The sequence below is a fragment of the Flavobacterium aeripolare genome, from assembly GCF_013294025.1.
Taxonomy (GTDB): Bacteria; Bacteroidota; Bacteroidia; order Flavobacteriales; family Flavobacteriaceae; genus Flavobacterium.
In genome coordinates this window covers 173,015-224,008 of record NZ_JABSNL010000007.1, presented here as the reverse complement: position 1 = coordinate 224,008, position 50,994 = coordinate 173,015, and the positions used below count along the sequence as shown (strand labels likewise).

The following is a 50,994-nucleotide window of genomic DNA, read 5'->3' as shown; positions in this document are numbered from 1 at the left end:
AACCAGGATAAACATCTAATTTTAATGGAAAAATTAACAGCATAATTAATAATCGAAATTTAGAATAATACTCTTGTTTTATAGGGGTCAAAACACATAGTTATTCTACCATTCGAAAGTAAATCTAAACCTTAACTACTCTTAATTTCTTAATGGTAGAAAGTAGTTTCAAAGCTAGTTCCAGAGTTTCCAAAAACAAATCCAATGAGTTATTATACTATTATTCGAAAGTAAATCTAAACCTTAACTACTCTTAATTTCTTAATGGTAGAAAGTATTTTCAAAGCTAGTTCCAGAGTTTCCAAAAAGAAATCCAAAGACTTGTTATTCTATTAATTGAAAGTAAATCTAAACCTTAACTACTCTTAATTTCTTAATGGTAGAAAGTAGTTTCAAAGCTAGTTCCAGAGTTTCCAAAAACAAATCCAATGAGTTATTATACTATTATTCGAAAGTAAATCTAAACCTTAACTTTTCTCAATTTCTTAACGGTAGAAAGTAGTTTCAAAGTTTCCACATAGAAATTTAAAGGATTATTATACTACCATTCAAAAGTAAATCTAAACCTTAACTATTCTTAATTTCCTAATGGTAGAAAGTAGTTTCAAAGTTTCCACATAGAAATTTAAAGGATTATTATATTACTATTCGAAAGTAAATCTAAATGGTAACTATTCTTAATTTCTTAATGGTAGAAAATAGTTTCACAGAGAAATATAAAGTATGCATATTAAAATTAATAAATAGTGATTAAACCTTATACAGCAAAGTTAACTGTTTACTTATAGAATAGATTAAAAACAAAAAAACCGCTCAAATAGAGCGGTTTGTATATTTCTAAAACAAGTATTAATTTTGCTTTTCTATTTTTTGGAATGCATTTTTAACCATTTCCTTTTCCTGTGGAAACCAACCTTGAGTGATTAAAACCAATCCAAAGATCATTAAAACAATACTGATTCCCTTTTTAATTTTTAAAATGTTCTTAGGAGTCATTTTTGATTTAAGCTGCTTTGCCAGTAATATTTTGATACAATCAATGATCAAATAAGTGATAATTACAGCAGAGAAGAACGTTAGCATTCGACTGTTTTCCATTTCTAATTTAGGACCTACAGAAATAATTACTGCCATCCAAAAACCTAAAACACCGATGTTAATAACGTTCAACAAAAAACCCTTTACAAACAAACTAAAATAATTCTTTTTAATAATTTCTTGGTCAATTGCCGCTGTATTAATCTTCTTCTCTTTGCGAAGACTAATAAGCGAAATCACTCCATAAGCAAACATGATTATTCCTCCAAAAATGAATAATGCGGGTTTGTCTTGCAGACTTTGGATTAAACGATAACTTCCCAAATATGCAATTGCAATAAAGAAAACATCTCCTAAAACTACTCCTAAATCAAATACAAGAGCTGCTCTAAATCCTTTGATAATACTCGTTTCTAATAAGATAAAGAAAACTGGACCAATCATGAAACTTAGAAAAATTCCCCAAGGAATACCTGATAAAATATCGTTGATCATTTTAAAATGAAATTTACTTAAAACTAAAAGAGCGCAATTTAAATTTTTTCTTCAATTGTACCACCAAACTTGGTTACTTTATTAATTTGCTTGGGCTTACCATAGATAAAAATAGAGCCTCCTGCCCTTACTTTAGCATCTACTAATGCTGTTGCATAGACTTCGGCAGTTCCTCCCGCAAATACGCTTACAGTTGATTGAGAGGTTACTAAATCTTTTGCATCAAGAAGTCCACCAGTAAGTAAACTAGCCTCATGATTAATAGCTGTTCCTGTAATGTTTAGAATACCACCAGTGACAGACCTTGAATTTAATTTTTCTACAGCTACTTTCAAATTTATTTTAGCTCCTTCCCTAGCGTTTAAGTTAAAAATAGCAGCTTTAAATACATCGTCGCTACCTACCATAGCACCTTCACTCGCCTCTATAGCATCAATTTTTTTATAGTAAACCACTACCGAGATATTATCTCCAGCTAAGACTCTAGGAAACGGCATTCTTAATTTTAAATTTCCATTTTTATTAATAACTTCCACTTCATATTGACGATCACCGTCAATAACAACCTTATTCTCATCGGCAGCAACCAACTTAACATTTAGTTTATCAAATACTAATACAGCATTAAAATCACCAACAGATTTACTCACTTGTGCAAATACAGGCTGTAAAGCCAAGACAAAAACAATGATTAAAAACTTCTTCATAATAACGTAACTATTTTACTTTTTTGGTTCTGTATTTCTCCTTAAAAAGTTGAAATCCAGTTGTTTTTTTACTAGATCAGCATTCTTAACCTTTACATATATTTCGTCACCTAGCTGCAAAATATCATTTGATGTAGCACCAACTAAGGCATACTGCTTTTCATCAAATGTGTAATAATCATCTTTGATGTCTCTTATTCGAACCATCCCTTCACATTTATTTTCGATAATCTCGACATAAATACCCCACTCAGTAACACCTGAAATAACTCCTAAAAATTCTTCATCCTGGTGATCCTGCATGTATTTCACTTGCATGTATTTTATAGAATCTCTCTCAGCATTTGTTGCTAACCCTTCCATAGTAGAACAGTGCAAACATTTCTTTTCATAGACTTCCTCATCCGCAGATTTAGCTCCGTCTAAGTAAAACTGTAGCAAACGGTGTACCATAACGTCAGGATAACGACGAATAGGTGAAGTAAAATGCGAATAGTAATCAAATGCTAGTCCGTAATGGCCTATATTATCTGTTGAATACTTCGCCTTACTCATAGAGCGAATCGCAAGCGTATCGATAAGATTTTGCTCTTTTTTACCGTTTACATCAGCCATTAATTGATTCAAAGATTTAGATACATCACCTTTATTTCTAAAATCAATTTTGTAACCAAACTTTGCGATCACGGTTTGCATAGCAATCAATTTGTCTTCATTAGGCTCATCGTGAATACGGTAAATAAATGTTTTCTTTTGTTTACCAATGTATTCAGCAACCTTTTTATTAGCTAAAAGCATGAATTCTTCAATCAAATGATTGGCATCTCTAGAAACTTTAAAATATACTCCCTGAGGTTCACCAGCATCATCTAAGTTGAATTTAACTTCGACTTTATCAAAAGATATAGCACCATCTGCCATTCTCTTTCTTCTTAAAATTTTAGCTAACTCATCTAGTTTTAAAGTAGCAGCTACAATTTCAGGAGCTACTACGTAAGATTCGCCGGTAATCGAAATATCCTCTGGAATGGTATCCTCTTTAGTTTCGATAATATGCTGTGCTTCTTCATAAGCAAAACGTTGATCAGAGAAAATAACTGTTCGACCAAACCATTGATTCACCACTTGTGCTTGTTCTGAAATTTCGAACACAGCAGAAAAAGTATATTTCTCCTCTTGTGGACGTAATGAACAAGCGAAGTTTGATAAAACCTCTGGCAACATAGGTACTACCCTATCTACTAAATAAACTGATGTCGCACGTTGATACGCTTCATCATCAAGAATAGTTCCTTCTTCAAGATAATAAGAAACATCGGCGATGTGAATTCCTATTTCGTAGTTTCCGTTCTCTAGTTTTTTGAAGGACAAGGCATCATCAAAATCTTTAGCATCTTTTGGGTCAATAGTAAAAGTTAGCGTATCGCGCATGTCTCTACGATTAGCAATTTCATCTGCAGTAATTGAAGTATCAATTTTTTGTGCAAACGTTTCTACTTCAATAGGAAATTCTGACGGCAAGCCATACTCTGCTAGAATTGCATGAATTTCAGTATCATGTTCACCAGGTTTTCCAAGTACTTTAACTACCGTTCCAAAAGGACTATCGGCTTTTTTAGGCCAATCTTCAATGTGCACCAGTACAACATCTCCTTGCTCTGCCTCCCCTATTTTATCCTTTGGAATAAAAATATCAGTGTACATTTTTGGATTTGCTGTGGAAACAAATGAAAAGTTTTTTTGAATGTCAATAACTCCAACAAAATCAGTTTTATTTCTTTCAATAACCTCGATTACTTCACCTTCTGGTTTTTTACCTTTTCGTTTGTTGTAAACGTATACTTTAACAATATCTTTATCTAAAGCATGATTTAAATTATTCGTAGGAATAAACACATCTTCTTCTAATTCAGCACAAACAAAATAAGCAGTCTTACGACCGGTCATGTCTATTTTACCTTCATAATAATCTTGGCTAGCTGCTTTTATCAGGTATTTCCCAGGTTCTGATTCAATAATTTTATCTTGAGAGGCTAAAATTTTTAAATCTTTAATAATTTGGTTTCTACTTTGGGTATCATCTAGGTCTAAATTAGCCCCTATTTGTTTGTAATTGAATGCTTTATTAGCACTTTGCGACAGTATTTTTATAATTTTATCTGAGAAATCCTTCTCTTTCTTTACTGGCTTTCTTAATCTTTTACTCATAAATCTTTTCTTAAAGTTCGAAAATTACAAAATAGTTAACAGTTATAAGAAAATAGCAAGGAGTTTTAAAGAAAATATAACTTTCAACAGTTAATTGTATCTTTATTGAAAGAATTAAATATATGGAAAGATTTATCACTATTGCAGTCTTCGATTACATACACGAAATCGAAATTTTGAAACACCGATTAGATCAAGAAGAATTGCAGTATTTTTTTGAAAACGAAATCATGTCTTCGTTTGCTCCAATGTATTCAACAGCCTTGGGTGGAATTAAACTTAGAATTCATCCTAACGATATTGAAACAGTAAAATCAATTCTTCATGAAATGAGATATGACAACAATCTTAGAATCGTTTAATTTTTTTGAAAGTTGTCAACACATATATAATAATACAAAAAGAAAAATTAAATTTAAATTATTTATTAATGGGTATTATAGTGTGTTAATAGCTACTATAAAATTTTGAAAAAAAGGTTTGAAATTTAGTTTTGGTCTTTTATATAGAGTTATTAACAATGCTACGAGTATTTAAGTAGCTTGTTTTCAAAGAGATTTCGATTTTAATTAACAACGGTTGATAAACTAATTAATAGTAAAATTGTAAATAACTAAATTTAGATTTTATGTTGATAAACCTATTTAGAGTATTGATAACTTTTCTAAAAATTGAGACAACTTTTCTAGGTTATTAAATCTCGGTTTTGGATTAGCTTATTTTTTTAAACTACCAAAAAATAGTTCTAAAATTCTTTCTCAACTTATCAACAATTTCTATTAACATAACGTTAACTGAAAATCAACGAATTAGCATACGATATTAACAATGTATTATTTTAGTTAAATTTTTAAAAATAAATCACTGGTAACCAGTATTTTAATGAGTTATTAATAATGTTGATAACTACCTAATGTATTGATAATTAGTTATTAGTAGCAGTATAGATTACTAGATATAGTTTGTGGCTTATTTATATAGTAAATAAATTTTTTTGAAAACTGTTTTAAAGTATACTTTTAATAAATTTGCAGTACACAACTTAATATACAACTTATGAAAATTTCAATAGGAAACGATCACGCAGGACCAGAATATAAAAAAGCTATTGTAGCAATGCTTGAAGCAAAAGGACACCAAATTACTAATTATGGAACAGATACTCCTGATAGTGTAGATTACCCTGATTTTGCGCATCCTGTAGCGACAGATGTAGAAGAAGGTAAGGCTGATTTTGGAATTCTAATTTGCGGTAGCGGAAATGGTATTGCAATGTCTGCAAACAAACACCAAAATGTGCGTGCTGGTTTGTGCTGGATTAAGGAAATTGCGGCATTAGCAAGACAGCATAATGATGCAAATATTGTTAGTATTCCAGCTAGATATACTTCGATCCAACAAGCTATCGAAATCGTAGAAACTTTTTTAAGTACTGATTTTGAAGGTGGAAGACATCAAAATAGAGTGAACAAAATTGCTTGCCAATAAGTAGTTTTTTAAAGTTTCTAAGTTTCTAAAAAAGATTATTTCTTTTGTACACGAGAAGTTTTTAAACAATTAAATAACTTGAACCGCAAATACATTAATTATAGAAATGTATTTGCGGTTTTTTTATTTTATATTGACTGATTTAATGTTAATAGAGTCAGTCAACTGACGGTATTAATGTAAATTGAGTCAGTCAACTGACGGTATTTACATTTTTTAAAGTATATTTGATCTATATTTTAATTAGAATGTGATGAAAAGTTACTTAACGAGAGCCATTTTTGACAATTTTAGTAAAAAAGTTTTACCTAATAAAGTATTGATTTTGTTGGGCGCAAGGCGTGTTGGTAAAACAGAATTGATTAAAAATTATCTCAAAACGGTACGCGAGGGAAGTTATCTGCAATTGAATGGTGAAGATATTCAAGATGCTAATTTATTACAAGAGCGTTCTGTAGCTAATTACAAACGTCTATTAACTAACATTGATTTATTAGTAATTGACGAAGCACAAACCATTCCTGAAATCGGTTTAATATTAAAATTAATAGTAGATTCCATTGAGGGTATTAAAATTATTGCAACAGGATCTTCAATATTTGATTTGAATAATAATTTGGGTGAACCATTGGTAGGTCGAAAAAATACGATTTATCTTTTTCCATTAGCACAAATGGAATTTTCGACTCAAGAAAACTACAAACAAACCACTGAAAATTTAGAAGAGCGTCTGCTTTTTGGAGGTTATCCAGAATTAATGCAATATCAAGATTGGGAGGAGAAGAAAGAGTATTTATTCGAAATTATTAACGCGTATTTACTCAAAGATATTTTAGCTTTTGAAGGCATTAAGCAAGCGGATAAAATATACAATCTCTTGCGATTGATCGCTTATCAAGTTGGTAAAGAAGTTTCATTGCAAGAATTAGGCAATCAATTGCAAATTTCAAAAAATACGGTTGCTAATTATCTAGATCTCTTGTCTAAGGTTTTCATTTTGTTTAAAGTGGAGGGTTTCAGCCGAAATTTGAGGAAAGAAATTGTAAAATCAAGTAGATGGTATTTTTATGATAATGGCATTCGAAACGGAATAATTAATAATTTTAATCGATTGGATGCTAGAAATGATGTTGGCGATTTATGGGAAAATTATTTAGCCGTAGAACGAATTAAAAAACAACATTATCATAAAATTACAACCAATAATTACTTTTGGCGCACTTATGACCAACAAGAATTAGACTGGTTGGAAGAAAGGGGAGATATGCTCACTGGTTTTGAGTTTAAGTGGAATGAAAACAAGAAAGTTAAGGTTCCTACCGCTTTCGCAAAAGCGTATCCAGAAGCAGGCTTTGAAGTAATTAATAAGTCCAATTATTTGGATTTTATTCTATAATTCTCTTCCTAAATCAAAATGATAAAAGGCATATAATAGTAGTATTTGCAAAATGACTATTCCCCAAAACTTTAAAAGATAACTTCTCTTTGCGGTTTTATGCCTAAAAATCTGCATTGCTATCCCAGAACCAATTGTACCTCCAATCAATACAAATAAAAGAAGTGTTCGCTCAGGGATACGTCTTTTATGGTTTTTTGCTAGATTTTTATCGTAGGCAATTAGTATAAAAGCAATTACATTAATAATTAAAAATAGGTAGAACAAAAATGTCATTTAACTTAATTTAAGTTTCAAAGATATTATTTTAGCTGTTCGAAAAAAACTAAAATGACCAACATACAATACATATCCAAATCGGTTGCTACAGCAGCAATCAATATTCAAAAAACCGTTCAATTATTACAAGAAGATTGTACTATTCCGTTTATTTCTAGGTATCGAAAAGATACTACCGGAAATTTGGACGAAGTACAAATTGAAAACATAGCCAAGCTTCAAAAAGCTTACGAAGTAGTCGTGAAACGTAAAGAAGCCATCTTGAAAGCCATCATGGAGCAAGGCGCGATGAACGAAACTTTGTTTGCCAAAATTGATAAAAGTTTTGATTTGCAAGAACTAGAAGATTTCTATTTGCCTTATAAAAAGAAGAAAAAAACCAAAGCCGATGTCGCTCGTGAAAACGGACTAGAACCGTTGGCAAAAATTATCTTGGCACAAAACAATGATGATGTAGATTTTCTTTCGACCAAATATTTGAATGATAATGTGATCAATGAAGATGCTGCATTGCAAGGAGCTCGGGATATTGTAGCCGAATGGATTAACGAAAATATTTATGTTCGAAAGCAATTGCGTCGATTATACGAGCGTAAAGCAATCATTACCACCAAAGTTGTCAAAAGCAAAAAAGACGAGGAAGCAGCGCAAAAATTCAATCAATATTTTGAGTGGTCAGAGCCGTTGACCAAAGCGCCTTCCCACCGATTAATGGCCATGTTACGTGCAGAAAATGAAGGTTTTATTAAGTTTAAAGTCGAAGTAGACATTGATGATGCCTATAATATTATTGACGAAGTGATTTTAAAAGGTCAAAGCGCGAGTACACCACATGTACAATTAGCCATTGAAGACAGTTATAAACGATTACTGAATCCAGCGATATCCAACGAAGCTTTGCAAGAAGCCAAAGCTAAGGCCGATGCTAATTCGATTCAGGTATTTGCTAATAATTTAGGGCAGTTACTTTTGGCGCCACCATTGGGAGAAAAACGTATTTTGGCTATCGATCCAGGATTTAGAAGCGGTTGTAAAGTAGTCTGTTTGGATGAAAAAGGTGATTTATTATACAATGAAAATATCTATCCGCATGCGCCACAAAATGAAACGGCCATGGCAATGAAAAAGATTAAATCGATGGTCAATGCCTATAAAATTGATGCCATATCAATAGGAAACGGAACCGCATCTCGTGAAACCGAATTCTTCATCAAGAAAATTGCTTTTGATAAGCCGGTGCAAGTTTTTATCGTTTCGGAAGCGGGAGCTTCGGTATATTCAGCTTCTAAAATTGCTCGTGAAGAATTTCCAGATTATGATGTGACCGTACGTGGATCGGTTTCGATAGGAAGAAGACTTTCAGATCCATTGGCAGAGTTGGTAAAAATTGACCCAAAAGCCATTGGAGTAGGGCAGTACCAGCACGATGTGGACCAAAATAAACTAAAAGAAGAATTGGATAACACGGTGATTCGTTGCGTGAATTCGGTTGGAATCAACATTAACACAGCAAGTAAGCATTTACTAAGCTACGTGAGCGGAATAGGAGAGAAGTTGGCCGAAAATATTGTGACTTATCGTTCTGAAAATGGTCCATTCGAAAACAGGAAACAATTAAAAAAAGTCCCTCGCTTAGGTGAAAAAGCGTACCAGCAAGGAGTCGCTTTTATCCGAATTTCGAATGCCAAAAATCCGTTGGACAACTCGGCAGTGCATCCGGAAGCCTATTCGATTGTAGAGAAAATGGCCAAAGATTTGAAACTTACAGTTAATGATCTGATAGCTAATAAAGAAAAGACAGCTTTAATAAAACCAGAGAAGTACATCACTCCAGAAATTGGTTTACTAACGTTAAAAGACATTATTAAAGAATTAGAAAAACCCGGATTAGACCCGAGAAAAGCAGCTAAAGTTTTCGAATTTGACCCGAATGTAAAAACCATAAAAGACGTAAAATCAGGAATGATTTTACCTGGAATTGTGAATAACATCACCAATTTTGGTTGTTTTGTTGACATCGGAGTCAAAGAAAGTGGTTTGGTACACATCTCTCAACTCAAAGCAGGCTTTGTAAGCGATGTAAACGAAGTTGTGAAACTACACCAACATGTAACCGTAAAAGTTACCGAAGTGGATGAAGATAGAAAGAGAATTCAATTGACGATGGTGATTTAAGTTAATTTATTTAAGAAAAGTAGATCACAATAAGACTCCACACCGTTTGTCACGCTGAAAGCGTCTCAGCAAATGTGAATAACTTGCGCAGAGACTCTTTCAGAGTGACAATATTAGGTGATGAGCATTGTGTAACTTAGTTTGGTAAAAAGAAGTTGATTAAGGTAAGCCACAATCAAAATCGCCACCGTTTGTCATGCTGAAAGCGTCTCAGCAAATGTGAATAACTTGCGCAGAGACTCTTTCAGAGTGACAATATTAGGTGATGAGCATTGTGTAACTTAGTTTGGTAAAAAGAAGTTGATTAAGGTAAGCCACAATCAAAATCGCCACCGTTTTTCACACTGAAAGCGTCTCAGCAAATGTGAATAACTTGCGCAGAGACTCTTTCAGAGTGACAATATTAGGTGATGAGCATTGTGTGACTTAGTTTGGTAAAAAGAAGTTGATTAAGGTAAGCCACAATCAAAATCGCCACCGTTTGTCACGCTGAAAGCGTCTCAGCAAATGTGAATAACTTGCGCAGAGACTCTTTCAGAGTGACAATATTAGGTGATGAGCATTGTGTAACTTAGTTTGGTAAAAAGAAGTTGATTAAGGCTGGCCGCAATTAAAATCGCCACCGTCTGTCACGCTGAAAGCGTCTCATCAACAGTGATTAACTTGTGCAGAGACTCTTTCAGAGTGACAATATTGTGAAATGAGTATTGTTTAACTTAGTTTGGTAAAAAGAAGTTGATTAAGTTAAGCCACAATCAAAGTCGCCACCGTTTGTCACGCTGAAAGCGTCTCAGCAACTGTGATTAACTTGTGCAGAGACTCTTTCAGAGTGACAATATTGTGAGATGAGTATTGTTTAACTTAGTTTGGTAAAAAGAAGTTGATTAAGGTAAGCCACAATCAAAATCGCGACCCTTTGTCACGCTGAAAGCGTCTCAGCAACTGTGATTAACTTGTGCAGAGACTCTTTCAGAGTGACAAAGATTGGGTAGTAAGTAATGTGTCAAAGTAGTGTGTTGAAAGTTCTTAATAGTAGTAATCCACAATAAATTTCCATCCAGTAAGTTCCGCTAAAAGCTTCTCAGCGACTGTGATTAACTTGTGCAGAGCCTCTTTCGAAGTAATAAGTGCAATTTGCTAATACCTTAATAATTAATTACTTTAGACGACTATAATTCAACTAGCAGCATCTAAAAACAGCTTTAATGATAGAATACACCGAAGGGATTTACAATTTTTATGTTTACATAATTACCAATAAAAACAAAAAGGTGCTATATACGGGTGTAACAAACAATTTACGAAGGCGTCTTCAAGAACATAAAGAAAAATTAAACCCCAATAGTTTTACTGCAAGGTATAATGTTGAGTTTTTGCTTTATTATGAACATTTCGGTTGGATACAACTTGCAATTGCAAGGGAAAAAGAAATCAAATTAATGAATCGGGAGGTGAAGGAAGCATTGATCAATACAATTAACCCTGACTGGAATTTTTTGAATGAATTGTTTTGAGACTCTTTCAGAGTGACAATATTGGGTTATTAGAATTGTGATAAAAGTATCTATAATTGTAATGTGACAAAGTTAAGCAACCATAAAACTCCACACTGTTTGTCTCGCTGAAAGCGTCTCAGCAACTGTGAATAACGTACGTAGAGACTCTTTTAGAGTGACAATAATGATAAAAAATTATTCAAAACGTTTAACGACGATCAAACTCCACCTAGTTTGTCACGCTGAAAGCGTCTCAGCAACTGTGAATAACGTACGTAGAGACTCTTTCAGAGTGACAATAATGATAAAAAATTATTCAAAACGTTTAACGACGATCAAACTCCACCTAGTTTGTCTAGCTGAAAGCGTCTCAGCAACCGCGAATAACGTACGCAGAGACTCTTTCAGAGTGACAAATATTGAGTGATATAAATTATGCAAAAAGCTATAATTTACAAAAACAACATTATCAATGTCAACACAATTCCTGCGGCTGTAAAATACATTCCTTTTTTGAAAATGGTAGTTTTTGGTGTAAACATCCAGAAAGTCGAAATCACAAAAAAGAATAGGGATACTCCAAAGAAGATGTTTAAAAAGAACAAGGGATCACCAGTTTTTGCTTTGTGCATATTGTTCATCTTTTCGATTATAAAAGGCTGACTTGTTGTTTTATAATCGGCAGCTCCTGTTTTTTTATTGTAGGTTCCTTCTTTGAAAAAAACGACATCTCCTTCTTCGCGTTCTGCTTTGAATTTACGTAAATGCAATGCTTTACCTAAATCTTCTCCAGTCAAATTGGGAGCAATTGTTTTGACATTATTTTTCTCTTGCTTTAGAAAATCAGTATCTCTAAAAATTAAAATAATTCCGCTTAAAGCATACACTGCCATTATTCCTGCAAGGAAAAACCCCAAATAACGATGGATGATGCGCATTAAATTGCTTGATTTCTTCTTCTTTGTCATTGCTCTTAAGTCTTAATTTTTTGTGTTATCACTTTTTTCAAAGCGCAAACATACATAATTAAGATTAATTCTAAATAACGTTTTTAATTTTTTTTATTTTTTATTGGATGGCTAGGGTTAATTGTGTTGTGACGTGTGCGATTAATATATTCTTGTAATACATTTGAATATAGTAGATAATAATCAAAGTCTTAATATACTGTTGCATAGGGAACATTTAAAGCACAATTAGCGCACAATGCAACAGTCTTTGAAAGTAATTAGGACTAGCGATGAGGTCTGTGTAAAAAATCGAATTATAATAAATACTGTTTATAGAATTATTTCTTTTCCAAAATCCAATTACTCATTGTATTTAAAACTTCAGGTGAAATAGTCTGTTCTATTTTGGCGTATTCAGAGAGTGCACCTGTCTCTGCTTTTTGAAAAAGGTGGTTCAAATTATCAAATTTTCGAATAACAAAATGCTCATTAGCTGCTTTATTTAGAGAAGTTGCTATCCCGTTTAAGTTTTCTGTGGCTGTTACTTGAACGTCTTTTGTACCATTTATTGCTAACACAGGAATTGTAATTCTCGACCAGTAGGCATTAGGTTCATATTTTATAAAATTTACAAACCAAGGCATCGTAAGTTGTTGTAATTGACTTTCTACGAATTCATTCATTTGATCTGCTGTTCCTAATTGTTCTTCGGGTAATTTTTTCATCTCTGCAATTAACCGTAACCTAAGATCAGATTTTAAATTAGAGCCTGAGTAATTCTTAACGAATGCGTAAACGGTTTTATTAAAATTAGCACTAGTATCTGTCTCTTCATTTTCTATTCCGTTAGATTTTGAAACTGCTTTAGTTTGCAATAACATTAATTTATCAATGGCAATTCCGGGGCCTGCCATTGAGATTATAAATTTTACATTTTTATTTTCTGCGGCAACTATTGGGGCTATTAAGCCACCTTCGCTATGACCTATTAAACCAATGTTATTAAAACTGTTATCTTTAAGATAGTGTACTGCCGTATTAATATCTGAAGCAAAATTTTCAGTAGTGTCCTCTTTTGAACCCATAGTAGATTTACCTACACCACGATCATCTAACCGTAGGACTCCAATACCTTTATTAGCAAAATCATCAGCGATTACCCAAAAAGGCTTGTGACCAAAAACTTCCTCATCGCGATTTTGACTTCCCGAACCCGTAATCATAACAACCACTGGAAATTCTGTTTTATCCTTAGGAGTTGTCAGCGTTCCGGCTAAGGTGTTTTTATCAACGGGATTTGTAAACGAAACCTCTTTGATTAAATAGTTGTAAGGTGGTTTAGGTTCTTGAGGACGACTTCCATAAAGTGGGGCCGCTGCATCTTTTGTTAAAATCAATGGAAAGTTTAAACCTCTTTGTGTAAAAATACCTGAAATCTCAGTGCCCTTGAATTCTCCTTTATACTCTATATTTAAATTAACTATTTGCACAATCAATTTACTGTCTAAAAAAGAAGTCATCGTACTAGGTAAAGCGATAGGACTTTGCAAGGGACTAGTAAGGGTTGATTTATATCCAGTTTCGGTCTTATCAATTTTAAATATTAAAGGAAGATCGGTTCCTTGCACATTTATTTTTCCGTTCCATGTACCCATGATACCTTGACTAAAACCAAGAGTTGTAAATAGTATAAAAGTGAGTAATAATTTGAAATGTTTCATAAAAACGGTATTTTAATTGTGCATGATCATTTTTATAATAAAAAAAAATCCCAAATACCAGGTATTGGGATTTGGGATTACTCTACTTAAGCCGTTTAGGATTAAATATTTAAGTAAAAATTACTCTTTAGTCTCTTCTTTTTTCTCAGTTGCGTGATCGTCTTTAGAAGCATTTTTAAATTCTTTAATTCCGCTTCCTAATCCTTTCATTAATTCTGGAATTTTTTTACCTCCAAAAAGTAATAAAACAACTGCTAAAATAACTAGGATTTCTGTAACACCAAATCTTCCCATGATTGAATAATTTATTGCCTTGGCAAATTTTTAATAAATGTAGCGACAAAGGTATATAGAATAACTTTATGTGCGCTCATTTTAAGACATTTATTTAATGATTACTAAGTTAAAGATATATTAAAAGATTGTTTAATTATGCATTCTAGCTCTTGATGGCGGCTGAAGTGTTATCGTGTACTTAAATTATTATATTTGTATGATAAAGATATGATATGGCTGGAAAGAGACTGAAAAGGAAAAAAATTCATAAAAAATTATTCACAAAAAACAGACTAGTTATTTTGAATGAAGACACTTTTGAAGAGATCTTCTCTTTAAAACTAAATTTGATGAACGTTTTTGTTGTGGCTTCCTTAGGTGCTATTTTATTGATTTCGATTACCACTTTTATCATTGCTTTTACACCACTTAGGGAATTTATTCCGGGTTATTCTTCTTCGAAATTAAAAAAAGACGCAACGGAATTGGCTTTAAAATCAGACTCCTTAACTGTGGCTTTAAAAAAGAACGAAGCGTACATCAATGCCATTCAAAAGGTTTTAAGTGGCCAACTCGAATATGCAAAGTTTAATAAAGATTCTATTTTGGCTACAGCCGAAGAAACACCACCTCAAGTAGATTTAAAAGCATCTGAAGAGGAAATGGAATTACGAAAAGAGGTGGAGCAAATCGAGAAGAAAAAGAATACTTCAAAAAAATCTAAATAAAAGTTTCGCACTTTATTTTTAAATGAACACCACAAAAAATGTCAATAAAATCAATTGCTGCAAAAGTATTTGCTAACAAAATAGTAAAACAAACCCAAGCGTGGGCAATGCATCCTGCAGAGAGTCAAAAGAAGGTGTTTTTATCGCTAATAGCTGATGCAAAAAAGACGGAATTTGGCGTAGACCATAATTTTGCGCAAATAAAGAACTTTCAAGATTTTGCTAAGCAAGTACCCATTAGAGATTATGAAGACCTAAAACCTTATGTTGAAAAAGTAGTTAAAGGTCAAGAGAATATTCTCTGGAAGGGGAAACCATTATACTTTGCTAAAACGTCTGGGACAACATCTGGTGCAAAATATATTCCGCTGACAAAGGAATCCATGCCTTATCATATTCAAGCAGCACGAAATGCTATTTTACATTACATACATGAAACTGGCAATGCTGATTTTGTAGATGGTAAAATGATTTTTCTACAGGGGAGTCCAATATTAGAAGCAAAAAACGGCATACAATTTGGACGTTTGTCTGGAATCGTAGCGCATTTTGTTCCAAAATATCTACAAAAAAACCGTATGCCCTCGCTACAAACTAACTGTATCGAAGACTGGGAGAAAAAAGTGGATGCTATTGTAGCGGAAACTTTTCATGAGAATATGACGGTGATTTCAGGAATACCTTCTTGGGTGCAAATGTATTTTGAGCGCTTACAGCAAAAAGGGGGTAAAGCTGTGGGAGAAATTTTTAAAAACTTCAACCTCTTTATTTATGGCGGCGTAAATTTTGAACCCTACCGCGCTAAATTTGAAAATTTAATAGGTCGCAAAGTGGATAGTATCGAATTATTCCCAGCTTCTGAAGGATTTTTTGCCTATCAAGATAGCCAGAAAGAGAAAGGAATGTTGCTGCTTTTAGATGCAGGAATATTTTATGAGTTTGTAAAAAGCGACGAATTTTATAATGAAAACCCTAGACGTTACACGATTGCTGAGGTAGAATTAAAAACAAACTATGTTTTAATTATTTCTACAAATGCAGGATTATGGGGCTATAACATAGGGGATACGGTTCAATTTACAAGTTTGTATCCGCATCGAGTTATTGTTTCAGGAAGGATAAAACATTACATATCTGCTTTTGGAGAACACGTTATAGGAACCGAGGTAGAACGCGCTTTGCAAGAAGCAATGCAAGGAACTACGGTAAGAGTAAATGAATTTACGGTGGCTCCACAGATTAATCCTGAAACAGGTTTGCCTTTTCATGAGTGGTTCATTGAATTTGAAAATTTGCCTGAAGACGAACACGCTTTTGCAGAAGCGATAGACAACGCCATGAGAAAACAAAATATATATTATGATGATTTGATCGTGGGGAATATCTTGAAAAAACTTGTTGTAACTACAGTTGTAAAAAACGGATTTCAAGAGTATATGAAATCGATAGGCAAATTAGGTGGTCAAAATAAAATTCCTAGATTATCGAATGATAGAAATATTGTAGACCAATTAAAGACTAAATAAAAAAATTACCTTTGCAGGTTAGAAAATAAAAAGAAATGAAAGAGACTAAAAACATATCAAGATCTAGAGCACAAGAATCATCGGCTGCTATTGAAAAAATGTACATCACTATGCGCCATTTATTCAATAGAGGATTTTACAAACCAATGGGAATTTCTGGGGATACTTTGCGCGAAGCATTGCTAGCGTTACGCCCTGAAATTTATGGAAATATTGCAGAGGAAAAAGTAGAATTGAACGGACTTCTATACGTTATTGAGCGTTTGCCTATGGGTATTGAAGAGTGTCGTTTTATCAACTTAACTTCTGATGAAGGGTATTCTAGATCACACTTTAAAGCAATTGTTCCCCCTAAAAGAAGACGTAATTGCTACCGTATTGACGAAGAGCAAATGAACGTTGAAATCACACGTGGTCGATCAGATATTTATGATATTTTGACGCACTTAACGTTTATATTTATCGAATCGCACAAAATTAGAAATAGAGTATTGCTTGACGATGCTGGTGAAGTTTCTCGCGACTGGATGAAGCTAGAGCAAGCGGTATCACAAACAAAGAAATTATCACTTATTGAAAAAGAGAAAGCAATTTCTCATGCTGCTAACATTTTAGGTAGAACATTTGAGGAGGTGTTAAATATATATGACTCTTTCGGTTCAGATGCTGCGCCAGACCGTTTTTTACATGTAATTTACTGGTTAGGGAAGTTGGCTATTGAAGAAATCATAGGCAACAACAAGCGTACAATTACTTTTAGCCCTATATTAAGAGAGCGTTTAGGACACCATATTCACGGTGAAATTTGGGCTACAAATATTAAGGAAGTCTTGAAAGAAAATGGATTGTTAGAAAGACCTATTCACGTAATTAGTGCCAATATGCACTCTGTGATGAACTCTATTTTTGCTACAAATGTTTTAAAAACGCAGTTTAAAGACAAACCTGATTTCTTTATTTATGAAGAGTTGAGTAAGTCTGGAGCACATGATGTGCGTAACAAAGTAGAAGAGGTCGCTTTAAAGCAAGGAATGATTTCAGTGCCAGATAGTTCAGGAACAAATATTGACGTTCAAATTTTTGACACAGCAAAAATTAAGTGGGCAAGTTCGTCATTTCCTAATGCTAAATTAGATAACAAAGAGCCGGTTTTAATTGTAATGGATTATGCTTTTGGAGAGCAAGCTTATGAAACGATTGATGAATTGTTAAAACCATTCAAGAAAGATATTTTATTGAATGTAGAATCGGTTTCTATTATGGGTAAAGCAGGAATTCTTGAAGGAGGAAAAGGTGATATCATGATCCCTAATGCCCATATCAATGAAGGAACAGCAGATAATTATTTCTTTGAAAATGAATTATCAGCTGAAATGTTTGAAGGAAACGATATCGCAGTTTTTGCAGGAGCAATGGTCACTGTTCTAGGAACGTCATTGCAAAATAGAGATTTATTAAAATTCTTCCACGAATCAACTTGGGGAGTAATAGGTCTTGAAATGGAGGGATCTTACTACCAAAAAGCGATTCAATCTGCCTCAAAAATTAGAAAAAGTGTGCCGCACGATATTAAGGTGAGATATGCGTATTATGCCTCAGATAATCCACTTGAAACAGGAAGCACACTAGCTTCTGGAGGATTAGGTACTACAGGTGTAAAACCCACCTACTTGATTACAATAAAAATATTAGAGCAAATTTTTAACTCTAAATAAAATAAGGATATAGCTAAATATGCTATTGATCGAATACTAAAAGCCATTGAAATTAACTTATGCAAATAAGATGTTTCAGTGGCTTTTTTTTATAGTCTAGGGATAATCTTAATTAGGTTACTGTTGTAATTCATAGCTGCTGAGGTAGTGGTATTCGAAAATAAAAAAGCTTAGCGAGCTTAACAAGTAGTACATGTATTTTCTTTTTACTTTCGAAAAAAACGATTTTTAAGACTAGAAAATTGCCGTAATTTAGGAAGTTATAAATATGATGTGTGTTGCTCTTAAAGCGGTTTAAAATGCGTTAATCTTGAATGTTTTTTATACCTTGCAGCAGTAAAATATAGTTATGAAAAGGATACTTATCACTGGTGCTGCAGGTTTTTTAGGGTCACATTTATGTGATCGTTTTATCAAGGAAGGATATTACGTTATAGGAATGGATAATCTTATAACAGGAGATTTAAAAAATATCGAACACCTCTTTAAATTAGAGAATTTTGAATTTTATCACCATGATATTACCAAGTTTGTTCATATTCCTGGGCAGCTAGATTATATTTTACATTTTGCTTCTCCGGCAAGTCCCATTGATTATTTAAAAATTCCTATTCAAACATTGAAGGTGGGATCATTAGGGACACACAACCTACTGGGACTAGCTCGTGTAAAAAAAGCACGTATTTTAATAGCATCTACTTCTGAGGTTTATGGAGATCCATTAGTACATCCTCAAACCGAAGAATATTATGGAAATGTAAATACCATAGGACCAAGAGGAGTCTATGATGAGGCAAAGCGTTTTCAAGAATCAATAACTATGGCTTACCACACTTTTCACGGTGTAGAAACAAGAATTGTTAGAATTTTTAATACTTACGGACCTAGAATGCGATTGAATGATGGTCGTGTGATTCCAGCATTTATAGGTCAAGCTTTAAGAGGTGAAGACTTAACTATTTTTGGAGATGGAATGCAAACAAGATCATTTTGTTATGTAGACGATCAAGTCGAAGGGATTTTTAGATTGTTGTATTCTGATTATGTGTACCCAGTAAATATTGGGAATCCTGACGAAATCACCATTAAAGATTTTGCTGAAGAGATTATTAAATTAACAGGTACTAGCCAGAAGATTGTCTACCATGCCTTACCAGAAAACGACCCGTTACAACGCCAACCAGACATAAGTAAAGCTAAGGAATTACTAGGGTGGGAAGCTACTGTAAACCGTGAAGAAGGAATGAAATTAACGTATGATTATTTCAAGTCATTGTCAAAGGAGGAACTTTCTAGAGAAGAGCACAAAGATTTTACAGAATATATCAAATAAAATTAACTACAATACAGTTTGAATAACTACTAGAATAAGGCTTATAAAAGTATGACAATCACTTCACAACAAGCGATTGCTATTTTTTAACTTTTTAATATTTAATTATTATTTAAGTATAAAAGCAATTATTTTTGCCAAACAACTAAAAACACAACAAATGACAATTTTACTACTGGGTTCAGGCGGAAGAGAACATGCTTTTGCATGGAAAATGACTCAAAGTCCGCTTTGCGATCAACTATTTGTAGTTCCGGGAAATGCTGGAACTGCTGCCATTGCAACAAACATCAACATTAGTCCAACAGATTTTGAGGCTGTAAAAGCATTAGTACTTAAAGAGAAAATAGGGATGGTGGTTGTAGGACCTGAAGATCCATTAGTAAAAGGAATTTTTGATTTTTTCAAGAACGACGATCAGTTAAAAGATATTCCTGTAATTGGACCATCAAAAGTGGGTGCACAACTAGAGGGAAGTAAAGAATTTGCCAAGGAATTTTTAATGAGACATAAGATTCCCACTGCTGCTTACGACAGTTTTACAGCTGAAACGGTAGAAAAAGGATGTGATTTCTTAGCAACTTTAAAAGCACCTTATGTTTTAAAAGCAGATGGTTTAGCAGCTGGTAAAGGAGTATTGATTATTCATGATTTGGCTGAAGCCAAAGAAGAATTGAGAAACATGCTTGTGGGACAAAAATTTGGCGAGGCAAGTTCGAAGGTAGTAATCGAAGAATTCCTTGACGGAATCGAATTGAGCTGCTTTGTATTAACAGATGGTAAAAACTATAAAATTTTACCCACAGCAAAAGATTACAAACGCATAGGTGAAGGTGACACAGGGTTAAATACAGGCGGAATGGGAGCAGTTTCTCCAGTTCCTTATGTTGATGCTGTATTGATGGAAAAAATCGAAACACGCATCGTTAAACCTACAATTGAAGGTTTTCAAAAAGACGGAATTGAATACAAAGGATTTGTATTTATAGGGTTAATCAATGTGAACAACGAACCCATCGTTATTGAATACAACGTGCGTATGGGAGATCCAGAAACAGAAGTTGTAATTCCGAGATTAAAAAATGATTTGGTTGAATTATTTTTGGCTACAGCCAATGAGAAATTAGACGAAATAACTTTAGAAATAGATTCAAGAAGCGCTACAACTGTAATGTTAGTTTCTGGAGGATATCCTGAAAATTTTGAAAAAGGAAAAGTAATTTCAGGATTAGAGAACGTAACAGATTCTATTGTTTTTCATGCAGGAACAAAACTAGAAAACGGAGCTGTCTTGAGTAATGGAGGTAGAGTAATGGCAATTACATCTTATGGAGATGACTTTCAAGAGGCCATAAAAAAATCTTATCAAAACATAGCTAAACTAAGTTTTGATAAGATGAATTTTAGAAAAGATATCGGTAACGATCTTTTATAATAAAGTAAGTCTTCCTTAATCCTAAAGCAATTTAGGGTTAGGGAGATTATTTTTTAAAGAAAGAGTGTGCTGTTGTATCTTGTTCTTCTGTACCTGCTTGGTCAAAAATTCTTAATTGTCTGATCCAGTATACCATCGCAGCTGCACAAATAGCCATGAAAATCCAGTTAATTAAATTAGCACCAAACCAAGATTTAAGTTCTAAGGCACGAATAAAGTCAAGAGGAGCAAATAGAATGTTTACAAATAAGTATTGAATTCCTTCGAAAAATGCTTTCATATCGTTAAAATTATTTTGTTTTTTATTTAATCTGAAATATTAAAAACCCTTAAGAAAGAATCTTTATTAACTTGCTCGTTTCTTTATTTAAACAAGTATTATATTTACAATCACAAAAGTATAAAATATCCTTATGATTACAAGCATTTTTAAAAAATCTACACCGTTAAATTTATCATTGGTGCTATTTTTAATAGTGAGTTTCTTTTTTATCTATCAATTTCAAGATTTAACTTGGGCAAGTAATCTTGTTACCATAGGAAATAAGATGGGAGTTTTGCTGGTTTTATTAGGCTCGATTTTCTTTACAAATTTTATAGCAAACAAGAACGGAGTGAGTAAGGACACGGCTTACGTGATATTGTTCTTCTTTTTATTTGTGATATTTTTCCCTTCAATTTTTGATAAATTAGATCTTGTTGTTTCTAATTTTTTCATCATTCTTGCCCTTAGAAGATTAATATCTTTGCAGTCGTTAAGTGCTTCAAAAGAAAAGATATTTGATGCATCACTTTGGATTTTTATAGCCGCAGTGTTCCATTTCTGGAGTATTTTATACCTCGTTTTGGTTTTTATTTCGATTATGTTTCACGTTGCAAGAGATTATAAAAACTGGTTGCTACCATTTATAGCACTTTTTGGAGTGAGTATATTGTTTATTTCTGCCAGTATTGTCTTTCAGTTTGACGGTATTGACTACTTATATGAACACGTTCAAACCAGTTTTGCTATCAATTACTTTAAATCAAATTATGAAAATGCCGCATTGTCTATTTATGCAACGGTAATATTGTTTTTTATAGCGACAGTAATGGGTAGTTTGTCAAACAGACCATTAGTGCTACATACTACTTTTAAAAAAATATTAGCCTCTCTTATCATAGGGATCGTTGTATATTTAATTTCGGCAAATAAAAGTAATGATATATTATTATTTACTATTGCGCCGTTATCTATGTTAGCAGCAAGTCACATCGAAATGCCTCAAATAAAATTGAAGCAAGAGATGGTACTTATTGTTATTATTTTATGCAGTATGTTTACTTTTTTCTCTCAGCTATAATTTAGCTCCGTAGGCTAAATCTCCAGCATCTCCAAGTCCTGGAACTATGTACGATTGATCGTTTAATTTTTCATCAGTAGCGGCAATCCATAAGTGGCAGTTGTCTGGAAGGTTTTCCTCTAAAAAGGCAATTCCCTCAGGAGCAGCAATTACTACAGCAATGTGAATGTCTTTAGGTGTTCCTTTTTCAACTAATTTTTTATACACCGCAAGTATCGATTGTCCTGTGGCAAGCATAGGGTCAATGATCAACAAGTATTTGTTTGTAGTATCAGCGATGGCTTGGTATTCGACTAAAATTTCAAACTCCGCATCATTATTGGGATGGTGTCTATAAGCAGAAACAAAACCATTTTCAGCATTATCAAAGTAATTAAGAAAACCTAAATGCAGTTGTAAACCAGCTCTTAAAATCGAACAAAGAATAATCTGGTCCTTAATTTCTGTAGTATCTTTAGTACCTAGTGGCGTTTGTACAGCGACCTCTTGATAGTCTAACTGCTTGCTCATTTCATACGCCATTATCTCGCCTATTCTTTCAATATTTCGTCTAAAACGCATACTGTCTTTATGAACATTTACATCTCTAATTTGGGCTAGAAAATGATTAAGGACACTATTTTTTTCTGATAAATTGTGAATTTGCATGATGTATATTTTAGTAATGAAGGATTGCAAATAGGCTATAAAATTGTCAAATTTGCAAGCAGTATAGATTTGTGTTATGTAATTTTTTTATAAAAGTATAAAAAGTATCTTTGTAACTATTAAAATATAAAAATTATGTTTTCAAAACTAGCGTATTCCGTATTTGAAGAAAGTATCAAAGACTATCATCAATTTGATAATGTTGATCAACCTATAAACAATCCTTTCCCAAAAGATAAATTCGAACATTTATTATATTTGAAAAACTGGATCGACACTGTGCAATGGCACTTTGAAGACATTATTCGTGATCCTAATATTGATCCAGTGGCTGCATTAACTCTTAAAAGAAGAATAGACGCTTCAAATCAAGAACGTACAGACATGGTTGAGTATATTGATGGGTACTTTTTACAAAAATACAGCAGTACTGTAGTAAAAGAAAATGCTAAAATAAACTCAGAAAGTCCTGCATGGGCTTTTGATAGATTATCAATCTTAGCTCTTAAAATTTATCATATGAATGAGGAAGCTACTCGTGCAGAAGCAAGTCAAGATCATAGAGATAAATGTCAAGCTAAATTGAATATCTTATTAGAGCAAAGAACAGATTTGTCTAGTGCAATTGATGATTTATTGACAGATATTGAAAACGGAGACAAATTCATGAAAGTGTACAAACAAATGAAAATGTACAATGACGATGAGTTAAACCCTGTTTTATATCAAGCTAAGAAGTAATCAACACTGTTTGATTATTCTTTATTAATTTAAATACAGCACTATTGTCAGCTACAATTAAGCATATAGCCGTCATGAGACTATCCGCAATGGGAGATGTCGCCATGACGGTTCCTGTTTTACGCGCCTTTGTAAAACAATACCCGCACATTAAAATTACGGTGGTTTCTAGGCCGTTTTTCAAACCTTTTTTTGATACCATTCCTTCGGTTTCCTTTTTTGCTTTCGATGAAAAAGACAAGCATAAAGGTGTTTTTGGTTTGTTTCGAATGTATCAAGAATTGCGAGCATTAAAAGTAGATGCTTTTGCCGACTTACATAATGTTTTACGATCTAAAGTAGTGCGTAATCTTTTTGCTTTAAGCGGAAAAAAAGTAGCTGCTGTAGATAAAGGTAGAGCCGAAAAGAAAGCACTTACTAGAGCCGAAAATAAAATTTTCAAACCCTTAACGAGTATGTTTAATAGGCATCAATTTGTTTTTGAAAGTTTGGGTTTTCCGGTAGATTTGTCTCATCCTAGTTTTCCTGAAAAAGCGGTGCTTACTGAGAATATAATAAATACAGTAGGAGGTAAGAGTGCGGTTATTATAGGGGTTGCACCATTTGCACAGTACAGTTCTAAGGTTTATCCTTTGGATTTAATCCAAAATGTAATTAATCAATTAGCAGAAAATAGCAGTTATAAAATACTACTTTTTGGTGGTGGAAAGAAAGAGTCAGAAATATTAGATTCCCTTTTGCAACAGCATAAAAATGTGGTGAATATGGCCGGAAAAATAAAATTTACTGAAGAATTAGAGTTGATCAGTAACCTTGATGTCATGCTTTCTATGGACTCTGGTAACGCGCATATTGCCGCTATGCTAGGGGTGAAAGTAGTTTCGCTCTGGGGAGCAACCCATCCTTATGCTGGTTTTATGCCTTTTAATCAACCATTAGAAAACAGCTTAGTTCCTGATAGAGAAAAGTATCCTTTACTACCTACTTCTGTCTATGGGAATAAAGTCGTTGATGGCTATGAAGAGGTGATGCGAACAATTACTCCAACGATGGTTGTCGAGTTAATTAAATCAAATTTGTAGTCAAGTTTGTAGTCAAGTTTTAATAAAGTGTAAAAAAAAATCCAACCTTAATTTAAATAAAGGTTGGATTTTTTTATGAGTTATTAGTATTTAAACATCATCGTAATCTACTGTTAAAGTAGCAGATGTGGGATGCGCTTGACAAGTCAAGATTAAACCGCTTGCAATTTCTTTGTCTGTTAAGATCGAATTTTTAGTCATTTCAGCAGTTCCTTCAGTAACACGAGCAATACAGCTACTGCATATTCCGCCTTGGCAAGAATAAGGAGCATCGATACCTTGTTTTAAAGCAGCGTCAAGAATGGTTTGTTTTTGAGACATTTCAAATGATGTTTCTTCATCATCAACCATAACAGTGATTTTTGAATGTCCTTCAAGTGATTCTGATATAGTATTTTCTTGTGTCGACGAAGTAAAAAGCTCAAATTTAATCGCTGAATCTTTTACATTATTTTCTTTCAATACGCTTGATACTGTGTTGATCATAGCCTCAGGACCACATAAATAGAATTTGTCAAATGATAATTCTTTGTGTTTATTGTTCAATACAAAGTTCACCGTAGATTTCTCTATGCGTCCAAAAAGTGATTCGTCAACCTTAGCTTGACTGTATACATAATGCATGTATAAACGGCCCACAAATTGCTGGTGCAGCTCATGAAGATCATGGTGAAAAATCGTTTCTTCAGGAGATTTGTTTCCGTAAACCAGTACAAATGTGCTTTTTGGTTCACTAATTAAAACCGACTTAATAATAGATAGTACTGGAGTTATTCCGCTTCCAGAAACAAAAGCGGCATAATTTTTTTGGCGGTCAGCTTGTGGCTCAAAGATAAAGTTCCCTTCAGGAGTTCCCACTTCTAGCGTATCACCCGCTTTAAGCTTAGTATTTGCAAATTGTGAGAACGCACCATTTTTAACCGCTTTTATAGCAATACGTAATTCGCCACTTTCAGGTGAAGAGCATATAGAGTAGGCACGGCGAATTTCTTGACCGTCTAGCGTTAATTTAATAGTAACGTATTGTCCTGCTACAAAACTGTAGTTGGCTTTTAATTCTTGAGGAACATTAAAAAGTATTGAGACCGCAGTTGCAGTTTCTCGTTTTACTTCTTTTATAGTTAGTTTTAAAAATGAAGACATGAGATAATTTTTTTACAAATATACTAAAGAGATTAGGTTTCTTTAAATCAAAATATTGAAATTTTATATACATAGAACTATTATGTATAAGAATCTTATGTATATTTGTTATTCAAAATTAGATCGAAATGAAAAATTCACAATTATATAAGGGAAGTTTGAATACCATTATCATGAAGCTGCTGGAAGAAAATGGCAAAATGTATGGTTATGAAATCACCCAAAAAGTAAAAGCGATTACTGCTGGAGAACTCAATATTACCGAAGGAGCCTTATATCCCGCTTTACACAAACTAGAAGCGGAGGGAATTCTAGATGTAGAAATCGCTAAGGTTGATAATCGAATGCGCAAGTACTATAAACTCACCGAAGCAGGAACCAAGGAAACAGTAAACCGACTAGCTGAGCTAGAAGATTTTATTAAAAACATGCAGAGTTTAGTGAACCCAAAGCCGAGTTTAGAATTTTAATTTATAAAACATGCGATTAACTAGCGAACAAATAGAATACGTAGAAAATTATATCATTTCTAAAGATATCAAATGGTATGAATTACAAGTAGAACTTACAGATCATATGATTAATAGTATGGAGGAATTTTGGGCGGAAGACCCAGAACTTACTTTTCATCAGGTAAAATATTATGCAGAGGATAAGTTCGGTAGGAATGGTTTTAAAGCTATTGAAGAAGAACGTACACATATTCTAAGAAAAGAATATAGAAGAATGCAGTGGAAAATGATTGCTGATTATTTAAAGTTTCCAAAGATATTTGCAAGTGTACTAGCGCTAATCATTATTTATAAATCTTCGTTTTATTTTGAAAAGCCAGTGAAATTTATTGTTCTGCTTTATGGATTTTTCTTGGCTTTATTTGTTCCTGTTATTTACTCCTACTATAAAAATAGGAAAATCAACGGTAAGCGTTTTCTACAAATTGAAATTAGTAATCCCATGGCACTAGGATTTGGTTTTTTGAATTTAGGTTTAAATGGAGGAAATCTGTGTAAGGAATGGATTGAGCAATATAGCATTTTAAAGCTACTATATTGTGCAGTTTTGATTTTGGGAGTTTTGGCTCTAATTACAGGTAAAAAAATCTATGAAAAGTCCTTGTCCAATATCAGAAAACAATACCAATTAAATTAATTCCTCTATTTTGAAACTAACCAATCAACAAATCGATACCATCAACGAAATCCTAGTTTTAAACGGTCTCGTTTACGATGATATTAAATTAGAATTAGTAGATCATATTGCTTCAGAGATTGAACTTGCAATGGATGATAAAGAAGTACTTTTTGAAGAGGCTTTAAAAACGGCATTCTCAAATTGGCGAGGACAATTACAACCTAGTACTTCCATTTGGTTAGGCTCAAAAAATAGTGCTCCAAGAATTGTGATAGATAAATGGGAATCCATTCATAGAAAAGAGAACCGCAGTATTTTTAAGTACTCTTTCATTAGCTTTATAGTATTTTTTGGTATCATTAAACTATCTAATGATGCATCTTTAACTGAAAACCTAACTGGATTCTTAAGTCTATTGTATCTATCACTGTGGGTTTCAATTGTCGCATTACGAGGAATTTTAGGGAGAAATAAAAATGATACAATATTTAGTTCTATATTCAAAAAGCGAAGCAGAATGCCGTTAGTTGGTTTAATTTTAATAGCGTTAAGTTGGATACCAAATAAAACTCTAGGTATAAATTCTATTTTAGAAATTAGCTCATTGTACTGTATTTTCCTTTTATTAAGTTTTACCGTATCCACATTAAAATTGGCATACAAACATTTTCAATTCGAAAAAAAAGTATCTAAAGCCTTAATATGCAACTAACCAACCAACAAATCGATACCGTCAACGAAACCCTAGTTTTAAACGGTCTCGTTTACGATGATATTAAATTAGAATTAGTAGATCATATTGCTTCAGAGATTGAACTTGCAATGGATGATAAAGAAATACAGTTTGAAGAGGCTTTACAAACGGCATTCTCAAATTGGCGAGGAAAATTACAACCTAGTACATCTTTCTGGATCTGGTCAGAGTCTGTCCCGAAGATTATTATTTTGAAATCTTTAAAAATGGTAAAGCATATTCTTTTAATGTCTTTTGCTTTGGGGATTTTAACTGCAGGTGCGGTTACCTTTATTTTCAAGTTTAACCCACAACAAGAGATACTTTTAGCATTAAACAACATGCTTCAGGCAGTTAGTGCATTGGGGATTTCATTAATTATCTATTTAAGATTCAAATTGTGGCAATCTAAACATAAATCTACCTATAGCTTTTTATTCAATCGAAATGGTTTTATACAAGTAATCACTTTAATTATGCTGGCAACAGGTTTATTTAATTTTAGAGGATATAGCAATTTTAGTGATTTTCATTTTATGAGTGCTTTGTTACCAATTACGTGGTTGTTTATCTCAGGATTTTATTTAAACGTGGGTTTCCAACATTTGAGATTCGAAAAAAAATTATCTAAACTATAAATATGCAACTAACCGCACCCCAAATAGACCAACTGTACACTTTTACTCAGCAGCATTATGTGGAGTACTACGATTTACAAACCGAATTGGTAGATCATCTTGCAAATGCTATCGAAGTAAAAATGCAAGAGCAACCATCACGTACTTTTGATGAAAGCCTCCAAACCGAATTCAAGAAATTTGGCGTTTTCGGTTTTATGGAAATAGTAGAGGAAAGAAAAGCAGCGTTGCACAAAAAATACAATGGATTAGTATGGCAGCATTTTAAAGATTTTTTTAGTTTTCCAAAGGTATTGCTGACGGTACTTTTAATCCTTGCTGTATTCACTTTATTTAAAATTACCAACCATAAAGAAATTGTTCTATTTAGCATTTTTGTAGCATTAATTTGTTTTTCAATTTATAAAATGATTCAATCCAGACGCCAACAACAAAAAAGTAGGAAGCAAAGTAGTAAGAAATGGCTATTTGAAGAAATCATAAATCAATATGGCAATTTTTCTGCAACCGTTTTTGTGCCATTTAATGTGATTGCACAAGTGAATAATCATATTCAAAATGTTTTTACAAACGACTATTATATTTGGGGGCTGAGCATCATTGTGGTATTATCTTCATTTTTTGTATTTATCATTTTCAATATCATCCCATCAAAAACAGAAAAGTACTTAATAGCTACTTATCCCGAATATAAAATACTATCTGTGTAACGTTTTACACTTTTTACGTACTAATTTTATAAACCAAAAAACCAAACCAATGATTAACAAGTTTATTTACCTAGAGTGGAAAGCTTTTTCAAGATCAGCATCCTTTGCAACTAGTCTTGGACTCAAGATATTAATGGGCTTCGTAGCGCTTTATTTTATCCTGATTTTCTTAGCGCTAGGAGTAGGTTCATTCTACATTATGAAAAAGTCAAATTTAGACCCGCTTCTTACCATCAATAAATTCCTGATTTTTTATTTTGCCGTAGATTTAAGTTTTCGACTTTTGGCACAAAAAATCCCGGTGCTTAATATCAAACCCTTATTACTATTAAAAATTAGTAAACCTACTATAGTTCATTTTTCTTTGGGTAAAACCATGATTTCGTTTTTCAATATTATTCACTTTTTTCTATTCATACCTTTTACGGTTATCTTGTTAATAGAAGGATATGACGTGATCTCTGTATTGATGTGGTTTATGGCTATCTTTTCATTGATATACATTAACAACTTTATCAATATATTGCTGAGTAATAAGGACAATTTGCTTGGCGTGTTTATAGCAGTAGTAGCTGTATTTGCTGGACTACAGTATTATAATTATTTCAATATCACTGATTATTTAGCACCAGTCTTCAATGCTTTTTTTCATACAAGTTGGGCATTTGCAATTCCTGTAGTTGCACTTGTAGCGATTTACTATATTTCGTTTAAATTCTTGATGAGCAACCTTTATTTAGATGCTGGACTTTCATCTAAAACCGCTGTCGCAAGAACAGAGCAACTTACATGGTTAAATCAATTTGGGAATACAGGAACATTTCTTAAAAACGACATTAAATTAATAAAGAGAAATAAGCGCTCAAAAACAACTGTAGGATTAAGTGTTTTATTTTTATTCTACGGATTATTATTTTTCACGAATACAGAGATGTATGGTTCTGCCATGAAAATCTTTGGAGGCGTATTTGTTTCAGGAGGATTTTTAATTGCATTCGGGCAATATGTACCTGGTTGGGACAGCTCGTATTATCAGTTACTAATGACACAAAATGTATCTTATAAAGATTACTTAAAATCAAAGTGGTCGCTTATGGTTATTGCTACAATTGTCAGCACAATCTTGGCATCTTTCTACTTGTACTTTGGTTGGGAGACCTATTTAATTATAGTTGTAGGAGCCATTTATAATATTGGTATCAACTCGCAGTTAGTGTTGTTAGGTGGTGCGTTTAACAAAGCCCCTATAGATTTAAGCTCATCAAAAGGAGCTTTTGGAGATAAAAAAGCCTTTAACGTTAAGACCATGATTATATCTATTCCGCAATTAGGACTGCCTGTTTTTATTTATTGGTTAGCAATGAAATATGCTTCTGCAAACACAGGCCTTATCATCATTGCAGTCATAGGCGTATTAGGTTTATTATTAAAAAGTAAAGTATTTGTCTTAATCGAAAAAATTTACAAGAAAGAGAAATACGCAACTATTGCGGCCTACAAACAAACTAGCTAAAACCGACTTAAATAAACTTATCAACAACCGATTAATTTCTAACCATGATACACGCACAAAACCTTTCAAAAAAATACAATAGCACCACCGTTTTAAATATAGAAAATCTCGAAATCCCAAAAGGGCAAAGTCTAGGATTAGTAGGGAATAACGGAGCAGGAAAAACAACCTTCTTTAGTTTATTATTAGATTTAATTCAGCCTACAACAGGCCAAATTACTAATAAAGGCATTCAAGTAAATACTAGTGAAGCTTGGAAATCCTTCACTGCAGCTTTTATCGATGAGAGTTTCTTGATAGGCTATTTAACTCCTGAGGAATATTTTTATTTCATAGGCGATTTACGTGGGCAAAACAAAGCCGACATAGATGCTTTATTAGCTAAATACGAAGAGTTTTTTAACGGTGAGATTCTTAAAAACAAAAAGTACTTGCGTGATTTGTCTAAGGGAAACCAAAAGAAAGTGGGAATCATTGCCACTTTAATTGGGAATCCTGAGGTAGTGATTCTAGACGAACCTTTTGCAAATCTAGATCCTACAACAGTAAGTAGATTAAAGAAAATAATCAAAGAACTAGCGGATAATCCGGAGGTTACCATCTTAGTTTCTAGTCACGATTTACAACACACCGTTGAGGTTTGTTCTAGAATTGTAGCGTTAAACAAGGGCGAAGTGGTCAAAGACATACAAACATCTCCAGAAACATTACAAGAATTAGAGTCCTTTTTTGCAGTTTAAAATATAATTTATTTGGGCATGACCACGCATAAAAATGCGTGGTCGGGCTTTCATTCCCAATCTTTTTTATTTTAGAAAAATAAAATAAAAAAGGATTTCCATTACATCCCTCATGCGGCAGTAGTCAAATAACTACATATAATTTTCGCTTTCTCAAAAAGAAACGTATTTTTACCAGTTAGTATACTAAAAAGCTTTTAAAAAAGTTTAATGATAAAAACGTTTACCATTGAAAAACTCTAATTATCGATTTCTGTTTCCGTTAGGATTCCTGGTTTTTTTGGTAGCTTGTTCTACTAAAAAGAACACATTTTTAGCTAGAAGTTCACACGCTCTAGCCACCGAATACAATATTTTGTATAACGGTCAAATTGCATTAGATCAAGGGGTAAAGGATATAAAAGACAAGCTAACAGATAATTTCTGGATGCGATTGCCTGTTGAAAAAATGCAATACAATACTACGGATGATGCAGGGGTAAAAACCAATAACCCTAATTTTTCAATCGCTGAGGAAAAAGCAACTAAGGCAATTCAAAAACACTCTATGTTAATCAACGGTAGAGAACGCAACACACAAATTGATGAAGCTTACTTATTACTAGGTAAAGCGCGTTACTACGATCAACGGTTCATTCCTGCGCTAGATGCTTTTAACTTTATTCTCTACAAATACACTAATAGTAGCAATATTGACGAAGCAAAGATTTGGCGTGAAAAAACAAATATGCGCTTAGGTAACGATGCATTAGTGATTAACAACATGAGAATTTTGCTTGACAACAAGCAATTAAAGAAACAAGTTTTTGCAGATGCTAATGCGTTAATGGCAGAAGCTTTTTTAAACATCGAAGAAAAGGATAGTGCGGTAGCTAAATTAAAATTGGCTATAGAATTCACTAAAAAGAATGAAGACAAAGGACGCTATAATTTTATTTTAGGCCAACTTTATGAAGAGTTAGCTCAAAAAGACAATGCTCGCGAATGTTACAATAATGTAATTGATCTTAATCGAAAAATCGATAGAAAATACCTTGTACAAGCACATTTGCGTAAAGCAGAATTATTTGATTCAAAAAAAGGCGATACCACTGCCTTTGTTAAACATTTCAACAAACTGCTAGCAGATCGTGAAAACAGACCTTTCCTTGATCTTCTTAATTACCAAATGGGGGTTTTCTATGATCAACAAGGCAAGCAAATTCAAGCAACTAAATATTATAATCAATCTTTAAATAAAGCAAAAGATGACGATTACTTGATCGCATCTGATTATAGAAATTTAGGAAATCTATATTTTAAAGACGCTAAATACTTAACTGCTTCTAAATATTATGACAGTACCTTAGTACGTTTAAATCCTAAAACTAGGGAATTTTTACGCATTCAAAAAGTGCGTACTGATCTTGATGAAGTTATATTCTATGAAGATATTGCGGTAAGAAATGACAGTATTTTAAACGTAGTTTCAATGTCTCCTGAAGGAAGAGTAGCCTATTACCAAGGCCACATTGACAAAATCAAGAAGGCAGATGAGGCAAAACAAAAAGCCATAGAAGAGGCTAAAGAAAAGCAGAAAAATATTGATAGAAACAATAGTCTACCCGGTCTAGACCCTCTAGCACCGCCAACTGGTTTTGGCAATAAATTACAAACGTTACCTACATTAGGTGCAGAGACTAGTATTGCCTCATCAGGAAATGCTTTGTTTTATTTCTACAACCCTACAACTGTTTCTTACGGGAAGATTGTTTTTAAGAAAAACTGGGGCAATAGAACAGCAAACGGAAACTGGAGAATGTCAAACCAAAAAAACACAGACGATTTAATTACTACTCCCGTTACAGATTCTATTGATGGGCAAGATGCGGCATCTCAAGCAATTGTTATGAAGCCGGAGTACACTACAGATTTCTACATTAAAACGTTGCCTAAAACAGATACGGAAATCGCTAGCTTGTCTAAGGAACGCAATACAGCTTACTACCAGCTAGGAGTGATTTACAAGGAGAAATTAAAAGAATATGAATTGGCTGCAGCCAAATTAGAACAACTCCTTAAAAACAATCCAGAAGAGAAATTAATACTGCCTAGTCACTATAATTTATATAAGATTTACCAGATTATCGCTCCAGAGAAAGCGGTTGCCACAAAGCAATTTATTGTATCACAATATCCAGAGTCTCGCTATGCTCAGATAATTTCAAATCCTAATCAGGACAAAGACTTTAATCTAGGATCACCGGATGATGTTTATAATAAGCTATATGCTATTTATGAAAAGGGTGATTATGCGACGGTATTAAATAGCTTAGAAAATTTAATCACGCAGTATTCAGGTGAAGAGATTGTTTCTAAATTTGAGTTGCTTAAAGCGACCGCTATAGGTAAAGTTGCTGGTGTACAAGCATACAAAAAGAGCTTACAGTTTGTTGCCACAAATTATCCTAACAGCATCGAAGGTAAAAAGGCAACACTTATTCTAAATAAAGACCTTCCGGTTCTTGAGGCGATGGTATTTACAAAAGTACCTTCAAATAAATGGAACATATTATTTAAAGTAGGCACGCTTAGCGATCAGCAAACGGTAAAAACAGAGGCGGCAGTTAAAAAGTGGAAAGAAGCAATAGCGACTCCTAATTTGAGTTACTCATTCGATCATTATACTTTAACAGACAATTTCATTACCATACATGGTTTACGATCTGAGGCCGAAGCAACTGAAATTGCTAATTATTTAAAAAACACGAAAGAATTTTCTGTAGATGCACCCTACATTGCAATCAGTACAGATAATTATAAGGTAGTTCAAATCAATAAAAATTTGGAAGACTTTGTAGAATTTAAAAAACAATAAGAATGTTTAATAAAAAAAATACGGGATACCCAGAGGTCTTTGGAAAAACCAATAGAATCGTTGAGGGAACAAACATTACGGGCGATATCGATACTAAAACAGACTTTAGGATCGATGGCGAATTAACTGGTAATTTTGTTTCAACAGGACGTTTAGTATTAGGTCCATCAGGAGTTATTATTGGAGATGTTATATGCAATAATGCTGATATTGAGGGCAAACTAAAAGGGAAGGTTAAAGTAAACGAGCTACTTAATGTAAAAGCGAAAGCAAGCATTGAAGGCGAAGTAACGGTAGGTAAACTAGCTGTAGAACCAGGCGCAGATTTTAGTGCGAGCTGTACAATGAGCGATAGCTCAAGTAAATTAATGCTAAGCGATGGAAAAGAAACCAAACAAAAAAGTAAATAACAAGTGGATCGTATTAATGAATATTCCTTTTCAAATGGGAGTGATTATTTTTGCGTTCACTTACTTAGGAATGTGGTTAGACAAGCGCTATACTAACTCCTCATTATTTACAATTATACTATCATTACTGTCTGTTTTTATAGGACTCTATAACGTCATTAGGCAGGTTAAAAACTTAAATAAAGAAGACTAATGCAACCAATTTTAAATTTTGTTAAATACTTAATTCCCTTTTCGATAGTATTGTTTTTATTACAATACTTGATTGTTTCGAATGTTTTTGGCAATATCACCTTCTTTTATTCTATTTGGAGTATTTATACATTTCATATATTGATCACGATAGTTTCTTACGCATTTTTGTTATTTGTGCATAAATCTTTTCAAGATTTTACTGGCTTTGCTTATATGGGTTTTAGCTTATTAAAAATGTTGGCAGCGGTTGTTTTTTTGATTCCGTTACTAAGATCAGACGTGATTAGCAAGATAGGAGATGTGGCATTATTTTTTATTCCGTATTTTTTTTATTTGTTTTTTGAGACATTTTTTGCGATTCGTTTAATAAACAAGCGTTAAAGAGTATTTTTAGTCAATGAAACACGAGCAAAATCGACATCTTTTTTAAAAACTAATTGATATATTTTCAATTCTGAATAAATTATGTACATTTGCAAAAAATTTTGAAACGTAAATTAGACAACAATTTAATAATGGTATTTTCAAATAAACCTGTTCAGTTCTTATTAGTTGCTTTAGTAGCCAGTATTCCTTACTTCGGATTTGCAAATCCATCGGTTGACAGTATTCCTGTTGCTAATGAAGCAGTTGCAGAGCACGGGGCACATGCTGCACCCGAGAAAGAAAAATTCAATGCTACAAAATTAATCAATGATCACATTGGGGATTCTCATGAATTTCACATTGCTGATTGGGGCGGTCATCCTATTTCGTTTTACTTGCCTGTAATTTTATGGACAAACAATGGTTTAGAAGTTTTCTCTTCTGAAGCTTTTCACCATGATAACGAAGGAGAACACGTAATTGATGTCAATGGGCAAAAATTAGTTCGTTTTAAAGAAGTTATTTTTTACGCAGATAAATATGAAAATTTATCTGAAAGTGATAGAAAAAATGGTGCCTTTGCATTTGATGCAAGACCACTAGATTTTTCAATCACTAAGAATGTTTTTTCAATGTTCATGTCGGCACTTGTTATGTTCTTTCTATTTTTAGTAGTAGCGCGTTCCTACAAGAAAAACCAATTAGCACCAAAAGGGCTTGCTGGTTTCTTAGAGCCACTTGTAACATTTGTTAGAGATGATATTGCTAGACCAAACATTGGAGAGAAACAATATGCAAAGTACATGCCGTACCTTTTGACAATTTTCTTCTTTATCTGGATTAACAACCTTATAGGGTTAATTCCTTTCTTTCCTTTTAGTTCTAACTTAACTGGAAATATTTACTTTACTTTTGTAATGGCGTTGATTACTTTCATCATTACAACTTTAAGCGGAAACAAAGACTATTGGGGTCACATATTCAATACGCCAGGAGTACCAGTTTGGTTAGCGCCAATTATGATTCCTGTAGAATTGATAGGAATGCTTACAAAGCCATTTGCATTAATGATTCGTTTATTTGCTAACATTACAGCAGGTCACATTATCATTTTGAGTTTGGTTTCATTAATCTTCATTTTTGATACAGTTTGGATTTCTCCTGTTTCTGGAGCCTTTGTATTATTCATGAGTGTACTAGAATTGTTAGTAGCAGCGTTACAAGCATACGTGTTTACGTTGTTATCAGCATTATTCATTGGTCAAGCTGTAGCAGAGCATGATCATCATTAAAATGTGTTTTAATAATTATTAACTATATAAATTTACTATTATGGTATTAGCTGGAATTGGAGCTGGATTAGCAGTAATCGGAGCAGGACTTGGAATTGGAAAAATTGGTGGATCTGCAATGGATGCTATCGCTCGTCAACCAGAAGCTGCTGGAAAAATCCAAACTGCTATGATTATCGCTGCTGCACTTATTGAAGGTGTTGCACTTTTCGCAGTTGTTGTTGCGTTAATCGCACAGTAATTAAAATTTAAAATTTCCTGTAGCGGTTGGCTACAGGAAGTTTTTTTACAAAAAACAAAAACAATTTTTAAAACATAAGTTTATGCAATTAACTTCACCAGAGAGTTTAATATTTTGGACAACAATTATCTTTGTTGTTTTCTTTATTCTTTTAAGAAAATTTGCTTGGAAACCAATCTTAGGAGCTGTAAAAAGCCGTGAGGAGTCTATCAACAGTGCATTAGCATCTGCTGAGTCAGCTCGTCTTGAAATGCAAAATTTAACAGCTAGTAACGAACGTATCTTGCAAGAAGCTAGAATTGAGCGTGACGCTTTATTAAAAGAAGCACGTGAGATGAGAGATAAAATGATTGCTGATTCTAAAGCTGAAGCACAACTTCAAGGAGAACGTATGATCGAACAAGCTAAAGCAGCTATCGCATCAGAGAAAAATGCAGCTATGGCTGAATTAAAATCTCATGTTTCTACGTTATCATTAGATATCGCTGAAAAATTATTGAAAAACGAATTATCTAACAAAGAAGCTCAAACTAAATTAGTTGAGAACATGTTAGGTGACGTAAAATTAAACTAAAATTATGTCAGGAACTAGAGCAGCAATTCGTTATGCAAAAGCAATTTTAGAGATAGCACAATCAAAAAGTGTGGCTGAAGCAGTTAGTGAGGATATGAAAATGATCGCTTCTACTATCAAAGGAAATGCAGAATTAAGTAGTTTTATTGAAAATCCTACCTTAAAAGTAGAACAGAAACAAAACGCTTTATTAGAAGTTTTTGCAAGTGCTAATGGTGTGACTAAAAGTTTATTTCAATTGTTGTTTGAAAACAAAAGATTTGAAATTTTAGAAGCAATAGCATTAGAGTACAATGTTTTATTTGATATTATGAATGGTGTTGAAGTAGCTAAGGTTACTACAGCTATTCTTATGGATGCAGCTTTAGAGGCAAAAGTTTTAGCTAAGATTGCAACCTTATCAGATAAGAAGATTACAATTGAAAATATCGTAGATCCAGCAATTATTGGAGGATTTATTATAACAATAGGTGACAAGCAATACAATGCTTCTGTTGCTAACAGATTACAAGTATTAAAAAGAGAATTAAGTAACTAATTTTTATTACACATTTAAGTGTCTAAATTATAAATTAAGATGGCGGAAATCAAACCTGCTGAAATTTCAGCAATATTAAGAAAGCAAGTAGAAGGTTTTGAATCTGGTGCTACACTAGAGGAAGTAGGAACGGTACTTCAAGTTGGAGATGGTATTGCTCGTATTTACGGGCTTTCGAATGTGCAATATGGAGAATTAGTAGAATTTGACAATGGTCTTGAGGCTATTGTACTAAATCTTGAAGAAGACAATGTTGGTGTGGTACTTTTAGGACCATCAACAGGAATCAAAGAAGGATCTACTGCAAAAAGAACACAACGTATCGCTTCTCTTAAAGTAGGAGAACAAATGGTAGGACGTGTAGTAAACACACTTGGTTTTCCTATCGATGGAAAAGGACCAATTGGTGGAGAATTATACGAGATGCCATTAGAAAGAAAAGCTCCTGGAGTTATCTTCCGTCAGCCAGTTACTGAGCCATTACAAACAGGTGTAAAAGCAGTTGATGCTATGATCCCAGTAGGTAGAGGACAACGTGAGCTAGTTATTGGTGACCGTCAAACAGGTAAATCAACTGTTTGTATCGATACTATCTTAAATCAAAAAGAATTTTACGATGCAGGAAAACCTGTATTTTGTATATATGTTGCAATTGGGCAAAAAGCATCAACTGTAGCAGGAATCGCTAAAATGTTAGAAGAAAAAGGAGCAATGGCATATACCATTATCGTTGCTGCAAATGCTTCTGATCCAGCTCCTATGCAAGTATACGCTCCTTTTGCAGGTGCTGCAATTGGTGAGTACTTTAGAGATTCAGGTCGTCCAGCTTTAATTGTTTATGATGACTTATCTAAACAAGCTGTTGCTTACCGTGAGGTTTCTCTTTTATTAAGAAGACCACCGGGACGTGAGGCATATCCTGGAGATGTATTTTACTTACATAGTCGTTTATTAGAGCGTGCTTGTAAAGTAATTGCTGATGATGGAATTGCAAAAAACATGAACGATTTACCAGATTCATTAAAAGGTATCGTTAAAGGTGGTGGTTCATTGACTGCTTTACCTATTATCGAAACACAAGCTGGTGACGTTTCTGCATATATCCCAACAAACGTAATTTCGATTACAGATGGTCAAATTTTCCTTGATGGAGATTTGTTTAACTCTGGGGTTCGTCCAGCAATTAACGTAGGTATCTCGGTATCTCGTGTTGGAGGTAATGCTCAAATTAAATCAATGAAAAAAGTAGCAGGTACTTTGAAACTAGATCAAGCACAATTCCGTGAATTGGAAGCGTTTGCTAAATTTGGTTCTGACTTAGATGCAGTTACTTTAAATGTAATTGAAAAAGGTAGAAGAAACGTTGAGATCTTGAAACAAGGTTTAAATGATCCTTATACTGTTGAAGACCAAGTTGCAATTATCTACGCTGGTTCTAAAAACTTATTGAAAACTGTTCCCGTGAATAAAGTAAAAGAATTTGAGAAAGATTTCTTAGAATTCTTAAACGCTAAACATAGACCAACATTAGATGCTTTAAAAGCAGGTAAGTTAACAGATGAAATTACAGATGTGATTCAAACTGTAGCTAAAGAAGTTTCAGCAAAATATAACTAATATAAGTGATTAGTGATTAGTAACTAGTGAAGAGCTAATTACTAATCACTATTTACTAATTACCAAAAATTAAAATGGCAAATTTAAAGGAAATCCGTAATAGAATTACTTCCGTTTCATCTACGATGCAAATCACATCTGCGATGAAAATGGTTTCTGCTGCAAAGCTGAAAAAAGCACAAGATGCGATTACTGCAATGCGCCCTTATGCCGAAAAGTTAACGGAATTGCTACAGAATCTTTCTGCTACACTTGAAGGTGAAGTAGGGGGTGACTTTACTACACAACGCGAGATTAATAAAGTGTTGCTAGTAGTGGTTACTTCTAATAGAGGATTAGCTGGAGCTTTTAATACTAATGCAATTAAAGGTGCTAAAAGCCGCATGGAATTCTATGCTGGAAAACAAGTAGACATTTTTGCAATAGGAAAAAAAGGTAATGATGTACTTAGTAAAGGAAACACTGTTATTGCAAATGAAAGTGCAGTTTATGATGACTTAACTTTTGATAATGTTGCAGCAATTGCTGATACCTTAACTGAGAAATTTGTTGCTGGTGAATATGACAAAATAGAATTAATATACAATCAGTTTAAAAATGCTGCGACACAAATCGTTCAAACAGAACAATTTTTACCGTTAGCGCCAATTCAATCTGATGTTGTTGCTTCTACTGGAGATTATCTTTTCGAACCTTCAAAAGAGGAAATCGTTCTTACACTAATCCCTAAGTCATTGAAGATGCAATTGTATAAAGGTATTCGTGATTCATTTGCTTCTGAGCATGGAGCACGTATGACTGCTATGCACAAAGCAACTGATAATGCAACTGAGTTGAGAAATCAATTGAAATTAACTTACAACAAAGCGCGTCAAGCTGCCATTACAAATGAGATCTTAGAGATCGTAGGTGGTGCTGAAGCTTTAAAAGGATAAGAAACGTATTAGTTTCAATCCTAAAATTTATAATGCATTGTAATAATTGTACTAGAATAAATTTATAAGAATTAAAGAGTCTCATTTATTGAGACTCTTTTTTTTTGTCTATTTTTATACTACAAATAATTTAATACCCCTTTTTAACTTGCCAACTCTTAAAATACTTTCGAACCTAAACGAAATGCTTGCTGAACTCGATATAATTAAGCATTTGTACGTTGAATTTACTATTGAAAAATACGAGTCTTATCTTAAAGAAATGATTCCGCATAACTACAAGCAACTAGCCATTTATGATAATGATATTTGTGTGGCACTTACTGGTTTCTGGACTGGCTACAAGTTGTGGTCTGGTAAGTATATCGAAATCGATAATTTTATTGTTGATCCCGCTCATAGGGCTAAAGGTCTAGGTAAAATGATGACCGATTTTATCGATGCTAGAGCACGTGAGGAAGGTTGCACGATGATTGTACTTGATGCATATACTAATAACTTTACAGCGCAGCGGTTTTACTTTAATCAAGGATATATTCCTAAAGGGTTTCATTTCTTGAAGATGATAGATGAAAATGGTTTAAGCTAATTGCTCTAATATCATTTTGTAATTTTATTCAAGTAACCAGTCCTGTTTACCGTTCTCCTTTTTGACTTAGTTGTAAGAATGCAATCATTACGCTAGTAGCAACAAATTAATCATAGAAATAGTTATTTTTGCTTTTTCGAATTAATAAGACCCAACCACATTGGCATTATATAAAAATTTATTCAAACAGACAGCAATTTACGGCCTTGCAACAGTACTGCCTAGAATGTTTTCTTTTATACTGGTTCCAGTATATACTGATCTACTTCCTAAAGCAGAGTATGGTAAAGTATCGATGATTTTTGCTTACATGATATTCATCAATGTTATTCTGGCTTATGGTATGGAAACCTCTTTTTTTAGGTTCTATAATAAGGAAGAGGATAAAGATAAAGTGGTAGAAACCTCGATGATAACGATTTTCTGGTCTACCATTGTCTTTCTATTTTTAGCTTTATTGTATCGCAGTACCTTGTCGCAGTGGTCAAATATTGATGCACAATACATCGGGTACACCATCTGGATTCTTGCCTTAGACGCTTTAGTAATCATACCATTTTCTAAATTAAGAGCGACACAAAGACCTATGTTTTATGCTGTCATAAAAATAGCTAATGTGGTGGTAAATTTATTGCTTACAATCTCGTTTTTAATTTATCTACCTAGATGGGTGGCGGCAAGTCCTAACGGATTATTAAGTTCGTTGTATGTTGAAAATTTTGAAATAGGATATATTTTCTTAGCAAACATCATTTCGAGTCTGCTTACTTTTATTGTATTAGCTCCTAATTACCTTGCTTTAAAATGGAAGTTTGATTTCGGACTTTGGAAACAAATGATGAAATACGGCCTTCCTATTCTTGTTGCTGGGATTGCTTTTGCCATTAATGAGCAATTTGATAAAATCCTACTAGGTAATTTATTACCTGCAAATATAGCTGACACAGAGGTGGGTGTCTATTCAGCATGTTATAAGATAGGGTTATTTATGGTGCTTTACAGAACGGCATATACCTTAGGAATAGAACCATTTTTCTTCAGTCATTCTTCAGATAAAAATGCACCGCAAACCTATGCGATGGTGACCAAGTATTTTGTGATTTTTGGTTCGTTCATCTTATTATCTGTAATTGTCTTTGCTGATTTATTTAAGATGCTATTGATTAGAGATAGTTCATACTGGGTCGCTATGAAAGTAGTACCACTGATTATATTGGCTAACTTCTTTTTAGGTATTTACACTAATTTGTCTGTATGGTATAAATTGATTGATAAAACCCATGTGGGTGCTTATATTTCAATTGTAGGAGCGATAATCACACTGGTGCTAAACTACCTATTAATTCCTACTATGAGCTATTACGGGTCGGCGATTGCAACTTTAGCTGCGTATGCAAGTATGATGCTGATCTCTTATTATTTGGGTAATAAATACTATCCTATTCCTTATGACTTAAAAAAGATTGGAGGATATCTTTCTATATCAATAGTTTTCTCAGCAATTTCGTTTTATGGCTTTCGCGAAAACTATTTTATAGGTGTTGGTTTGTTAGTCGCATTCCTATATTTTATCTATCACAATGAGAAAGTAACTTTGCTTAGAATTATAAATAAAAGTCCAAAATAGTATCGGTTAGTTATTGCTGTTGGTTAGCCGTCATAAATAGCGTACCTGAGTAAAAATTGTATTATTGTAGCCAGTTCGACCTTATTATTGGAGAAAGCTGCTATTTAAAATTAGAAATAAAACACATTAATCTACGTTTGTAATTCGAAAAGTATACAGACACAAATTATAAAAATGAAAATAAACATCATCAATAAATCGCAACATGCTTTGCCTAGCTATGAAACGATAGCGTCTGCAGGAATGGATTTAAGAGCTAATTTAACTGAGACAATTACTTTGAAGCCATTAGAGCGAACAGCAGTTAAAACAGGTCTTTTTATCGAATTGCCTATAGGATATGAAGCACAAGTAAGACCACGCAGCGGATTAGCCTTTAAAAACGGAATTACAGTACTTAATAGTCCTGGCACGATTGATGCAGATTACCGCGGAGAAATTGGGGTGATTTTAGTAAATTTATCCAATCAAGATTTTGTAATCAATAATGGCGAGCGAATCGCACAATTAATCATTGCAAAACACGACCGCGCAGAGTGGATTGAAGTTCAAGAATTATCTGAAACTTCAAGAGGTGAAGGTGGTTTTGGTAGTACAGGGGTGAAGTAATCCCCCTAACCCCCGAAGGGGGAAGTAAAGCGTATATAAAATAAATATTAACATAAAGCCTATTGACCCCTAATAGGAGTTCCCCTTTGGGGGCAAGGGGGATAAATATGAAAATAATAGTTCCTATGGCTGGACGTGGTTCACGTTTACGTCCACATACATTAACAGTTCCTAAACCTTTAATTCCGGTTGCAGGTCAACCTATAGTACACCGTTTAGTTCAAGATATTGCAAAAATCTTAAAAGAACCAGTTGAAGAAATCGCATTTATCCTTGGTGATGAAGCTTTCTTTGGTGAAGATGTGGTAAAAAGCTTGGAAAATCTTGCTGAAGGATTAGGTGCAAAAGCGTCAATCTATCGTCAAGACATGCCATTAGGAACAGGACATGCCATTATGTGTGCTAAGGAATCACTTTCGGGACCAGCAGTTATCGCTTATGCAGATACACTTATCAGAGCCGATTTTGATCTTGATCCAGCCGCTGATGCCGTTATTTGGGTAAAGCAAGTTGATGAGCCAGAAGCTTACGGTGTGGTGAAAATGAACGAAAAAAATGAGATTACCGAGCTTGTAGAAAAACCAGCTGAATTTGTAAGTGACTTAGCAGTTATTGGGATTTACTATTTTAAAGAAGTAGGTGACTTAAAAAAAGAACTACAAAACGTATTGGATAATAACATTCAAAATGGGGGTGAGTACCAGATTAATGATGGTATCAAAGCCATGATGAGTAACGGTAAAGTTTTTAAAACAGGAAGTGTAGATGAATGGATGGACTGCGGGAATAAAAATGTTACTGTAGAAACCAATTCTCGTATGTTAGGATTTTTAGACAGCGATAAGGTTAATCTAGTAGCTTCAAATGTGCGTTTAGATAACGCCACGATTATTCCTCCTTGTTACATAGGCGAAGATGTTGTCTTGACAAACGCTACTGTGGGACCTAATGTATCTTTAGGTAAAGGGTGCCACGTAACTAATAGTACGATAAAAAACAGTTTAGTGCAAACGCATTCACATATTAGTAATGCCAAGCTAGACAACGCCATGATAGGAAATCACGTAAGCTATGATGGTGAATTTACAAGTGTAAGCATTGGAGATTATTCTGTGTTAGAATAATGATTTTATAAAGGTAACAATAGCTGCAAACCCATCATGTTTGCAGCTATTTTTTAAAAGTAATTATGAAAAAGAAATCACTTCGCTATTTGATTGTCCTTATAATTGGTAATGCTACGGCTTTGCTGGCTCAAGCACAACCACTAAATACCGAAAGTGAAAGTACTAAATTCCAGAATTATTTTTATGAATCGCTCAAGCAAAAAGGTATCGAGAACTACGATAAAGCAGTAGTCTCGCTAGAGCAATGTTTAAAAATAGAACCTCAAAATGCTACAATTTATTTTGAATTAGGTAAAAATTATCTGGCGCTTAAGCAGTATAAAAATGCCTACTCTTCATTTGAACAAGCAGCAAAAATTGACCCTTCAAATAAGTGGTTTTTTGTAGGCATGTACGATGTTGATTATGCGACACAAAACTTTGATAATGCCATTATCAACATTACTACTTTAATCAAATTCGACCCTAAATTCAAAGAAGATTTAACGTCGTTGTATATGAATACGCGTCAGTTTGATAAAGCACTAGCTTTGATCAACGAACTCAATGAAACGGTAGGGTCAACTGATAGGAGAGATTTGTATAAAAAGCAAATCTTATCGCAACCAAAATACCAAGGTAGTGAGATTGAAAATTTAGAGGCGCTTATCGCGAAATATCCCAAGGAAGAGTCCAATTATACCGCACTCATTTATTTGTACTCTAAAAGTAATAATGTAGAGAAAATAACCGCTACTGTTAAAAAATTAGAGAAAGAAATTCCAGAATCAGAATGGGCTCAAGTGAGCTTGTTCAAAATTTATTTAGATCAAAATGACGGCCCTAAAGTAGTAAAGGCGATGCATACCGTTCTAGGAAGTACACAAATTGATAGTAAAATTAAGCATCGAATAATGAACGAATTCTTAATTTATGTTGATAAAAACCCACAGTATAGTTCAGATTTAGATCAAGCCATCAACTATTTTGATACTGATAAAGAGATTAATGTAGCACTCGAAATAGGGAAATTCTATCACAATAAAAAAGAATGGGGGAAGGCGATTGCTATGTATGAAAAAGCAAACGATAAAAGCGAGCTAGCAAGTGTAGAGACTAATGTGCTGTTGCTTCAAGCCTACACCGAAGACAAACAGTTTAAAAAAGTGGTAGCTGCTGCCGAAGATTTACTTTCCTTATTCCCTTCGCAACCACAATTTTATTATTATGCTGGTTTAGGTTATAACCAATTAACACAATTTAAAAAAGCCAAAGACGTTCTAGAATCAGGAATAGATTTCTTGATCGAAAACAAGCCCTTAGAAATTAATTTTTATATTCAATTGGGTGAGGCATACAACGGTCTTGGGGATGCTAAGAAAAAGGAATTTTATTTTAGCAAAGCCAATGAATTATTAAAAAAATAATCTAATTATGAAAAAGATAAGCCTACTATTAGTCATTATTATGATGGCTTCTTGTAAAACACAATCGGTGGTTACAGAGCCAATCACTCCAGCGACTTACTTAAAATCCAAAACAATTATCAATAAACATTATGATAATAAAAAGGATTTTTCAACACTTTATGTAAAAGCTAATGTGCGCTATGCAGATGATAAGCAAACACAGAATGTAACGGCAGAGATTAAAATTAAAAAGGATGAAGAAATTCTAGTAAGTATTCGTTTTCTAGGTATTACGATGGCTAAAGCTTCTATAACACCTAAATCTGTGCGCTATTATGAAAAAATAAAAGGGACCTATTTTGAAGGTGATTTTAGTACATTAAGTAAATGGTTAGGTACTGATCTTGATTACACAAAGATGCAAAATTTGCTAATAGGTGAGGCAATCGACGATTTAAATAAAGGTAAATATACAGAATCGCTGTTAGAACAAATGTATCGTTTAGATGATAATGAGAATGGTGGAACTAAAAAATCGTTTTACATCGACGCAGGGGATTTCGAAATAAAAAAACAAGAGGTAAGCCAGCCTACAGAGGAGAGAATGATATTGATTGCGTATGCTGACCCAAAGACTAATAACGAAATTACGATCCCTTCAAATGTGGTTATTAACAGTTACCAGAAGAATAAAAAATCAGAAATAAAACTAGATTATAACACAATTTCTTTTAATGAAGAACTTTCTTTTCCTTATAGTGTGCCAAATGGTTACAATAAAGTTATAATTAAGTAAATTTGCAAAAATATATTTTTTAAGATGCCAAAATTTTTCCTTACCCTAATTTGTATTTGCATGACTTCTGTCATGTGGAGTCAGTCCCAACAAGATAAGTTGGAGCAAAGAAAGGCCCAAATTCAAAAAGAAATTCGTGATAACGAGAAGATGTTGCAATCGGTTAAGTCGAAGGAGAAGTCGGCTATGAATGTCTATTTAATTCAAAAAAACAAGATTAGACTGAAAGAAAACCTGATTAGTACTACTGAGAAGCAAACAAAATTACTGGCAAACGACATGTATATTAATCAAATGAAGATTAATAAATTGAACAAAGAGCTTATTGTGCTTAAGCAAGATTATGCTAAGATGATTGTAAAGTCATATAAAAGTAGATCAGAGCAAAGTCGCGCTATGTTTATCTTATCATCTGAAACTTTTTTACAGGCATATAAAAGAGCTCAGTACTTAAAACAGTACACTAATTTTAGAAAATCACAAGGAGAAGAGATAAAGACAAAGTCTACTGATCTAGTGGTAATTAATAAAAAAATTAATGGTCAAAAGGTTGTTAAACAAAAGTTACTTGCTGAAAACGTAAAAGAGCGTACGGTACTTCAAAAAGAGAAAGGCGAGCAAGAAAAACTGGTTAACGAGATTAAGAAAGATAAAAATAGAATCGTTTCTGACATTCGAAAAAAACAGAAAGAATCTAAAACAATCGATAAACAAATTGATCGCTTGATTAGAGAGGCGATTGCTGAGGCCAATAGAAAAGCCGCTATAGAGAAAGCTAAAGCCAAAGCACTAGCTGAAAAATCTAAATCTACTCCTAAAGAGGTGGCCGCAGTTGCTGCAAAGGAACCTGTATCGTCATCAAGGATTGAATTGACGCCAGAGGCAAAAATAGTTGCAGATAATTTTAGATCCAATCGTGGAAACTTACCATGGCCAGTAGAAAAAGGATTTATTTCATTAAGCTACGGTGATCAAGCACACCCTATATACAGTTCGCTAGTTATTCACAACAGTGGTATTGAGATTACTACAAATGATGGTGCAAATGCATTAGCTGTATTTGGAGGAGAAGTATCACGTGTAATGGTAATGTCGCCGGTGAACAAAGCAGTGATGATACAACATGGAGATTACTTTACAGTGTATCAAAACCTGAGTTCAGTATCTGTAAGCCAAGGAGACAAAGTGAGTATCAAGCAAGTCATAGGTCGCGTTAGAACGAGTGGTGATACTGGAAAAACAATTATTAAATTTTTACTGCTTCAAAACACCACATATACAAATCCTAAAAGTTGGTTAGCACCTCGATAGTAACAGCTTTTTATAATACAAATTACAGCCTCATTTTTACAGTAAAAGTGAGGATGTTTACTTTTTAAGCGGGTTAAAAGAGGACTTTCTAATGATTAAATTAGTTTTAATCTGGATGGTTTTGTGATTAATCTCATCTTGACTATTGATCTCATCGATTAATGTTTTTATAGCCAGTTCACCCACACGGTTTCCTGGTTGGTCAATCGTAGTTAAGTTGGGTTTGATTATAGTTGAAAAAGCAGAATTACTAAAACCTGCCACAGCAACCTCTGCGGGGATTTTAATTTTATTCTTTTTGATGATTTGAATTGCACCCACTCCAGCCTCATCGGTGATGGCAAAAATAGCATCGGGTCTGTCTTTTAAACCTAGTAAAATAGTAGTTAATTTTCTCCCCTCTTCAATCGATAAGTCTTCAGAGCTTAAAATGATACTTTCATCGACAGTTATCCCATATTGTTTTAAAGCCCGTAGATAGCCCATGTATCTTTTTTCGGATATGACAGAGCTCTCTGTTTCCTTAATAATGGCGATGCGGCTTTTGCCGGTTTGTATCAAGTGTTCTACGGCTTTAAAAGCAGCGTCTTCATCATCAACGATTATTTGGGTACAAGGCACTTTACTCGAAATCCTATCAAATAATATTAGCGGAAAGTTTTTCATGCTTTCCAATATAGGTTCAATCTTAGTGGTTTTTTTTACCAGTGACATCAATACACCATCGACTCCAAATTGTACCATGGTTTCTAATAATTCAGCTTGTTTTAATTCATTATTAAACGATTCGCAAATAATTACTTTGTAACCACTAAGATCGGCATTGTAAATAATTCCTTTTAATAAAGTAGCTGTAAATTGATGCTCAATGTTAGGAATAATTACTCCTATGATATTTGTTTTATGAGAACGAAACCCTCTAGCAAATAGATTAGGCACGTACTTTACCTTGTTAGCATAGTCCTTTACTCTTGCAGTTGTTTCTGCGCTTATATCGATATGACCATTTAAAGCACGAGAAACGGTTGAAATAGATAATCCTAAATCAAAAGCCATTTTTTTTAAGGTTACTACATTTTTTTTGCGCATTTTTTATTGATTTGTTGGTAAAGATATTAAAAAAAATTATTTTGCAAACGTTTGCGGAAACGTTTGCGGTGTTTTTTTCTGCAATTTATGCATTATAATGATTGCAGCTAGTATAAATTAGCTGAACTAACAACCAAATTATTTAATTCAAATATCCACGCTATGAAAAATTATATCAAAATTTTTTTACTGCTTATCGGAACTTGTTCCTATTCACAATCAGTTATTAAAGGAACTATTTATGATGAGAACAACAATCCGTTGCCTCTAGTAAATATTGCAATCCTAGGATCTAATGTTACTACTTCTACAGATATGGATGGTAACTACATTATGAAATCAAGTTTAACTGGAGAGCAAAAAATTAAAGCGGTTTACATTGGTTTCTTTCCACAGACAAAAACAGTAAACTTTAGCGCTAATGTTACTTTAGATTTCATTTTAAAAGAAAGTATAGAAACCTTAGACGAGGTAGTATTAACGGCCACATCGACTAAACGTTCTCAAAAAGAAACACCACTATCGATTACCTCTTTAAGTGCTAAGGATTTGACTAAGTTAAATACCAGCAGTCAGGCTAACATTTTAAGAAGTATTCCTGGTATTACTACAGAGAATGGAGGAGGAGAGGTCGCTTCTAATGTTTTTGTAAGAGGTTTGCCTTCTGGAGGACAGTTTCAATTTAATCCTTTACAAATTGATGGTATGCCAGTGCTAGCAACTTTTGGACTAAACTCATCTGCGCATGATGTTTACTTTAGAACAGACATTGGAATCAAAAGTTTAGAGTTTGTACGTGGAGGATCATCGGTTCTTTATGGAGTAGGTTCAGTTGCAGGTATTATTAATTATACTAGTGTGACGGGTTCAGAAACACCAAAAAATATTTTAAAATTAGAATTAGGTACAAATTCAAGATACAAAGCAGATTTCTTGACTAGTGGTCAATTAGGAGGGAAAGACTCTAAAATGTTTTATGCACTTACAGGATTTTATAGATATGATGAAGGTCCTATAAAAACAGGATTGCCTACAGAAGGTTACCAATTAAGAGGTAATATAAAGAAAGTTACAGAGAAAGGATCAATCACTTTTTCTGGACAATACATCGATGACCAAGTACAATTCTTCTTGCCTTACCCATTAGAAGGTGGAACAAGAAACCGTCCTACTGGAAACAATGGTGAGGAAATTCTAACATTACAAACAGCAAGTGCTGCAAACTTTTCATATAAAACACCAAACGGAATTTACACATCACCTATAAGAGATGGAGTAAGTACTAAGGGAGGATATTTCATGACTAATTTTGTACATAATTTTAATGACGATCTTAAAATTGATGCTAAAATTAGAAAATCACAGTACGAGCACCAATTTAATTTATTCCTTGACGGATCAGGTGTAAGCGGAGCTAAGGCTGTAGAGACTCAACAAGAATATTTAGCAGCAAGAGGATTAGCAGCGGGTTCATTCACACAATTAAATGGAACGGCTTTACCAGCAAACGCTAGATTATTCGAAAATAGAATTTTAGATAGAAACAGACCTTTAAGTGAGTTAGTTGCAGATATCAAATTAAGCTACGATACAGGAAACCATACCTTGACTGGAGGAACGTTTATGTCTCGATCAGAAGCAGGAGATTTTAATGTCACTACAAGTTATTTAAGCGAGTATAGCAACCGTCCAGGATTAGTAAATGTTTCAGGATACACTGTAAATGGTATTACTAATAGAGGAGCTGGATACACTAATAGAAATATTGCAAGTAATAAATTAGCGTTTTTCTTAGCTGATGAGATAAAATTAGATCGTTGGAATTTTGATATTGGTGTTCGTTATGAAAGAGCTTCTGGAGATATCGAAAATGAAAAAACAGCATCGTTCTTAGTTGATAATACAGGAATTGCTAAACTTGACAATGTAGTATGGGGAACAGGTTCTTTTCAAACAGGACATGTAACAGCAGATGATTTTGCAGTAGCATTAGCGGCACTTTATAAAGTAAATGATAACGCAAGTGTGTACGGAAACTTTTCTAG

At 33.5% G+C, this 50,994-nt stretch carries 48 protein-coding genes (1 of these 48 running past the window's edge); 37 read left to right on the top strand and 11 right to left on the bottom strand.

Annotation, left to right across the window (positions count from 1 at the left end):
- Positions 1–849: 849 nt before the first annotated feature.
- The 3 genes from HNQ00_RS10025 to rnr are packed head-to-tail and all read right to left on the bottom strand — an operon-like array spanning position 850 to position 4,448.
- Positions 850–1,533 carry a LysE family translocator gene (locus HNQ00_RS10025; RefSeq protein WP_173838251.1) on the bottom strand — a complete coding sequence of 228 codons (684 nt, stop codon included), beginning with the start codon at positions 1,531–1,533 and terminating at the stop codon, positions 850–852.
- 38 nt (positions 1,534–1,571) lie between these two features.
- Positions 1,572–2,240 (bottom strand): head GIN domain-containing protein, encoded by a 669-nt coding sequence (locus HNQ00_RS10020; protein ID WP_173838249.1) that lies wholly within the window; start codon positions 2,238–2,240, stop codon positions 1,572–1,574.
- Positions 2,241–2,255: 15 nt separating this feature from the next.
- Entirely contained in the window at positions 2,256–4,448 is a 2,193-nt protein-coding gene (rnr, locus tag HNQ00_RS10015) for a ribonuclease R (RefSeq protein ID WP_173838247.1), read from the bottom strand.
- 122 nt (positions 4,449–4,570) lie between these two features.
- Here rnr and HNQ00_RS10010 point away from each other — a divergent pair, with 122 nt between their 5' ends.
- From HNQ00_RS10010 to HNQ00_RS10000, 3 genes are all read left to right on the top strand, one after another.
- Positions 4,571–4,810: a DUF2007 domain-containing protein gene (locus HNQ00_RS10010; protein ID WP_173838245.1), complete on the top strand. Its 240-nt coding sequence runs from the start codon at positions 4,571–4,573 to the stop codon at positions 4,808–4,810.
- Positions 4,811–5,504: 694 nt separating this feature from the next.
- Complete coding sequence (gene rpiB, locus HNQ00_RS10005; protein ID WP_173838243.1) at positions 5,505–5,936, top strand: ribose 5-phosphate isomerase B; 432 nt, start codon at positions 5,505–5,507, stop codon at positions 5,934–5,936.
- Positions 5,937–6,189: 253 nt separating this feature from the next.
- Positions 6,190–7,332 (top strand): ATP-binding protein, encoded by a 1,143-nt coding sequence (locus tag HNQ00_RS10000; protein ID WP_173838242.1) that lies wholly within the window; start codon positions 6,190–6,192, stop codon positions 7,330–7,332.
- Here HNQ00_RS10000 and HNQ00_RS09995 read toward each other — a convergent pair.
- Positions 7,327–7,608 carry a DUF1294 domain-containing protein gene (locus HNQ00_RS09995; protein ID WP_173838240.1) on the bottom strand — a complete coding sequence of 94 codons (282 nt, stop codon included), beginning with the start codon at positions 7,606–7,608 and terminating at the stop codon, positions 7,327–7,329. The two genes, HNQ00_RS10000 and HNQ00_RS09995, sit on opposite strands and share 6 nt — an antisense overlap.
- Positions 7,609–7,662: 54 nt before the next feature.
- Here HNQ00_RS09995 and HNQ00_RS09990 point away from each other — a divergent pair, with 54 nt between their 5' ends.
- Both HNQ00_RS09990 and HNQ00_RS09985 read left to right on the top strand, forming a co-directional pair.
- Positions 7,663–9,786 carry a Tex family protein gene (locus tag HNQ00_RS09990; RefSeq protein ID WP_173838238.1) on the top strand — a complete coding sequence of 708 codons (2,124 nt, stop codon included), beginning with the start codon at positions 7,663–7,665 and terminating at the stop codon, positions 9,784–9,786.
- A 1,205-nt stretch (positions 9,787–10,991) separates the two neighbouring features.
- Positions 10,992–11,300, top strand: a complete 309-nt coding sequence (locus tag HNQ00_RS09985; RefSeq protein WP_173838236.1) for a GIY-YIG nuclease family protein — start codon at positions 10,992–10,994, stop codon at positions 11,298–11,300.
- 434 nt (positions 11,301–11,734) lie between these two features.
- Here the strand turns inward: HNQ00_RS09985 and HNQ00_RS09980 are convergent, their stop codons facing one another.
- The 3 genes from HNQ00_RS09980 to tatA form a co-directional block, all read right to left on the bottom strand.
- Positions 11,735–12,250 (bottom strand): PepSY domain-containing protein, encoded by a 516-nt coding sequence (locus tag HNQ00_RS09980; protein WP_173838235.1) that lies wholly within the window; start codon positions 12,248–12,250, stop codon positions 11,735–11,737.
- 320 nt (positions 12,251–12,570) lie between these two features.
- Positions 12,571–13,953: an alpha/beta hydrolase family protein gene (locus HNQ00_RS09975; protein ID WP_173838233.1), complete on the bottom strand. Its 1,383-nt coding sequence runs from the start codon at positions 13,951–13,953 to the stop codon at positions 12,571–12,573.
- A gap of 120 nt (positions 13,954–14,073) precedes the next feature.
- Complete coding sequence (gene tatA / locus HNQ00_RS09970; protein WP_173838231.1) at positions 14,074–14,247, bottom strand: twin-arginine translocase TatA/TatE family subunit; 174 nt, start codon at positions 14,245–14,247, stop codon at positions 14,074–14,076.
- A gap of 215 nt (positions 14,248–14,462) precedes the next feature.
- Between tatA and HNQ00_RS09965 the strand changes: the two genes are divergently transcribed.
- The 5 genes from HNQ00_RS09965 to purD all read left to right on the top strand — a co-directional run bounded on the left by HNQ00_RS09965 (position 14,463) and on the right by purD (position 20,966).
- Entirely contained in the window at positions 14,463–14,957 is a 495-nt protein-coding gene (locus HNQ00_RS09965) for a peptidase (RefSeq protein ID WP_173838229.1), read from the top strand.
- Between the two features lie 38 nt (positions 14,958–14,995).
- Entirely contained in the window at positions 14,996–16,483 is a 1,488-nt protein-coding gene (locus HNQ00_RS09960) for a GH3 family acyl-acid amido synthetase (protein ID WP_173838227.1), read from the top strand.
- 35 nt (positions 16,484–16,518) lie between these two features.
- Positions 16,519–18,198 carry a DUF6909 family protein gene (locus HNQ00_RS09955; RefSeq protein WP_173838225.1) on the top strand — a complete coding sequence of 560 codons (1,680 nt, stop codon included), beginning with the start codon at positions 16,519–16,521 and terminating at the stop codon, positions 18,196–18,198.
- Between the two features lie 349 nt (positions 18,199–18,547).
- Positions 18,548–19,531: a UDP-glucuronic acid decarboxylase family protein gene (locus HNQ00_RS09950; protein ID WP_173838223.1), complete on the top strand. Its 984-nt coding sequence runs from the start codon at positions 18,548–18,550 to the stop codon at positions 19,529–19,531.
- A gap of 160 nt (positions 19,532–19,691) precedes the next feature.
- Positions 19,692–20,966, top strand: coding sequence for a phosphoribosylamine--glycine ligase (gene purD / locus HNQ00_RS09945; RefSeq protein ID WP_173838221.1), 1,275 nt, complete (start codon positions 19,692–19,694; stop codon positions 20,964–20,966).
- Positions 20,967–21,012: 46 nt separating this feature from the next.
- Here purD and HNQ00_RS09940 read toward each other — a convergent pair whose 3' ends face one another.
- Positions 21,013–21,246, bottom strand: a complete 234-nt coding sequence (locus HNQ00_RS09940) for a DUF6341 family protein (protein WP_173838219.1) — start codon at positions 21,244–21,246, stop codon at positions 21,013–21,015.
- A gap of 133 nt (positions 21,247–21,379) precedes the next feature.
- Between HNQ00_RS09940 and HNQ00_RS09935 the strand changes: the two genes are divergently transcribed.
- A complete protein-coding gene (locus tag HNQ00_RS09935; protein ID WP_173838217.1) occupies positions 21,380–22,309 on the top strand; it encodes a DUF6427 family protein in 930 nt (309 codons plus the stop codon).
- Here the strand turns inward: HNQ00_RS09935 and upp are convergent.
- The gene (upp, locus tag HNQ00_RS09930; RefSeq protein WP_173838215.1) at positions 22,304–22,957 is read right to left on the bottom strand and encodes a uracil phosphoribosyltransferase; all 654 of its coding nucleotides are present in this window, start codon (positions 22,955–22,957) and stop codon (positions 22,304–22,306) included. The genes HNQ00_RS09935 and upp overlap by 6 nt on opposite strands.
- 135 nt (positions 22,958–23,092) lie before the next feature.
- On the opposite strand from upp, the gene HNQ00_RS09925 reads away from it, so the two are divergent.
- Together HNQ00_RS09925 and HNQ00_RS09920 are read left to right on the top strand one after the other, a co-directional pair.
- Positions 23,093–23,698: a DUF4254 domain-containing protein gene (locus HNQ00_RS09925; protein WP_173838213.1), complete on the top strand. Its 606-nt coding sequence runs from the start codon at positions 23,093–23,095 to the stop codon at positions 23,696–23,698.
- Between the two features lie 74 nt (positions 23,699–23,772).
- Complete coding sequence (locus HNQ00_RS09920) at positions 23,773–24,780, top strand: glycosyltransferase family 9 protein (RefSeq protein WP_173838211.1); 1,008 nt, start codon at positions 23,773–23,775, stop codon at positions 24,778–24,780.
- Between the two features lie 90 nt (positions 24,781–24,870).
- Here the strand turns inward: HNQ00_RS09920 and HNQ00_RS09915 are convergent, their stop codons facing one another.
- Positions 24,871–25,923, bottom strand: a complete 1,053-nt coding sequence (locus HNQ00_RS09915) for a ferredoxin--NADP reductase (RefSeq protein ID WP_173838210.1) — start codon at positions 25,921–25,923, stop codon at positions 24,871–24,873.
- Between the two features lie 128 nt (positions 25,924–26,051).
- On the opposite strand from HNQ00_RS09915, the gene HNQ00_RS09910 reads away from it, so the two are divergent.
- The 23 genes from HNQ00_RS09910 to HNQ00_RS09800 all read left to right on the top strand — a co-directional run bounded on the left by HNQ00_RS09910 (position 26,052) and on the right by HNQ00_RS09800 (position 47,860).
- Positions 26,052–26,393, top strand: a complete 342-nt coding sequence (locus HNQ00_RS09910; RefSeq protein ID WP_173838208.1) for a PadR family transcriptional regulator — start codon at positions 26,052–26,054, stop codon at positions 26,391–26,393.
- Between the two features lie 10 nt (positions 26,394–26,403).
- Positions 26,404–27,072 carry a hypothetical protein gene (locus HNQ00_RS09905; protein WP_173838206.1) on the top strand — a complete coding sequence of 223 codons (669 nt, stop codon included), beginning with the start codon at positions 26,404–26,406 and terminating at the stop codon, positions 27,070–27,072.
- Positions 27,073–27,082: 10 nt separating this feature from the next.
- Positions 27,083–27,766, top strand: coding sequence for a hypothetical protein (locus HNQ00_RS09900; protein ID WP_173838018.1), 684 nt, complete (start codon positions 27,083–27,085; stop codon positions 27,764–27,766).
- The gene (locus HNQ00_RS09895; RefSeq protein WP_173838017.1) at positions 27,757–28,425 is read left to right on the top strand and encodes a hypothetical protein; all 669 of its coding nucleotides are present in this window, start codon (positions 27,757–27,759) and stop codon (positions 28,423–28,425) included. The genes HNQ00_RS09900 and HNQ00_RS09895 overlap by 10 nt, the downstream gene beginning before the upstream one ends.
- 2 nt (positions 28,426–28,427) lie before the next feature.
- Positions 28,428–29,135: a hypothetical protein gene (locus HNQ00_RS09890; protein ID WP_173838195.1), complete on the top strand. Its 708-nt coding sequence runs from the start codon at positions 28,428–28,430 to the stop codon at positions 29,133–29,135.
- A gap of 49 nt (positions 29,136–29,184) precedes the next feature.
- Positions 29,185–30,648 (top strand): DUF5687 family protein, encoded by a 1,464-nt coding sequence (locus HNQ00_RS09885; RefSeq protein WP_173838193.1) that lies wholly within the window; start codon positions 29,185–29,187, stop codon positions 30,646–30,648.
- A gap of 44 nt (positions 30,649–30,692) precedes the next feature.
- Positions 30,693–31,388 carry an ABC transporter ATP-binding protein gene (locus HNQ00_RS09880; RefSeq protein WP_173838191.1) on the top strand — a complete coding sequence of 232 codons (696 nt, stop codon included), beginning with the start codon at positions 30,693–30,695 and terminating at the stop codon, positions 31,386–31,388.
- A 229-nt stretch (positions 31,389–31,617) separates the two neighbouring features.
- The gene (porW, locus tag HNQ00_RS09875) at positions 31,618–34,245 is read left to right on the top strand and encodes a type IX secretion system periplasmic lipoprotein PorW/SprE (RefSeq protein WP_173838189.1); all 2,628 of its coding nucleotides are present in this window, start codon (positions 31,618–31,620) and stop codon (positions 34,243–34,245) included.
- Positions 34,246–34,247: 2 nt separating this feature from the next.
- Complete coding sequence (locus HNQ00_RS09870; protein ID WP_173838187.1) at positions 34,248–34,655, top strand: bactofilin family protein; 408 nt, start codon at positions 34,248–34,250, stop codon at positions 34,653–34,655.
- Positions 34,624–34,848: an AtpZ/AtpI family protein gene (locus HNQ00_RS09865; protein ID WP_173838185.1), complete on the top strand. Its 225-nt coding sequence runs from the start codon at positions 34,624–34,626 to the stop codon at positions 34,846–34,848. Before HNQ00_RS09870 ends, HNQ00_RS09865 begins: the two co-directional genes overlap by 32 nt.
- Positions 34,849–35,365: 517 nt before the next feature.
- Complete coding sequence (atpB, locus tag HNQ00_RS09860; protein ID WP_173838269.1) at positions 35,366–36,508, top strand: F0F1 ATP synthase subunit A; 1,143 nt, start codon at positions 35,366–35,368, stop codon at positions 36,506–36,508.
- A gap of 40 nt (positions 36,509–36,548) precedes the next feature.
- The gene (gene atpE / locus HNQ00_RS09855; RefSeq protein WP_026708812.1) at positions 36,549–36,749 is read left to right on the top strand and encodes an ATP synthase F0 subunit C; all 201 of its coding nucleotides are present in this window, start codon (positions 36,549–36,551) and stop codon (positions 36,747–36,749) included.
- Between the two features lie 82 nt (positions 36,750–36,831).
- Positions 36,832–37,323 carry a F0F1 ATP synthase subunit B gene (locus HNQ00_RS09850; RefSeq protein ID WP_173838183.1) on the top strand — a complete coding sequence of 164 codons (492 nt, stop codon included), beginning with the start codon at positions 36,832–36,834 and terminating at the stop codon, positions 37,321–37,323.
- Positions 37,324–37,327: 4 nt separating this feature from the next.
- A complete protein-coding gene (gene atpH / locus HNQ00_RS09845; RefSeq protein ID WP_173838181.1) occupies positions 37,328–37,861 on the top strand; it encodes an ATP synthase F1 subunit delta in 534 nt (177 codons plus the stop codon).
- 39 nt (positions 37,862–37,900) lie between these two features.
- Complete coding sequence (gene atpA / locus HNQ00_RS09840; protein ID WP_173838179.1) at positions 37,901–39,478, top strand: F0F1 ATP synthase subunit alpha; 1,578 nt, start codon at positions 37,901–37,903, stop codon at positions 39,476–39,478.
- Between the two features lie 74 nt (positions 39,479–39,552).
- A complete protein-coding gene (gene atpG, locus HNQ00_RS09835) occupies positions 39,553–40,413 on the top strand; it encodes an ATP synthase F1 subunit gamma (RefSeq protein ID WP_173838177.1) in 861 nt (286 codons plus the stop codon).
- Between the two features lie 184 nt (positions 40,414–40,597).
- Positions 40,598–41,002, top strand: coding sequence for a GNAT family N-acetyltransferase (locus HNQ00_RS09830; RefSeq protein WP_173838175.1), 405 nt, complete (start codon positions 40,598–40,600; stop codon positions 41,000–41,002).
- 160 nt (positions 41,003–41,162) lie between these two features.
- On the top strand, positions 41,163–42,629 hold the full coding sequence (locus HNQ00_RS09825; protein ID WP_173838173.1) for a lipopolysaccharide biosynthesis protein: 1,467 nt from the start codon (positions 41,163–41,165) through the stop codon (positions 42,627–42,629).
- Between the two features lie 174 nt (positions 42,630–42,803).
- Entirely contained in the window at positions 42,804–43,238 is a 435-nt protein-coding gene (gene dut, locus HNQ00_RS09820) for a dUTP diphosphatase (protein ID WP_173838171.1), read from the top strand.
- A 107-nt stretch (positions 43,239–43,345) separates the two neighbouring features.
- Complete coding sequence (locus HNQ00_RS09815; RefSeq protein ID WP_173838169.1) at positions 43,346–44,362, top strand: sugar phosphate nucleotidyltransferase; 1,017 nt, start codon at positions 43,346–43,348, stop codon at positions 44,360–44,362.
- A gap of 65 nt (positions 44,363–44,427) precedes the next feature.
- Positions 44,428–45,771 (top strand): tetratricopeptide repeat protein, encoded by a 1,344-nt coding sequence (locus HNQ00_RS09810; protein WP_173838167.1) that lies wholly within the window; start codon positions 44,428–44,430, stop codon positions 45,769–45,771.
- A gap of 7 nt (positions 45,772–45,778) precedes the next feature.
- Positions 45,779–46,549 (top strand): lipoprotein insertase outer membrane protein LolB1, encoded by a 771-nt coding sequence (lolB1, locus tag HNQ00_RS09805; RefSeq protein WP_173838165.1) that lies wholly within the window; start codon positions 45,779–45,781, stop codon positions 46,547–46,549.
- A gap of 60 nt (positions 46,550–46,609) precedes the next feature.
- Complete coding sequence (locus tag HNQ00_RS09800) at positions 46,610–47,860, top strand: murein hydrolase activator EnvC family protein (protein WP_254598482.1); 1,251 nt, start codon at positions 46,610–46,612, stop codon at positions 47,858–47,860.
- Positions 47,861–47,917: 57 nt separating this feature from the next.
- Here the strand turns inward: HNQ00_RS09800 and HNQ00_RS09795 are convergent, their stop codons facing one another.
- Positions 47,918–48,949: a LacI family DNA-binding transcriptional regulator gene (locus HNQ00_RS09795; RefSeq protein ID WP_173838161.1), complete on the bottom strand. Its 1,032-nt coding sequence runs from the start codon at positions 48,947–48,949 to the stop codon at positions 47,918–47,920.
- A 162-nt stretch (positions 48,950–49,111) separates the two neighbouring features.
- Between HNQ00_RS09795 and HNQ00_RS09790 the strand changes: the two genes are divergently transcribed.
- Positions 49,112–50,994 carry the 5' portion of a TonB-dependent receptor gene (locus tag HNQ00_RS09790; protein ID WP_173838159.1) on the top strand. The gene runs 709 nt beyond the window's last position, so 1,883 of the gene's 2,592 nt are visible here — the first part of the coding sequence; it begins with the start codon at positions 49,112–49,114; its stop codon lies off the right edge, out of view.

Excerpts from the sequence above, each read along its gene's own strand:
- upp (WP_173838215.1), bottom strand. The coding sequence starts at position 22,957 with ATGCAAATTCACAATTTATCAGAAAAAAATAGTGTCCTTAATCATTTT.
- purD (WP_173838221.1), top strand. The coding sequence starts at position 19,692 with ATGACAATTTTACTACTGGGTTCAGGCGGAAGAGAACATGCTTTTGCA.
- atpE (WP_026708812.1), top strand. The coding sequence starts at position 36,549 with ATGGTATTAGCTGGAATTGGAGCTGGATTAGCAGTAATCGGAGCAGGA.
- HNQ00_RS09815 (WP_173838169.1), top strand. The coding sequence starts at position 43,346 with ATGAAAATAATAGTTCCTATGGCTGGACGTGGTTCACGTTTACGTCCA.
- HNQ00_RS09905 (WP_173838206.1), top strand. The coding sequence starts at position 26,404 with ATGCGATTAACTAGCGAACAAATAGAATACGTAGAAAATTATATCATT.
- HNQ00_RS10020 (WP_173838249.1), bottom strand. The coding sequence starts at position 2,240 with ATGAAGAAGTTTTTAATCATTGTTTTTGTCTTGGCTTTACAGCCTGTA.
- HNQ00_RS10000 (WP_173838242.1), top strand. The coding sequence starts at position 6,190 with ATGAAAAGTTACTTAACGAGAGCCATTTTTGACAATTTTAGTAAAAAA.
- HNQ00_RS09870 (WP_173838187.1), top strand. The coding sequence starts at position 34,248 with ATGTTTAATAAAAAAAATACGGGATACCCAGAGGTCTTTGGAAAAACC.
- atpA (WP_173838179.1), top strand. The coding sequence starts at position 37,901 with ATGGCGGAAATCAAACCTGCTGAAATTTCAGCAATATTAAGAAAGCAA.
- HNQ00_RS09910 (WP_173838208.1), top strand. The coding sequence starts at position 26,052 with ATGAAAAATTCACAATTATATAAGGGAAGTTTGAATACCATTATCATG.
- HNQ00_RS09985 (WP_173838236.1), top strand. The coding sequence starts at position 10,992 with ATGATAGAATACACCGAAGGGATTTACAATTTTTATGTTTACATAATT.
- atpH (WP_173838181.1), top strand. The coding sequence starts at position 37,328 with ATGTCAGGAACTAGAGCAGCAATTCGTTATGCAAAAGCAATTTTAGAG.
- HNQ00_RS09920 (WP_173838211.1), top strand. The coding sequence starts at position 23,773 with ATGAGACTATCCGCAATGGGAGATGTCGCCATGACGGTTCCTGTTTTA.
- HNQ00_RS10010 (WP_173838245.1), top strand. The coding sequence starts at position 4,571 with ATGGAAAGATTTATCACTATTGCAGTCTTCGATTACATACACGAAATC.
- HNQ00_RS09990 (WP_173838238.1), top strand. The coding sequence starts at position 7,663 with ATGACCAACATACAATACATATCCAAATCGGTTGCTACAGCAGCAATC.
- atpG (WP_173838177.1), top strand. The coding sequence starts at position 39,553 with ATGGCAAATTTAAAGGAAATCCGTAATAGAATTACTTCCGTTTCATCT.
- rpiB (WP_173838243.1), top strand. The coding sequence starts at position 5,505 with ATGAAAATTTCAATAGGAAACGATCACGCAGGACCAGAATATAAAAAA.
- HNQ00_RS09960 (WP_173838227.1), top strand. The coding sequence starts at position 14,996 with ATGTCAATAAAATCAATTGCTGCAAAAGTATTTGCTAACAAAATAGTA.
- HNQ00_RS09795 (WP_173838161.1), bottom strand. The coding sequence starts at position 48,949 with ATGCGCAAAAAAAATGTAGTAACCTTAAAAAAAATGGCTTTTGATTTA.
- tatA (WP_173838231.1), bottom strand. The coding sequence starts at position 14,247 with ATGGGAAGATTTGGTGTTACAGAAATCCTAGTTATTTTAGCAGTTGTT.
- atpB (WP_173838269.1), top strand. The coding sequence starts at position 35,366 with ATGGTATTTTCAAATAAACCTGTTCAGTTCTTATTAGTTGCTTTAGTA.
- HNQ00_RS09895 (WP_173838017.1), top strand. The coding sequence starts at position 27,757 with ATGCAACTAACCAACCAACAAATCGATACCGTCAACGAAACCCTAGTT.
- HNQ00_RS09965 (WP_173838229.1), top strand. The coding sequence starts at position 14,463 with ATGGCTGGAAAGAGACTGAAAAGGAAAAAAATTCATAAAAAATTATTC.
- HNQ00_RS09880 (WP_173838191.1), top strand. The coding sequence starts at position 30,693 with ATGATACACGCACAAAACCTTTCAAAAAAATACAATAGCACCACCGTT.
- HNQ00_RS09885 (WP_173838193.1), top strand. The coding sequence starts at position 29,185 with ATGATTAACAAGTTTATTTACCTAGAGTGGAAAGCTTTTTCAAGATCA.
- HNQ00_RS09915 (WP_173838210.1), bottom strand. The coding sequence starts at position 25,923 with ATGTCTTCATTTTTAAAACTAACTATAAAAGAAGTAAAACGAGAAACT.
- dut (WP_173838171.1), top strand. The coding sequence starts at position 42,804 with ATGAAAATAAACATCATCAATAAATCGCAACATGCTTTGCCTAGCTAT.
- HNQ00_RS09980 (WP_173838235.1), bottom strand. The coding sequence starts at position 12,250 with ATGACAAAGAAGAAGAAATCAAGCAATTTAATGCGCATCATCCATCGT.
- lolB1 (WP_173838165.1), top strand. The coding sequence starts at position 45,779 with ATGAAAAAGATAAGCCTACTATTAGTCATTATTATGATGGCTTCTTGT.
- HNQ00_RS09890 (WP_173838195.1), top strand. The coding sequence starts at position 28,428 with ATGCAACTAACCGCACCCCAAATAGACCAACTGTACACTTTTACTCAG.
- HNQ00_RS09830 (WP_173838175.1), top strand. The coding sequence starts at position 40,598 with ATGCTTGCTGAACTCGATATAATTAAGCATTTGTACGTTGAATTTACT.
- HNQ00_RS09935 (WP_173838217.1), top strand. The coding sequence starts at position 21,380 with ATGATTACAAGCATTTTTAAAAAATCTACACCGTTAAATTTATCATTG.
- HNQ00_RS09810 (WP_173838167.1), top strand. The coding sequence starts at position 44,428 with ATGAAAAAGAAATCACTTCGCTATTTGATTGTCCTTATAATTGGTAAT.
- HNQ00_RS09955 (WP_173838225.1), top strand. The coding sequence starts at position 16,519 with ATGAAAGAGACTAAAAACATATCAAGATCTAGAGCACAAGAATCATCG.
- HNQ00_RS09995 (WP_173838240.1), bottom strand. The coding sequence starts at position 7,608 with ATGACATTTTTGTTCTACCTATTTTTAATTATTAATGTAATTGCTTTT.
- HNQ00_RS09975 (WP_173838233.1), bottom strand. The coding sequence starts at position 13,953 with ATGAAACATTTCAAATTATTACTCACTTTTATACTATTTACAACTCTT.
- HNQ00_RS09800 (WP_254598482.1), top strand. The coding sequence starts at position 46,610 with ATGACTTCTGTCATGTGGAGTCAGTCCCAACAAGATAAGTTGGAGCAA.
- HNQ00_RS09850 (WP_173838183.1), top strand. The coding sequence starts at position 36,832 with ATGCAATTAACTTCACCAGAGAGTTTAATATTTTGGACAACAATTATC.
- rnr (WP_173838247.1), bottom strand. The coding sequence starts at position 4,448 with ATGAGTAAAAGATTAAGAAAGCCAGTAAAGAAAGAGAAGGATTTCTCA.
- HNQ00_RS10025 (WP_173838251.1), bottom strand. The coding sequence starts at position 1,533 with ATGATCAACGATATTTTATCAGGTATTCCTTGGGGAATTTTTCTAAGT.
- HNQ00_RS09925 (WP_173838213.1), top strand. The coding sequence starts at position 23,093 with ATGTTTTCAAAACTAGCGTATTCCGTATTTGAAGAAAGTATCAAAGAC.
- HNQ00_RS09950 (WP_173838223.1), top strand. The coding sequence starts at position 18,548 with ATGAAAAGGATACTTATCACTGGTGCTGCAGGTTTTTTAGGGTCACAT.
- HNQ00_RS09940 (WP_173838219.1), bottom strand. The coding sequence starts at position 21,246 with ATGAAAGCATTTTTCGAAGGAATTCAATACTTATTTGTAAACATTCTA.
- HNQ00_RS09865 (WP_173838185.1), top strand. The coding sequence starts at position 34,624 with ATGGAAAAGAAACCAAACAAAAAAGTAAATAACAAGTGGATCGTATTA.